General features: G+C 67.5%; 48 protein-coding genes (1 of these 48 only partly in view). 33 read left to right on the top strand and 15 right to left on the bottom strand.

Annotation, left to right across the window (positions count from 1 at the left end; translation table 11 throughout):
• The first annotated feature begins 44 nt into the window (after positions 1-44).
• The 6 genes from KNN16_RS13085 to galE all read left to right on the top strand — a co-directional run bounded on the left by KNN16_RS13085 (position 45) and on the right by galE (position 7766).
• On the top strand, positions 45-983 hold the full coding sequence (locus tag KNN16_RS13085; protein WP_303897454.1) for a RimK family alpha-L-glutamate ligase: 939 nt from the start codon (positions 45-47) through the stop codon (positions 981-983).
• Positions 965-1768 (top strand): 5'/3'-nucleotidase SurE, encoded by an 804-nt coding sequence (gene surE, locus KNN16_RS13080; protein ID WP_299282744.1) that lies wholly within the window; start codon positions 965-967, stop codon positions 1766-1768. Before KNN16_RS13085 ends, surE begins: the two co-directional genes overlap by 19 nt.
• A complete protein-coding gene (locus KNN16_RS13075; protein ID WP_303897449.1) occupies positions 1747-4065 on the top strand; it encodes a transglutaminaseTgpA domain-containing protein in 2319 nt (772 codons plus the stop codon). Before surE ends, KNN16_RS13075 begins: the two co-directional genes overlap by 22 nt.
• A gap of 402 nt (positions 4066-4467) precedes the next feature.
• Entirely contained in the window at positions 4468-5292 is an 825-nt protein-coding gene (locus tag KNN16_RS13070; protein ID WP_303897447.1) for an adenylate/guanylate cyclase domain-containing protein, read from the top strand.
• Positions 5289-6758 carry a glycosyltransferase gene (locus tag KNN16_RS13065; protein ID WP_303897444.1) on the top strand — a complete coding sequence of 490 codons (1470 nt, stop codon included), beginning with the start codon at positions 5289-5291 and terminating at the stop codon, positions 6756-6758. Before KNN16_RS13070 ends, KNN16_RS13065 begins: the two co-directional genes overlap by 4 nt.
• A 33-nt stretch (positions 6759-6791) precedes the next feature.
• Positions 6792-7766, top strand: a complete 975-nt coding sequence (gene galE / locus KNN16_RS13060; RefSeq protein WP_303897443.1) for a UDP-glucose 4-epimerase GalE — start codon at positions 6792-6794, stop codon at positions 7764-7766.
• Between the two features lie 4 nt (positions 7767-7770).
• On the opposite strand, the gene KNN16_RS13055 is transcribed toward galE, so the two are convergent.
• The 4 genes from KNN16_RS13055 to KNN16_RS13040 are packed head-to-tail and all read right to left on the bottom strand — an operon-like array spanning position 7771 to position 10856.
• On the bottom strand, positions 7771-8019 hold the full coding sequence (locus KNN16_RS13055) for a hypothetical protein (RefSeq protein ID WP_299282757.1): 249 nt from the start codon (positions 8017-8019) through the stop codon (positions 7771-7773).
• Positions 8010-8723 carry a hypothetical protein gene (locus KNN16_RS13050; RefSeq protein WP_303897441.1) on the bottom strand — a complete coding sequence of 238 codons (714 nt, stop codon included), beginning with the start codon at positions 8721-8723 and terminating at the stop codon, positions 8010-8012. Before KNN16_RS13050 ends, KNN16_RS13055 begins: the two co-directional genes overlap by 10 nt.
• Positions 8720-9478, bottom strand: a complete 759-nt coding sequence (gene rph, locus KNN16_RS13045) for a ribonuclease PH (protein ID WP_299282762.1) — start codon at positions 9476-9478, stop codon at positions 8720-8722. Before rph ends, KNN16_RS13050 begins: the two co-directional genes overlap by 4 nt.
• 40 nt (positions 9479-9518) lie before the next feature.
• Positions 9519-10856: a hemolysin family protein gene (locus KNN16_RS13040; protein ID WP_299282764.1), complete on the bottom strand. Its 1338-nt coding sequence runs from the start codon at positions 10854-10856 to the stop codon at positions 9519-9521.
• Positions 10857-11058: 202 nt separating this feature from the next.
• Between KNN16_RS13040 and KNN16_RS13035 the strand changes: the two genes are divergently transcribed.
• The 15 genes from KNN16_RS13035 (at position 11059) to KNN16_RS12965 (ending at position 34995) form a co-directional block, all read left to right on the top strand.
• Complete coding sequence (locus KNN16_RS13035) at positions 11059-12369, top strand: hydroxymethylglutaryl-CoA reductase, degradative (RefSeq protein WP_303897437.1); 1311 nt, start codon at positions 11059-11061, stop codon at positions 12367-12369.
• A 5-nt stretch (positions 12370-12374) separates the two neighbouring features.
• On the top strand, positions 12375-13085 hold the full coding sequence (locus tag KNN16_RS13030; RefSeq protein ID WP_303897435.1) for a DinB family protein: 711 nt from the start codon (positions 12375-12377) through the stop codon (positions 13083-13085).
• 770 nt (positions 13086-13855) lie between these two features.
• Positions 13856-14935: a hydroxymethylglutaryl-CoA synthase gene (locus tag KNN16_RS13025; RefSeq protein WP_303897433.1), complete on the top strand. Its 1080-nt coding sequence runs from the start codon at positions 13856-13858 to the stop codon at positions 14933-14935.
• Positions 14936-14944: 9 nt separating this feature from the next.
• On the top strand, positions 14945-16102 hold the full coding sequence (locus KNN16_RS13020) for a thiolase domain-containing protein (RefSeq protein ID WP_299282775.1): 1158 nt from the start codon (positions 14945-14947) through the stop codon (positions 16100-16102).
• 13 nt (positions 16103-16115) lie between these two features.
• Positions 16116-16553: a Zn-ribbon domain-containing OB-fold protein gene (locus KNN16_RS13015; protein WP_299282778.1), complete on the top strand. Its 438-nt coding sequence runs from the start codon at positions 16116-16118 to the stop codon at positions 16551-16553.
• Between the two features lie 195 nt (positions 16554-16748).
• Positions 16749-20327 (top strand): helicase-related protein, encoded by a 3579-nt coding sequence (locus KNN16_RS13010; protein WP_369685862.1) that lies wholly within the window; start codon positions 16749-16751, stop codon positions 20325-20327.
• Positions 20324-21916 (top strand): ATP-dependent endonuclease, encoded by a 1593-nt coding sequence (locus KNN16_RS13005; protein WP_303897428.1) that lies wholly within the window; start codon positions 20324-20326, stop codon positions 21914-21916. Before KNN16_RS13010 ends, KNN16_RS13005 begins: the two co-directional genes overlap by 4 nt.
• 12 nt (positions 21917-21928) lie before the next feature.
• Positions 21929-23212, top strand: coding sequence for a hypothetical protein (locus KNN16_RS13000; protein WP_303897427.1), 1284 nt, complete (start codon positions 21929-21931; stop codon positions 23210-23212).
• A complete protein-coding gene (locus KNN16_RS12995; protein WP_303897425.1) occupies positions 23209-26829 on the top strand; it encodes a DUF1156 domain-containing protein in 3621 nt (1206 codons plus the stop codon). The genes KNN16_RS13000 and KNN16_RS12995 overlap by 4 nt, the downstream gene beginning before the upstream one ends.
• A gap of 17 nt (positions 26830-26846) precedes the next feature.
• Entirely contained in the window at positions 26847-27179 is a 333-nt protein-coding gene (locus tag KNN16_RS12990) for a nucleotidyltransferase domain-containing protein (protein ID WP_303897424.1), read from the top strand.
• Complete coding sequence (locus KNN16_RS12985; protein ID WP_303897423.1) at positions 27166-27585, top strand: HEPN domain-containing protein; 420 nt, start codon at positions 27166-27168, stop codon at positions 27583-27585. Before KNN16_RS12990 ends, KNN16_RS12985 begins: the two co-directional genes overlap by 14 nt.
• Before the next feature lie 3 nt (positions 27586-27588).
• On the top strand, positions 27589-30948 hold the full coding sequence (locus KNN16_RS12980) for a Swt1 family HEPN domain-containing protein (RefSeq protein ID WP_303897422.1): 3360 nt from the start codon (positions 27589-27591) through the stop codon (positions 30946-30948).
• Positions 30949-31260: 312 nt separating this feature from the next.
• The gene (locus KNN16_RS12975; RefSeq protein WP_303897421.1) at positions 31261-32949 is read left to right on the top strand and encodes a hypothetical protein; all 1689 of its coding nucleotides are present in this window, start codon (positions 31261-31263) and stop codon (positions 32947-32949) included.
• A gap of 277 nt (positions 32950-33226) precedes the next feature.
• Positions 33227-34447: a tyrosine--tRNA ligase gene (gene tyrS / locus KNN16_RS12970; RefSeq protein WP_366972759.1), complete on the top strand. Its 1221-nt coding sequence runs from the start codon at positions 33227-33229 to the stop codon at positions 34445-34447.
• 68 nt (positions 34448-34515) lie between these two features.
• Positions 34516-34995, top strand: coding sequence for an acyl-CoA thioesterase (locus KNN16_RS12965; protein ID WP_303897420.1), 480 nt, complete (start codon positions 34516-34518; stop codon positions 34993-34995).
• Between the two features lie 11 nt (positions 34996-35006).
• Here KNN16_RS12965 and KNN16_RS12960 read toward each other — a convergent pair whose 3' ends face one another.
• Positions 35007-35786, bottom strand: a complete 780-nt coding sequence (locus tag KNN16_RS12960; protein WP_299287109.1) for an ABC transporter ATP-binding protein — start codon at positions 35784-35786, stop codon at positions 35007-35009.
• 115 nt (positions 35787-35901) lie between these two features.
• On the opposite strand from KNN16_RS12960, the gene KNN16_RS12955 reads away from it, so the two are divergent.
• The 6 genes from KNN16_RS12955 to KNN16_RS12930 all read left to right on the top strand — a co-directional run bounded on the left by KNN16_RS12955 (position 35902) and on the right by KNN16_RS12930 (position 43150).
• Positions 35902-38262, top strand: coding sequence for a penicillin acylase family protein (locus tag KNN16_RS12955; RefSeq protein WP_303897419.1), 2361 nt, complete (start codon positions 35902-35904; stop codon positions 38260-38262).
• Positions 38263-38542: 280 nt separating this feature from the next.
• On the top strand, positions 38543-39724 hold the full coding sequence (locus KNN16_RS12950; protein ID WP_303897417.1) for a transposase: 1182 nt from the start codon (positions 38543-38545) through the stop codon (positions 39722-39724).
• Positions 39725-40035: 311 nt separating this feature from the next.
• The gene (gene rtcA, locus KNN16_RS12945; protein WP_299287103.1) at positions 40036-41109 is read left to right on the top strand and encodes an RNA 3'-terminal phosphate cyclase; all 1074 of its coding nucleotides are present in this window, start codon (positions 40036-40038) and stop codon (positions 41107-41109) included.
• A 3-nt stretch (positions 41110-41112) separates the two neighbouring features.
• Positions 41113-42129: a ribonuclease Z gene (locus KNN16_RS12940; RefSeq protein WP_303897416.1), complete on the top strand. Its 1017-nt coding sequence runs from the start codon at positions 41113-41115 to the stop codon at positions 42127-42129.
• A complete protein-coding gene (locus KNN16_RS12935; protein WP_303897415.1) occupies positions 42080-42373 on the top strand; it encodes a hypothetical protein in 294 nt (97 codons plus the stop codon). Before KNN16_RS12940 ends, KNN16_RS12935 begins: the two co-directional genes overlap by 50 nt.
• Positions 42374-42553: 180 nt before the next feature.
• The gene (locus tag KNN16_RS12930) at positions 42554-43150 is read left to right on the top strand and encodes a transposase (protein WP_303897414.1); all 597 of its coding nucleotides are present in this window, start codon (positions 42554-42556) and stop codon (positions 43148-43150) included.
• Between the two features lie 31 nt (positions 43151-43181).
• Here KNN16_RS12930 and KNN16_RS12925 read toward each other — a convergent pair whose 3' ends face one another.
• The 10 genes from KNN16_RS12925 to KNN16_RS12880 form a co-directional block, all read right to left on the bottom strand.
• Positions 43182-43502 (bottom strand): EthD family reductase, encoded by a 321-nt coding sequence (locus tag KNN16_RS12925; RefSeq protein ID WP_303897412.1) that lies wholly within the window; start codon positions 43500-43502, stop codon positions 43182-43184.
• A gap of 26 nt (positions 43503-43528) precedes the next feature.
• Positions 43529-44833, bottom strand: coding sequence for a hypothetical protein (locus tag KNN16_RS12920; RefSeq protein WP_303897409.1), 1305 nt, complete (start codon positions 44831-44833; stop codon positions 43529-43531).
• Between the two features lie 25 nt (positions 44834-44858).
• Positions 44859-45863, bottom strand: coding sequence for a trypsin-like serine protease (locus KNN16_RS12915; RefSeq protein ID WP_299288646.1), 1005 nt, complete (start codon positions 45861-45863; stop codon positions 44859-44861).
• A gap of 18 nt (positions 45864-45881) precedes the next feature.
• Positions 45882-46142: a cyclic-di-AMP receptor gene (locus KNN16_RS12910; protein ID WP_088570450.1), complete on the bottom strand. Its 261-nt coding sequence runs from the start codon at positions 46140-46142 to the stop codon at positions 45882-45884.
• 13 nt (positions 46143-46155) lie between these two features.
• Positions 46156-46476, bottom strand: coding sequence for a cyclic-di-AMP receptor (locus KNN16_RS12905; RefSeq protein WP_088570449.1), 321 nt, complete (start codon positions 46474-46476; stop codon positions 46156-46158).
• 121 nt (positions 46477-46597) lie between these two features.
• Positions 46598-47206, bottom strand: a complete 609-nt coding sequence (gene cofC, locus KNN16_RS12900) for a 2-phospho-L-lactate guanylyltransferase (RefSeq protein WP_303897407.1) — start codon at positions 47204-47206, stop codon at positions 46598-46600.
• 33 nt (positions 47207-47239) lie between these two features.
• Positions 47240-48655, bottom strand: a complete 1416-nt coding sequence (locus tag KNN16_RS12895) for a helix-turn-helix domain-containing protein (RefSeq protein ID WP_299288654.1) — start codon at positions 48653-48655, stop codon at positions 47240-47242.
• A 40-nt stretch (positions 48656-48695) separates the two neighbouring features.
• Positions 48696-49580, bottom strand: coding sequence for an NAD(P)-dependent oxidoreductase (locus KNN16_RS12890; protein WP_303897406.1), 885 nt, complete (start codon positions 49578-49580; stop codon positions 48696-48698).
• A gap of 39 nt (positions 49581-49619) precedes the next feature.
• Entirely contained in the window at positions 49620-51632 is a 2013-nt protein-coding gene (locus KNN16_RS12885; RefSeq protein WP_299287363.1) for a hypothetical protein, read from the bottom strand.
• A 6-nt stretch (positions 51633-51638) separates the two neighbouring features.
• Positions 51639-53228, bottom strand: coding sequence for a hypothetical protein (locus KNN16_RS12880; RefSeq protein ID WP_303897404.1), 1590 nt, complete (start codon positions 53226-53228; stop codon positions 51639-51641).
• A 402-nt stretch (positions 53229-53630) separates the two neighbouring features.
• On the opposite strand from KNN16_RS12880, the gene KNN16_RS12875 reads away from it, so the two are divergent.
• From KNN16_RS12875 to moeB, 6 genes are all read left to right on the top strand, one after another.
• Positions 53631-54587, top strand: a complete 957-nt coding sequence (locus KNN16_RS12875; protein WP_303897402.1) for a PLP-dependent cysteine synthase family protein — start codon at positions 53631-53633, stop codon at positions 54585-54587.
• Positions 54584-55015, top strand: coding sequence for a M67 family metallopeptidase (locus KNN16_RS12870; protein WP_299287354.1), 432 nt, complete (start codon positions 54584-54586; stop codon positions 55013-55015). The genes KNN16_RS12875 and KNN16_RS12870 overlap by 4 nt, the downstream gene beginning before the upstream one ends.
• A 75-nt stretch (positions 55016-55090) precedes the next feature.
• A complete protein-coding gene (locus tag KNN16_RS12865) occupies positions 55091-55381 on the top strand; it encodes a MoaD/ThiS family protein (protein WP_299287351.1) in 291 nt (96 codons plus the stop codon).
• Positions 55382-55412: 31 nt separating this feature from the next.
• Positions 55413-55877 (top strand): DUF4395 domain-containing protein, encoded by a 465-nt coding sequence (locus KNN16_RS12860; protein WP_273096195.1) that lies wholly within the window; start codon positions 55413-55415, stop codon positions 55875-55877.
• The gene (locus tag KNN16_RS12855; RefSeq protein WP_299287345.1) at positions 55874-56290 is read left to right on the top strand and encodes a co-chaperone YbbN; all 417 of its coding nucleotides are present in this window, start codon (positions 55874-55876) and stop codon (positions 56288-56290) included. The genes KNN16_RS12860 and KNN16_RS12855 overlap by 4 nt, the downstream gene beginning before the upstream one ends.
• Before the next feature lie 30 nt (positions 56291-56320).
• Positions 56321-57133, top strand: the 5' portion of a protein-coding gene (gene moeB, locus KNN16_RS12850; RefSeq protein WP_303897398.1) for a molybdopterin-synthase adenylyltransferase MoeB. Its footprint extends 345 nt past the window's final position; only the first 813 of its 1158 coding nucleotides appear in the window; the start codon lies at positions 56321-56323; its stop codon lies beyond the right edge, outside the window.

Raw genomic sequence — 57133 nt, 5'->3', positions numbered from 1 at the left:
GAGAGACACAACGGGAGGATCCCCATCCTTCGTGAGCGTGCGAGATGTTGAAGGATCCGGCGATTCGAAGCGACATCGAGATCGAGCGGGTGGATCTGGCCATCGCCTGGAACTGGGAATACGATGCGCCGTTCATCCGGATGATCCGGGAGGCCTGCGCGCGCCGCGGCCTCTCGGTGGCCGAGGTCACGCCGGCGGATCTCCCCCAGATCCTGGAGCGGGCCGCAGATGGGCGGTGGACATGCGGGGTTTTCCTGGACCGCGCTTCGGATTGGGATGAGGACTTCGAGGCCCTGGTGGATTGGGCCCGGGCGGCAGGGGTGTTCCGTCTGAACCCAACGGAGCGGGCGCGGGCGGCATGGGACAAGGCGGCGATGCACCGGCGGTTCGTCGAAGCGGGGCTCCCCACCCCTCCTACCGCCATCCTCCCCCCGTGGGAAGCCGACCCCCGGACGCTCTGGCCCGAAGGGCTGGGGGAACCCCCGTGGATCGCCAAGCCCGCCTTCGGGGGCGGCGGGGAGGGCGTGCGGACGATCACCGATCCGGAGGACCTGAACGCCCTGCGCACGGCCTTCCCCGATGAACCGATTCTGGTCCAGGCCTACGTGCGCCCCCGCCGGCTGGACGGGCGCCCGGCCTGGTTCCGCGTGCTTTATGCGGTGGATCAGGTGTTCCCCTGCTGGTGGGATCCGACCACCCACCGGTATGCGCCGGTGAAGGAGGAAGAGCGGATCGCCTGCGGCCTGGACGCGCTCTGGGAGCTGGGGCGTCGGATCGCGGCGGTCTGCGGGCTTCACCTGTTCTCCAGCGAGATCGCCCTGGACGAGGCGGGGCGCTTCCTGTGCATCGACTACGTCAACGATCCCATCGACACGCGCCCGCAATCCCTGGCCCCGGAGGGGGTGCCGGACGAGGTGTTGCAGGGGATCGCCGAGCGGATCGCCGAGGCCGTCGGGAGGATGCGATGCCGCTCATCCTGGTGACCAACGACGACGGGATCCGATCCCCCGGGCTGCGGGCCGCTGCCGCTGCCCTGCAAGCCCTGGGCCAGGTTGTGGTGGTCGCCCCGGTGGATCAATGGTCCGGTGCCGGACGCTGCATGCCGGCCACCTCGGAGGGCCGGATCTACCCGGAGATCATCCATGCGAACGGCACAGTGATCCGGGCTTACGCGGTGGAGGGAACCCCTGCGCAAGTGGTCGATCATGCCATCCTGGAGATCCTCCCCCGTCCGCCGGACCTGGTGGTGTCGGGCATCAACTACGGGGAGAACGTGGGCTCCGGAGTGACCATCTCGGGGACGGTGGGAGCGGCCCTGGAGGCGGCCAGCTTCGGGATCCCGGCCCTGGCGGTGTCGTTGCAGACCCCGGTGGAGCATCACCTGGGATACTCCGAGGAGATCGACTTCGGGGCCGCGGCGCATTTCACCCTCCTCTTCGCCCGCGCCGCCCTCCGCCAGGCCCTGCCCTTCGACGTCGACGTGCTGAAGATCGACGTCCCGGCCCGGGCCACGCCGGAGACCCCCTGGCGGTGGACCCGCCTCTCGCGACAGCGGTATTTCGTCCCCGTCCGCCCGATGCGCCGGCGCCCCACCGACCCGGGCCCGCTGGGATATCGGGTGGAGATCGATCGGGAGCGTCTGGAGCCGGATTCGGACATCTACGCCCTGGTGGTGGATGAGGTGGTCTCCGTCACCCCGCTGAGCCTGGATCTCACGTCCCGCGTTTCCCTGGAGGAGCTGCATCGATGGTGGGAGAAAGCGAGGTAAGGATCCCCGGAAGGCCGGTGGGGGTCCCGGCCGTTCCCCGGGGGGCTGTGGGGACCCTCTGGATGCTGTTCCTGCTGCTCCTGATCCACGGGTCCGCCGCGTGGACGGTGACGCTGGCGGGGTGGGCCGACGGGTTGGAGATCCTCCCTTCGGTGGCAGCCGGAGGGCTCCTCATCGGCTGGCTGCTGGCCATCTCCCGGTTCCCCGGCCCGGTGGCTTTTCTTCTCAACATCGGCTACGGCACGGTCTGGGTGGGCTACCTGAGCGCCCGCCTCATCCAGGTCCCCACCTGGTCGTTGAAGCTCCAATGGCTGGGCTACCGCATGACGGTGTGGGCCATGGAAGCCGTGCGGGGCGGGCGGGGCAGCGATCCCTTGCCCTTCGTGGTGATCATGGGGGCCCTGATCTGGCTGGCGGCCAGCAGCAGCGCATGGTATTCCTTCCGGACCATCCGGTCGTGGCGGGCGCTGGTGCCGGCCGGGCTGATCGCGTTCATCAACGCGTATTACTATCTGGGCCCGCGCCCTCTCACGCTGTTCCTGATCACCTATTTGCTGGGGGCGCTGCTCTGGCTGGCCACCGTGCATTATGAGGAGCAGAGCCAGCGCTGGCGGCGGGAGCGGGTGTGGTTCGTCCCGGATCTCGGCGTGGATGTGCTGCGGGCGGGGCTGCTGATCGCCGGGCTGGCCCTGGCCCTCGCCTGGATCCTCCCGCCGGCCGGCCCCAGCGAGACGGCCTCCCGGGTCTGGAGCGAGGTGAGCCGGCCCCTGCGCCGGAGCCAGGAGACGTTCAACCGGCTGTTCAGCTCCCTGCGCTCCCAGCGCCCGGCGTATGTGAGCCCCCTGGGACGCACGCTGCCCTTCGGCGGGCCCCGGCGGCTGAGCGACACGGTGGTGATGGAGGTGCGGGCCCAGGGGCCGGCCCGCTACTGGCGGGGGATGGTCTATGACGTCTACACCTCCAACGGCTGGCTCTCCTCAGGGGAGGACGAGCAGAGCCGCGCCCCGATGACCGCCCTGACGGCCCGCCCGCTGTGGGAGGGCCGGGCGGTGGTGACGCAAACCTTCACCGTCTATCTGCCCGGGAACACCCTGATCTTCGCCGCTCAGCACCCGGTGGCCGTCAGCCTCCCCACCCTCGTGCAGGGCCGGTTCACGGCCCAGGCCCACGATCTGATGGGGATCCGCAGCCCCCGTCCCTTCGGCGCCCAGCAGACCTACGAGGCCATCTCCCTGGTCCCCATCCCGGATGTGGAGAGCCTGCGTCAGGCGGGGACGGTTTACCCGGAATGGGTGCAGCGGTATCTGCAGCTGCCGCCCAACCTGGATCCCCGGATCCGGCGCTTGGCGGAGCGGATCACAGCGAACGCGGACAATCCATACGACAAGGCAGCGGCCCTGGAGGCCTGGCTGCGACGCAACATCCGATACAACGAGAACATCCCGGCCCCGCCGCCCGGCCGGGACGGCGTGTCCTATGTGCTGTTCGACATCCGCCAGGGCTACTGCGATTATTACGCTTCGGCGATGGCCGTGATGGCGCGGGCCCTGGGGATCCCCGCCCGCGTGGTGAGCGGCTACGCCCAGGGCGAGTGGATGCCCGATGGGCGGTATCGGGTGCGACAGCGGGACGCCCACACATGGGTGGAGATCTACTTCCCCGGTTACGGTTGGGTGGAATTCGAGCCCACCGCCGCCCAGCCGCCCATCCTGCGCCCCCAGCGCCCCGTGACGCCCACCCCCACGCCTCCGGCGAGCCCCGCCGCAGGGCCCACTCCCGGCGCGCCACAACCCACCCCCACCCGACGCAATCTGCTGGCCGAGGATTTCGATATCCAGCCCGGGGAGGCTCTTCCGCTGCCCCACACGCCGCAGTTCCCGATCGGCCCGCTCACAGCGGGCCTGATGGGATCGCTGGGGATGCTGGGGCTGGTCCTCTGGTTGCGCGATCGGCACCGCCTGCGCCGGCTCTCTCCCGCCGCCCGGGATTACCTGTGGATGAACCGCGCGGCGCGGCTGCTGGGGATCCGGCTCCCGGCCTCCTGGACCCCGATGGAGCGCGCTCGGCACCTGGCCGCGCTGGCGCCGGAGATGGCGGAGACCATGAGGCAGATCGCTGAGCGCTACACGGCCGTGCGGTTCGGCCGACGCCCGCTCCCTCCGGGATCCGCCCCTCGGGGCTGGTGGCTGGCCTTTCTCTTCTACGGGCTCCGGGGGCGCCTCCGATCGGCCCTGGCTCGATGGATCTCCGCCCTCCGCAGCCGGACGCTTCCCACCTCGCCGCCCTTCGCCCGCTGAGGCCGGGATCCCGCGCCATCCGCGGGGAGAGCCCCCATCGCTCTCCGGGGTGTATTATGAGAAGGGGGCTCGAATCCGAACCCTCCGGGATCGAAAACGAAAACAGGGATTCAGGGGATCCCACCGGAGGACCCGTGCCGGAGGAGCGGCTCCCACCGTGATCGATGATGGCGAGGGGTAAGGGGCCGTCCACGAAGAGGTTCGGGGCTAAAGCCCCTCCTACGAAAAATCGCCCATATAGGAGCGGCTTCCGCTGCGACCCCTACAGGCATCGAAAACTAAGGATGGGGAGCGGAAGCCCCTCCTCCAGGAAGAACCGGGGTGGAATCCGCCCTCCGCGGGGAGCTGGGGAGCAGAAGGACGGATGGGGATCCATCGCGGGGGGAGACCGGAGGAGCCGGGATGGAACGGATGAGGGAAACAGAAGCCTTCGATTCGTTGCTGGACCGCCTGATGGAATACCTGGGGGAAGCGGAGCGGGCCCTTGCCCGCTCCGCGGCAGGCCCGGATTCGCCGGTCGAGCTCGTGCGGACCAGTCGGGATCTGGTGGAGATCCTGCGGTCGAGAGTCCACCGGGAGATCGGGCGGCTTGCCCCCATGCTGGATCCCGACCTGATGGCCTATCTGATCCGGGCGGATGGCCCGGAGGACCCGACGCCCATCCGGCGCGAGGTCACCGTCCTCTTCGTGGACCTCCACGGCTTCTCGGAGCTGTGCGAGCGCACTCCCCTGGAGGCCCTGGTGCCCCTGCTGAACCGCTATCTGGAGCTCGCATGGGCCTGCATACGGGCCGAGGGAGGCGTGGTGGATCGATTTATGGGGGATGCGGTGCTGGGTTGGTTCAACGCTCCCTTCGAGCTGCCGGACCATCCGTATCGGGCCCTGCGGGCGGCGTGGCGGATGCAGCAGGAGGTGCTCCATCTGCACGCCGCGCTCCCCCCGGAGCACCGCCGACGTTACCGCATCGGCGTGCACCTCGGCGAGGCGGTCCTCGGGCCGATCGGAACCCGTGAGTTCCAGACCTATACCCTGGTGGGGAGCACGGTCAATTACGCGCGGCGCCTGCAGGAGGCAGCGCCGCCCGGACAGATTATGATCAGCCGAGCGGTGTTCGAGCGCGTGCGGGATCGGATCGAAGCCCGCGCCCTGCCGATCTTCCCGGTTCGGGGAGGGGCTCAGGTGGTGCCGGTCTATCGATTCCTGGGGTTCCGGGAGGAAACGCCATGAAGCTCATGACCGCGGCCAGCCTGGGGATCAGCGCCCTGCTGTTCCTGTATGCCCTTTACATCCTGATCTTGTGCGGGCTCAGCCTGTGGGGACGGCGTCGCCCGGTCCCCCGCGCGAACCCTTCGACCTGGCCCTTCGTCACCGTGCAGCTGCCGATCTACAACGAAGGGAGCGTGGTGGAGCGCCTGCTGCAAGCCGTGGTGGCCCTGGATTATCCGCGGGACCGCCTGGAGATCCAGGTCCTGGACGATTCCACCGACGAGACGGCGCAGCTGGTCAAGCAGCTGGTCGTCCACTACCAGGCCCTCGGCTATCCCGTTGAGCTGCTGCGGCGCCCGAACCGGAACGGCTACAAGGCGGGGGCATTAGCCTACGGGCTGCGACGGGCCCGGGGCGAGTTCATCGCCATCTTCGACGCCGACTTCGTCCCGCCGCCGGATTTCCTGAAGCGCATGATCCCGGTGCTGCTGGCCGACCCCACCATCGCCGCCGCTCAGGCCCGCTGGGACCATCTGAACGCCTCCCAGTCCTGGATCACCCGGGCCCAGGCCCTGATGCTGGACGCGCACTTCATGGTCGATCAGGCAGCCCGCTCCGCCGCCGGGCTGCCTGTGAACTTCAACGGCTCCGCCGGCGTGTGGCGGCGGGAGGCCATCGAGGCCGCCGGCGGATGGGAAACCGACACCCTGACGGAGGACCTGGATCTCAGCTATCGGGCCCAGCTGGCCGGCTGGCGCATCGTCTTCGTCCCCGATGTCGCGGTCCCGGGGGAGATCCCCCCTACCCTCCCGGCCTTCAAGAGCCAGCAGTTCCGGTGGGCCAAGGGGACCACCCAGACGTTCCGGAAGCTGATCGGCCGGATCTGGCGCAGCCGCTGGCCGTGGTGGAAGCGGGTGGTGGCCACCCTCCATCTGGGCGGATATTTCACCCATCTGCTGGGAGTGCTCCTGTTGCTGCTCTCCGGTCCCCTGTTGCGCCATTCCGCGGAGCGCCCGAAGTGGACGGTGATCCTGGGCCTGGGGCTGCTCACAGTGCCCCTGATGTATGGCCTCAGCCAGCAGGCCCTCTACCCCGACTGGCCCCGTCGGCTCTGGGCGATCCCGGTCCTGTTCGTGATCGGGACGGGCCTCACCTTGAGCAACACCCGCGCCATCATCGAGGCCCTGCTCGGCCTTCCCTCGGAGTTCCAGCGGACGCCCAAGGGGGAGCGGGCGGCGCGGGGCGAGTCGGAGATGGACCCGATAGGCTGGATCGAGGGGGCTTTCGCCCTTTACGCCCTGCTCTTAGCCTGGCGGGCATGGCGCCACGATCTCGGCGGGGTCGTGCCCTTCCTGCTCTGCTATGCCCTCAGCTACGGGATCGTCGCTGGCTTCAGCCTCTCCCCCGCCCCACCCGCGCGGGAGGCCGTCTCCTCGGCGCGCGCCCCGCTCAAAGAAGCGGATCGAAGCGGCCCGTTCCCCCGCTGAATCCGCTTGTCCATCTCTCCCCGGAGGAGATCCATGCGCATCCTGGTCGCCGGCGGAGCCGGCTACATCGGCAGCATCGTGACGGAGCTCCTCCTCGAGGCCGGCCATGAGGTGGTGGTCTACGACAACCTGTGCCACGGCTTCCGAGCCGCCGTCCCGGAGGGCGCGCGGTTCGTCCATGGGGACATCGGGGACGGGGAACGGGTGGTGGAGACCCTGCGCCGGTGGCCTTGCCAGGCCGCCATGCACTTCGCCGCCTTCATCGAGGCCGGCGAGTCCATGGAGGAGCCTTTCAAGTATTTCCGGAACAACGTGGCCCACACCATCACCTTCCTGGAGGCCCTGCTGGCCGGCGGGGTGGATCGGGTGGTGTTCTCCTCTACCGCCGCCGTCTACGCCCCCGCCCCGGAGCCCCTGACGGAGTCTTCCCCCATCGGGCCGGTGAACGTCTACGGGGAGACCAAGGCGACCGTCGAGCGGATCCTGGGGTGGCTGCACCGAACCCGGGGCCTGCGCTACGCGGCGCTGCGCTATTTCAACGCCGGAGGGGCCACGGCGACGCGGGGGGAGGATCATCGGCCGGAGAGCCATCTGATCCCCCGCATCCTGGAGGTGGCCCTGGGCCGCCGGCCTTACGTGGAGATCTACGGGACCGATTACCCCACCCGCGATGGGACCTGCATCCGGGATTACATCCACGTGGTGGATCTCGCCCGGGCCCACCTCCTGGTCCTGGAGGCCCTCTCCGAGCGGCCGGCGATGGTCTACAACGTGGGGACGGGGACCGGCTACACCGTCCGGGAAGTGCTGGAGGTCTGCCGGCGGGTGACCGGCCACCCCATCCCGGCCCGGGAGGGGCCGCGCCGGCCTGGGGACCCGGTGATGCTGGTGGCCTCCCCGGAGGCCATCCGCCGGGATCTGGGCTGGACGCCGGAGCACACTTTGATCGACATCGTGGCCAGCGCCTGGCGCTGGATGCAGGCGCACCCCCACGGATACCCGGAGTAAGAGACTACCGGCCCAGCCATCGGATCAACGCCACGCACAGCACCAGCGCCGTGCAGGCGATCGCCAGGGCGAGCACCGGGTAAACCAGGAAAGCCAGGGTCAGGCCGGGGAAATCGATCCGCTCCGGCGAGGAGAGCCGGGCCCCGCAGACCGGGCACTTGTTCGAGCGTGCGGACACCATCGCCCGGCACCGCGGGCAGGCCATCACCGGAGGCTGTTCCGGGGAGGCATCTCCCTCCATCCTCACAGCCATCCCTCCTTTCGCATCCTCAGGGCCAGCAGGAGCAGGAAGGGAAGCAGCCCCATCATCCCGCCGGCACAGACGGGCAGGGAGCGAATCGGCCGCCACGTGACCCGCAGGGTGACCGTCGTCTGATCGGGGCTGAGCGGCACCTCCCAGCGGATCCGACGCCCGTCCACCTGCGCATTGCCCCGCGGCGCGTAATCGATCACCGGACCGGGGAGCTCCAGCTCATAACGCAGCCGGAACCCGGCCGCCCGCAGCAAGGAGAGATCCTCCGGGGAGAGCGAAGGCTCCCCCGCAGCGATCCGCAGGCGCTCCAGGATGCCCGCGATGGAGAGGGTGGCCGTGAGGACCTGGAGATCCCCCTGGGGCTCCACCGTGATGCGCTCCAGGCCGGCCAGGGGATCGCCCTCGGGGAGCCGGTTCAGATCCTCCAGGGAAGAAAGCGTCCGGCGCAGGCGGATCCCCTCCTGGTCCCGGGCGGCGTCCCGAAACCGCTCGACGCCCCACCCGGAAGCCTCCGCCATGCGCCCCAGGGATTCCAGGGGCTGGACCGCCGCGGTCTGCAGCAGCACGCGGTCCACCGCCACCGCCACCGTCCGCTCCGCCGCGCCGTCGGCCCGCAGCCGCGTGTGAACGCTCAGGGTGAGGCAACCGCTGAGGAGCGAAGCGGCGAGAAGGCTGACGAACAGCCTCCCGAAGAGCGCCCTCATCGGGCTCCCTCCGGACCCGAAGGCCAGGGGGGAAGTTCGGGAGCCTCCGCCAGCGCCCGAGCCTGGGCCTCCAGCAGCGCCGCGATGCCCTTGCGGGCCAGCTCCATCAGCGCGGCGAACTCCTCCGCGGTGAAGGGCCGCCCCTCCGCCGTCCCCTGGATCTCCACGAAGCGTCCGTCCCCGGTCATCACCACGTTGAAATCCACCTCGGCGACGCTGTCCTCCGCGTAGCACAGGTCCAGGCGCGGCTCCCCTTCCACGATCCCCACGCTGACCGCGGCGACGGGCGTGCGGAGGACTTCGGGGGGGACGAGGCCGGCGGCGATCAGGCGGCGCAGGGCCAGAACGACGGCCACGTAGCCACCGGTGATGGCCGCTGTGCGGGTGCCGCCGTCCGCCTGGATCACGTCGCAATCCACGATCAGGGTGCGCTCCCCCAGGTGCTCCAGGTTGAGGGCCGCGCGCAGGCTTCGGCCGATCAGGCGCTGGATCTCCTTCGTCCGCCCGCTCTGCAACCCGGCCTCCCGGGGCGTCCGGGTGTGGGTGCTCCGGGGCAGCATGGCGTATTCCGCCGTCAGCCAGCCCCGGCCCTGCCCTTTCAGCCAGGGGGGGACGCTCTCCTCCACGGTGACGTTGCACAGCACCCAGGTGCGCCCGGCCTCGATCCACACCGAGCCCTCCGCGTATTCCGTGAAACCGAGGCGGAAGCGAACCGGTCGCAGGGCGTCGTTCGAACGGCCGTCCGGTCGGGGCATCCGCTCCCTCCTCCGTTCGGGTCGCTGAGGTCTGTCGTCCTCATCCGGCGGAGGCCGGGAGGGCCCGCCGGGGGATCAGGCGGAGGCGGGCGATGCGCAGACCGTCCATGGCCTCCACCCGCAGGCGCACGTCGCCGGCCTCCACCTCGTCCCCCACCCGGGCGATGCGGCCCAGCCGGCCCAGCACGAACCCGGCGATGGTTTCATAGTAAGGATCCCGCAGGTCCAGCTGGAACCGTTCGTTGACCTCCTGGATCGGAAGCAACCCGCTGATCAGATAGGAGCCATCGGGCATGGCCACCACGTCCGGCTCCCTGGACTCCATCCGCTCGTGGAGCTCCCCCACCAGCTGCTCCAGCACATCCCGCAACGTGACCAGGCCCGAGGTCCCTCCGAATTCATCCACCAGGATGGCCAGGTGCTCCTCCCGCTCCCGGAACTGGCGGAGCAGGTCGTCCACGCGGATGGAGTCGGGCACCACCATCACCTCGCGACACAGATCGCGGGCCCGGACGGGTCGTCCGTCGCGCCAGGCGGCCAGGGCTTCCCGCAGATGCACCACCCCGATGATGTGGTCCAGATCTCCTTCGTAAACCGGGAACTTGTCGTAGCCGGTGCGGATGGCGGCTTCCAGGATCTGGTCGAGGGACGCATCGGCGGGGACGGCCACGATCTCCGTCCGGGGCACCATGATCTGGCGGGCGGGGATCTGCCCGAGGTCGAACACCGCCTCCAGGATCTCCTGCGCCTCCGGCTCCAGGAGCCCGGCCTCCCCCGACTCGTCGACGATCCGCTTCAGCTCCTCAATGGTATACATCATCCCATAACCGTCCGCGGAGATCCGCAGGGCGCGCAGCACCAGGTCAGTGGCCCGGTGCAGCAGCCAGACCAGCGGGCGCAGGAGCCAGTAGATCACCCGCATGGGGCCCAGGGCGACCAGGAGCACACGCTCGGAGGCCCGCAGGGTGGCGATCTTGGGCACCTGCTCCCCCAGCACGATCTGAAGGCCCAGGATGAAGGTCAGGTTCAGGAGGAGCGGGAGGACCTGAAGGAGGCTGCGGACCAGGGGGGCGGGCGGAGGGAGGCGCAACAGGCGGTCCAGGGTGGCCGCGAGGGTGCGTTCCCCGAACCAGCCCAGGGCCAGCCCGACCATGGTGATCCCCACCTGCACCGTGGCCAGGATCTCGTCCCGATGCCGAGCGTCCTCCAGCCAGCGCAGGGCGGTCCGCGCAGCCAGATTTCCGGACTCCGCCAGCACAGCGATGCGGCTCCGCCGGGCCGAGACCACGGCGTATTCCACCGCCGCGAAAAACGCGTTCAGGCCGATCAGGCCGAAAACCACCAGCCAGCGTAGCAATAGAGAACTGTCGTCCATCATCCGTCCCGGAGATCCCGCTCCCTCAGAAGTGTGCGGTCATTTCGATTTTGCACGATTGCAGGCTGCGGTCAAATCCCCCAACACCCCCGATCCCAAGGGCGTTGGCAGCCGGTTAGAGAACCGGGCTCCGTTTTCCGGAGAGGGATGGGCGGTGGATCCTGAGAGGTTTTGACAGCTCCCCCCCGGTAAGATTCCCTCTGCTATGTCCGTGCGCACATCTCGCTATCCGGGGTTCTATCGCCTCCCGCTCTCGGAGCGGGCCCGCTGGGTGGCCGAACAGGCCGGCCTGACCCCAGAGGAGCAGGCCTGGCTGAACAGCGGGGGTTTAACGTTAGAAGAAGCCGATCACATGGTGGAGAACGTGATCGGCCGGTTCGCCCTTCCGTTCGCGGTGGCGGTGAACTTCCAGGTCAACGGCCGGGAGGTCCTGATCCCGATGGTGATCGAGGAGCCCTCGGTGGTGGCCGCCCTCTCCCACGCCGCCCGGCTGGCCCGGGCAGGGGGTGGGTTCCGGGCGGGCAGCGAGGAGCCCCTCATGCGCGGCCAGATTCAGGTCGTGGACTTGCCCGATCTCTCGGCGGCGGCCCGGGCGGTGGAGGACCTTCAGGAGGAGGTCCGGGTGGTGGCGGAGGCGGCGACCCCCTCCATCGTGGCCCGGGGCGGCGGCTTCCGCGGCCTGGAGGTGGCCTCCTTCCCCGAGTCCCCAGTGGGGCCGATGCTGGTCGTGTATCTCTTCTACGACGTCCGGGACGCGATGGGGGCCAACGCGGTCAACACGGTCTGCGAGGCCGTGGCTCCCCTCATCGCCCGGGCGACCGGAGGGCGGGTGGTGCTGCGCATCCTCTCGAACCTGGCGGACCGCCGGCGGGCGTGGGCCGAGGTGCGGATCCCGGCGGAGGCCCTGGGGACGCCGGAGCTGCCGGGCGATCAGGTGATCCGGGGGATCCTGGAGGCCCAGGCCCTGGCGGAGGTGGATCCCTACCGGGCGGCGACGCACAACAAAGGGATCATGAACGGCATCGACGCCGTGGCCCTGGCCACCGGCAACGACTGGCGGGCCATCGAGGCCGGCGCCCACGCCTATGCCGCCCGGGACGGCCGCTACCGTCCCCTCACCCAATGGTGGCAGGACGAAACCGGCGCCCTGTGCGGACGGATCGAGCTGCCCCTGGCCGTGGGGATCGTGGGGGGAGCCACCCAGGCTCATCCGCTGGCCCGGGTGGCGTTGAAGATCCTGGGCGTCACCTCTGCCCGGGAGCTGGCCGAGATCATGGCGGCCGTGGGCCTGGCCCAGAACCTGGCGGCCCTGCGGGCCCTGGCGACGGAGGGGATCCAGCGAGGGCATATGGCCCTGCACGCCCGGCAGATCGCCATGGCCGCCGGCGCCACCGGCGCCGAGATCGATGCCATCGCCGATCAGATGGTGGCGGAGGGGAACATCCGCCTGGCCCGCGCTCGCGAGCTGCTGCAGGCCTGGCGGGCTCAGGCAGGGGAAATCCACAAAGGGGGATAACTCCGGTGCCCTATCGCGTGGGTCTGGAGCGCGGCGCGGAAGGCGGGCATCTGGCCTGGGTCCTGGATTACCCGGGCTGCTTCGCCTTCGGCCCTACCGAACGGGAGGTCCTGGCCCGGATCCCCGAGGCCATTCGAGACTACTTCGCCTGGCTGGGCGCCCATGGCATCCCCGCCGCCGGCCCGGGTGTCCCGGAGGATTTCCGGGTGGTGGAGATCTTCGAGGTTTACACCATCAACGAGCGATTCGAGCGGGGCGGCACCCGCGAGATCAACGCCTGGTTCCTGGACGACTGGCGGCCGCTGACCGAGGAGGAGGTGGAATTCGCCCTGCAGGTGCTGGCCGCCTCCCGGAAGGACCTGCAGGCGGCGGTGGCCGGGCTGCCCGACCCGGTCCTGGATACCGTGCTGCCCGGCCAGCGATGGTCCATGCGGGGAGTCCTGCGCCATGTGGCCCGGGGGGAGAACTGGTATCTCAGCCGCTTAGGACGGGAGGTGAAGGATCCCCCCGCCGAGGTATGGGCGCACCTGGAGACGGTGCGCCGGGCCCTGGAGCAGGCCCTTCAGGACTGGATCGGCCGGTCCCTCGTGGTCGGCGTGGAGGGGGAGTTCTGGTCCCCCCGCAAGGTGTTGCGCCGGGCGGCGTGGCACGAGCGGGACCACATCGCCCATCTCCATCAGCTGCGCCGGGCGCTGGGCTGGGAACCCGGCCCCTGAACGCAATGGGGTGGGAGCCGCCTCCGCCGCGACCGATGATGACGAGAGATAAGGGGCCGTCCACGAATCGGGAGCACGAATACACGAATGGGGGAAACCATCCTGTAGGAGCGGCTTCAGCCGCGACCTTTCCGTCATCGAAAACCAGAGGCTGGGCGTTGCCGGAGCGGCTTCCGTCGCAACCCTTGCGTCATCGAAGACGGGAGGTTCGGGGCGAAAGCCTCTCCTACAGAAACCATCTTTTTGTAGGAGCGGCTTTAGCCGCGACCCTTGCGTCATCGAGAACCGGAGGTTGGGAGTTATCGGAGCGGCTTTCATTGCGACCCTTGCGTCATCGAGGACGGAGGTTCGGGGCGAAAGCCCCTCCTACAGGAGGATCAACGTCTGTAGGAGCGGCTTTAGCCGCGACCTTTCCGTCATCGAGGACGGAGGTTCAGAGTTATCAGAGCGGCTTTCGCCGCGACCTCTGCGTCATCGAAGACAAAGGGGTTCGGGGCGAAAGCCCCTCCTACCAAAAACCGATTTTCGTAGGAGCGGCTTCAGCCGCGACCTTTCCGTCATCGAAAACCAGAGGCTGGGAGTTGCCGGAGCGGCTTCCGCCGCGACCTTCGCGACCCTGACAGGATCGAAGCCCAAGCGCGGGGCGAAAGCCCCTCCTGAGTAAGCCGAAATCCATTTCGGCACCTTTCGCCGCGACGTTTGATGGCGCTTCCGTTGTGGACCCGTCCCGGCGAAGAAACGAGCGAACAGTCACCGATCGGAGGTTTCCGATGCTGGAGAACGGCCATCGGATCATGAAGCCGGCCCGGCCGGTGGGGATCGTGGGCTACGGCGCCTACGTCCCCCGTTACCGGCTGCCGGGCGTGGAGATCTCCCGGCTATGGACCGGCGGGGCGGAGCCGCCCCCCATCCGGGAGAAAGCAGTGCCCGGGCCCGATGAGGACGTGGTGACCATGTCCATCGAAGCCGCCCGCAACGCCCTGGCCCGGGCGGGCATCCCGCCCAACCGCCTGCGGGCGGTGTGGGTGGGCAGCGAGTCCCACCCGTATGCGGTCAAGCCCAGCGGCACCATCGTCGCCGAGGCCCTCGGGGCCACGCCCTTCGTGCAGGCCGGCGACTGGGAGTTCGCCTGCAAGGCGGGGACCGAGGCGATGCAGGCGGCGGTGGGCCTGGTGGGCTCCGGGATGGCGGATTACGCCATGGCCATCGGGATGGACACCGCCCAGGGACGGCCGGGGGACGCCCTGGAATACACCGCCGGGGCCGGGGGAGCGGCCTTCCTCATCGGCCCCGCCGAGGAGAGCCTGGCGGTCCTGGAGGGCTCCCTCTCCTACGTGACGGACACCCCGGACTTCTGGCGGCGGGCCCACGCCCGCTACCCGGAGCATGGAGGGCGCTTCACCGGCGAGCCCGCCTACTTCCATCACATCACCGAGGCCGCCCGGCGCCTGATGGAGGCCCTGGGAATGCGGCCGGAGGATTACGCCTACGCGGTCTTCCATCAGCCCAACGTCAAGTTCCCCCAGAAGGTCGCGGCGATGCTCGGGTTCCGCCCCGAGCAGATCCGGACCGGCCTGCTGGTGGATGAGATCGGCAACACCTATGCCGGGTCCTGTCTCATCGGGCTCACGGCCATCCTGGACGAGGCTCAACCCGGCGATCGGATCCTGGCGGTCTCCTTCGGTTCCGGAGCGGGATCCGACGCTTTCTCCTTTGTGGTCACCGAGGCCATCCAGGAGCGCCGGGGCCGGGCGCCTCGGACCCGGGATTACATCGCCCGGCGGGTCGTGATCGATTACGCCACGTATGCGCGCTATCGCCGCAAGATCGTGATGGACACGGAAGGATAAGGAGGTCCGATGCGAGAGGTCGCCATCATCGGCATCGGTCAGACCCCGGTGGGGGAACACTGGGGCAGGGGGCTGCGGGAGCTGGCCCTGGAGGCCCTGGAGGCCGCCCTGCGGGACGCTGGGGTGGAGCGGGTGGACGCCCTGCTGGTCGGAAACATGCTTTCGGGTCAGATCGAGGCCCAGGAGCACCTGGGCGCGCTGGTGGCCGATTTCGCCGGGATGCACGGCGTGGAGGCCATGAAAGTCGAAGCCGCCTGCGCCTCGGGCGCGGCGGCCCTGCGCCTGGGCTACGCCATGGTCGCCGGCGGGCTGGCGGACCGGGTGGCGGTGGTGGGGGTGGAGAAGATGACCGACGCCTCCGGGGAGCAGATCACCGCGGCCCTGGCCACCGCGGCGGACGCGGAATACGAGGCGGTGCACGGGCTCACCTTCACCGCCCTCAACGCCCTGCTGATGCGCCGTTACATGCACGAACACGGCTACCGCCGGGAGGACTTCGCCCCCTTCTCCATCAACGCCCATCGCAACGCGGTCCACAACCCGTATGCCATGTTGCGGTTCCCCATCACGGCGGAGGCCTTCGCCTCGGCCCGGATGATCGCCGATCCCATCACGTTGCTCGATGCCTCGCCGGTCTGCGATGGGGCGGCGGCGGTGATCCTGTGCCCGGCGGAGGAAGCCCGGGCCTTCCAGGAGCGCCCGGTGCGCATCCGGGCCTCGGCGGTCGCCACCGACACCGTGGCGCTGCATGACCGACGGGATCCGCTCTGGCTGGAGGCGGTGGCCCTCTCCGCCCATCGGGCCTTTCAGCAGGCCGGGGTGGGCCCGGAGGACATCGACTTCTTCGAGCTGCATGATGCCTTCACGATCATGGCGGCCCTCTCTCTGGAGGCCAGCGGCTTTGCCCCCCGCGGGCGCGGGGTGGCCCTGGCCCTGGAGGGGGCGATCTTCCGGGAGGGGCGGCTGCCCATCGCCACCATGGGCGGGCTCAAGGCCCGGGGGCATCCGGTGGGCGCCACCGGCCTCTATCAGATCGTGGAGGCGGTCTTGCAGCTGCGGGGCCAGGCGGGCCCGAACCAGATCCCCCATGCCCGTTTGGGGATGACCCAGAACATCGGCGGCACCGGCGCCACGGTGATCACCCACATCCTGGAAGCGATGGATTGAAAGGAGGTTTCCCATGCATCCGGCACGCGCTTGGCGAGGACGACGGCAACGCTACGTCCTGGAAGGAGAGATCTGCGAAGGCTGCGGGGCGCGCCTGTTCCCGCCCCGGGACATCTGTCCGGAGTGCCAGCGGCCGGCCCGCACCCCCTATCCCTTCTCCGGCCGCGGGGAGGTGTATTCCTACACGGTGGTCTATGAGCCTCCCGCCGGCTATGAGGACCAGGCCCCCTACGTCGTGGCCCTCGTGAAGCTGGAAGAGGGTCCCCTGGTCTCGGCCATGCTCACCGATGTGCTGCCGGAGGAGGTTTACATCGGCATGCCCGTGGAGATGGTCACCCGCGTCCTCCATCGGCAGGGGGAGCGGGGCGTGATCGCCTACGGCTACAAGTTCCGCCCGGTCCTGCGGGCCGCGGTCCCCCAGGTCGCCCAGCCGGTCCCCGCCACCGCCTGACTGCGGGAAGCACCCGGGGCTGCCGCCTCCTGACGGCGGAGGCGGCAGCCCCGCCACAGGCGGCAGGAGGGCGTAACGCCCCCTTCTGGGGTCTCTCTTCTTGTTTGTTGACAAGCTGATCCGTGCCCTCCATACTAATCTCAGGGTGAGGATTCTCTATCGCTCCTGCTGCGTTTGCCCGAAAGGGGTATAGCCGTGGCGAGGCTTGAAGATCTGCGACCGAACGCCTGGATACGAGGAGTCCTTCCCGATGCGCATGTTCGCGTGATGAGCATCCGCTGGTTCGGCTCGGACGCCCTGGAGCTCACTTACAGGGATCCCACGGGTCGGGTGGGTCAGGTTCTGCTCTACCGAGATGATGAACCACGTTTGGAGGTGATCGAAGCCGGTCGCCCCTGGAGCTTCCAGGGCGATGGATCCCTGTTTCGCCTTGTCTCGGAGGCTTATCGGATTCGGCTCGCGTATCTCTTCGATCCGCTGCTGGCTGTTCACACTTCCCTCCTGGAGCCCCTGCCTCACCAGATCACAGCTGTTTATGAGGCCATGCTTCCCCGGCAGCCTCTGCGATTCCTGCTGGCTGATGACGCCGGAGCAGGCAAGACCATCATGGCAGGGCTTTTGATCAAAGAGCTGCTGCTCCGAGGCGATGTGCAACGTTGCATGGTTGTCTGCCCGGGCAACCTGGTGGAGCAATGGCAGGACGAGCTCTATCATCGCTTCCAGTTGCCTTTCGAGATCATGACGAATGACAAACTTGAGGCGGCGCGTACAGGAAACTGGTTCCTGGAGAACAACCTTGTGATCGTGCGCCTGGATAAGGCTGCCCGGGATGAATCGGTGCAGGCGAAGCTGTCGGCGCCGGAGTGTCGATGGGACCTGATCGTGGTGGATGAAGCGCACAAGATGTCGGCTACCTTCTTTGGAGGCGAAGTGAGATACACCAAGCGTTACAAACTCGGCCAGCTCCTCTCCAGTATCACCCGACATTTCCTGCTGCTCACCGCCACACCCCACAACGGAAAGGAAGAGGATTTTCAGCTTTTCCTGGCCCTGCTGGATGGAGATCGATTCGAGGGTCGCTTCCGAAGCGGCGTGCATCAGGTGGATGTCTCGGATCTCATGCGCCGGATGGTAAAAGAGAAGCTCGTTCGATTCGATGGCACTCCGCTCTTCCCCGATCGGTTCGCCCATACCGTCCCATATCGGCTCTCGGACCTGGAGGCGCGGCTCTATAAGGAAGTGACGGAGTACGTCCGGGAAGAGTTCGACCGCGCCGATGCCCTGGACGACGAGAGGCGCAGGGGCACCGTCGGATGGGCGCTCACCATTCTGCAGCGCCGGCTCGCGTCAAGCCCGGAAGCCATCTACCAGTCCTTGCGGCGGCGACGCGAGCGACTGGAAAGCCGCCTGCGGGAGCTGGACCTCCTGCAGCGAGGTGGGAAGGTAGCGATGCCTGCGGCCCTCAGCCCCGCGATCGATCCGGAGGAGATCGAGGAGCTGGAGGAGGCTCCGGAGGCAGAGGTCACCGAGAAAGAAGAAGAGGTCCTGGATCAGGCGACAGCGGCCCGCACCATTGAGGAGCTTCACGCGGAGATCACCACCCTCAAACGGCTGGAGGCTCTGGCCTGGCGCGTTCGGGCCAGCGGCGAGGATCGGAAGTGGCGGGAGCTCGCCAACCTTCTGAGCGAACTGTTCACGCCTGCCGCCATTCGGGGACAGCTCGCAGAGCCTGAGGAGGCATACGGCGAGGCACCTCCTCCCCGGCCTGTGCCTTCCCCCTATCACAAACTTGTGATTTTCACCGAACACCGCGACACCCTGAACTATCTCGTGGGACGGATCTCCACGCTCCTCGGCTGGCCTCAGGCGGTGGTTTACATCCACGGCGGCATGAGCCGCGAGGAGCGCCGCAAGGCCCAGGAGGCTTTCCTGCATGACCCCGAGGTCCGGGTGCTCGTGGCTACCGACGCGGCAGGCGAAGGCATCAACCTGCAGCGGGCGCACCTGATGATCAACTACGACTTGCCCTGGAATCCCAACCGCATCGAGCAACGCTTCGGTCGGATCCACCGCATCGGCCAGACAGAGGTCTGCCACCTGTGGAACCTGGTAGCGATCGAGACGCGGGAGGGCGACGTCTACTACGCCCTGTTGAAGAAACTGGAGGAAGCGCGTAAAGCCTTAGGGGGCAAGGTCTTTGACGTCCTGGGCAAACTGCAGTTCGAGGGCTGCCCCCTCCGGGAGCTGCTCATCGAAGCCATCCGCTACGGCGAGCGACCGGAGGTGAAGGCCAGGCTCTCCCGGGCGATCGACCGGGCTCTGGATATCGAGCACCTGCAGAACCTGGTGGAAGAACGGGCTCTGGCCCATGAGATCATCGACTCTGAACGGCTCCGCCGCATCCGGGAAGATCTGGAGCGAGCGCAAGCCAGACGCTTGCAGCCTCACTACATCGAGTCCTTCTTCCTGGAGGCCTTCCGGCACCTGGGCGGCACAATCCGCCAGCGGGAGCCCCGGCGCTACGAGGTGACCCACGTGCCCGCCGCGTTGCGGCACCGCGACCGTCTCATCGGGACCAGGGAGCCCATCCTCCACCGCTACGAACGCATCACCTTTGAGAAGGAGCTCGTTGCTCCGCTGGGCCGACCTCTCGCGGCTTTCATCTGCCCGGGCCATCCGCTTCTGGACGCCGTTGTGGACTTGATCCTGGAGCGCTATCGGGACCTGCTTCGCCAGGGGACAGTGCTCGTGGACGACCGTGACCCGGGTGACCAGCCTCGGGTGATCTTCTATCTGGAGCACGCGATCCAGGACGCCAGCGTCACCCGGACCGGCGAGCGGCGCGTGATCTCCCGCCGGATGCTGTATGTGGAGCTGGATTCAAACGGCAACGCCCGCAACGCGGCCTACGCCCCCTACCTGGACTACCGCCCCCTTCGCGAGGACGAACCGCGGCCCGAGGAGATCCTCGTCCGTCCGGAGTGCAGCTGGATCACACAGGATCTGGAGGCCAGAGCCGTCGAGTATGCGGTAACCCGGGTGGTGCCGGAGCATCTGGAGGAAGTGCGCCGGCGTCGCCTGGAGTGGATTGAGAAGACCCGGGCTGCCGTGAAAGATCGCCTGACCAAGGAGATCGCCTACTGGGACCACCGGGCGGAGGAGCTGCGGCTGCAGGAGCAGGCGGGGAAGCCGAACGCCCGCCTCAACTCTCAGGAGGCCCGCCGTCGGGCGGATGAGCTGGCCGCTCGGCTGCACAGGCGGTTGCAACAACTGGACCTCGAGGCCCAGATCTCTCCCCTTCCACCTGTGGTGATGGGAGGCTTCGTCGTCGTGCCCGCCGGCCTTCTGGCGAGGATGCAGGGCAGGCCTATGTCGGGGAAGGCGCACACCGTCGACACGCAGTCCATCGCCGCCCGGGCACGGGCCATCGTGATGGAGATCGAGCGGCGCCTGGGCTACGAGCCCGTGGACCGGGAGTCCGAGCACCTGGGCTATGATATCGAGAGTCGCGACCCCCGAACCGGCCGGCTCCGGTTCATCGAGGTGAAGGGGCGGGAGAGCGGAGCGGATGTGATCACGGTTACCCGCAATGAGATCCTTACAGCCCTCAACAAACCCGACGACTACATCTTGGCCATCGTGGAATTCCTGAGCGACGGACGCCACCGCGTTCACTACCTCCGCCGTCCCTTCCGGCGGGAGCCGGACTTCGGGGTGACGAGCGTCAACTATGACTTCGCCGAGTTGATTACACGAGCGGAGGAACCGCGATGAAGATGCGTCAACTGCGCATTCATAACTATCGCAGCATCAAGGATCTCACGATACAAGTTCCCGACATGCTCGTTCTCGTGGGGCCAAACAACAGTGGAAAGTCCAATATTCTACGCGCAATCGAATTCGGGCTGTCTGCATCTGCCAAACCCAATCCTGAGGACTTCTTCTCATTCCGCTCAGAAGATGAGCTTTGGGTGGAGATGACTTTCGATCGTCTGACCGAGCAGGAAGAGAGCACATTTCGCGAATATCTTAGCGATGATAAGACGATCAGAATTCAAAAAATCGCTAAGCTTGGAGAGGATGGAAAGATTGAAATCGAATACAAAGGGCACGTCCAAAAGTCGGACCATTGGCAAACAATTCCCAAGAATACCATAGGTGGTGGGGGCCTACCCGAGTTCCTCCTTATCCCGGCGGTCCGGGAACTGAGCAAGGAGCTCGAGACCCGCACTACTGCCTTCTTCGGACGTATTCTTCGGCTTGCTATGAAGATAATAGTCGAGCAAGAAGAAGATTCTCAAGAAGAAGATTCTAGCGAGGCCACAGAGCAGATTCGAAAGATTCTCTCAAAAAAGTCAGGAGCACTCGCATGGCTCGAGGAAAAACTGAATTCTAGGTTGGGTTCCTGGAATACAAAGGTTAAGATAAACATTACCCCTCTAGACATTGAAAAACTCCTTGAGCTTAGCACACAGCTACATTTGGACGACGGAGTTGAAACACCTCCGGAGAGGAAAGGTCATGGTCTTCAACGAGCTGTCCTGTTCGAGCTGGTGCGCGTTTGGGCGGAATCTCTCGGACTGAGCGGGGCTTCCACTCGGCGACGCGTCCCAGATTCTGTGTTCTTTGCTATAGAGGAACCGGAAATTTTTCTCCACCCGCACGCCCAGCGCCAGCTCATGGCATCCCTTGTAGACATTGCGAAAGATAAGAACTACCAAGTGTTCATCAGCACGCACTCGACCCACTTCATTGACCTGGAGGACTATGGAAGAATTGCCATCCTCACCAAGCCTAGTCCAGAGGAAGGAACGCAAGTGAAGCAGTGCACACAAAATCTCTTCACTGGGCAGGATGCCGAGAACCGTAAGCGCCGTTTCCATATGGCAGCATGGGTGAATCCCGATCGAAGCGAGCTGTTCTTCGCCCAAAAAGTTGTTCTCGTCGAGGGAGAAACAGAGAAGGCCGTCCTCCCATTCTTGGCCAAAAAGTTGGGCTGCTTTGATCCAGCCGTGAGTGTGATTGACTGCGGATCAAAGGGTAATCTGCCTCTTTATATCCAGATCCTTAACGCATTTGGCATTCATTACTTTGTGCTACACGATGAGGACTCAAAATACGACAAGCTGAATCAAGAAATTCAGAGGCTCGTGGATAAGAATTTAGGAGAAGTAGAGGTGTTGAGTCCGAACTTCCACAAAGTTGCGGGAATCTCCAGGAAGCAGGCAGAGAAAAAGGGGAATGCGCTTGCTGCTCTGGACCACTTCGACCAAATGGATGTGAAAGACATTCCTGAGCGCATCGCGAATATAGTTCAGAAGGCATATAGAGTGCGCAGAGAAACCGAGAATGAACCGCAGTAGAAGGTAACGAGCATGGGCTGCGATATGTTGTTTAACGACGGAAGCCTATACGATTGGTTGCAGGACCGGCTCCAGCAGGCTCTGGAAGAAGCGAACTCCATCTCAGCGGACCAGGTCCTTGACATACCCGAGGCTGACCTGCTAAAGGAGATGATGGAACGGTATCAGGTAGAGCCGCCCGTCCTGCATCTCAACCTTCAGTACACGCGAGGCGCGCAGGATGTCCGCATCGATGTCAGCCAAGATCCGCAGCGAGTTATTTGGGATAGGACGAGGCCTTATCACGTGCAGGGCACCCGGATCGAAGTTCGCATCCCATTTGAAGGGGAAGCAGAGCTCTTCCGACTCTGTCCCAACACCTCGACGATCAACTTTCCTGTTGGGAGGATAGAAAGCCAAGAGCTCGTAATTTGGCATGAAGCCCCTTCCGACTCTCTGGATCCGCAGTATTTCGAACAACAGATCCGCAGAAATATTGAGCTGATCGAAAAATATCTACAGTGGACAAAGAACGATTGTATTCGCTTCAATTGGCAATTAAAGGAAAAATTGAATATAGCAATCCGAAGAAGGAAGGAGAAGGTGCTTAAGGACCGGCAACTGGAGGCGTATCTGCGAATTCCGATTCAACAGCGCCCGGACCCGAACCGAGTTCTCTCCGTGCCCATACAGCCACGGCGCCTGGCAGCGTCATCCGAGAGCATGCGCCCAGGCAGCACAAAGCCTTTTGTTCCAGAGCCCGCAATAAGTCAGGAGGATTATGCAGAGATTCTCGCAGTGATCCGCAGCTGGCGTGACCTGGTCGAGCGTCTGCCCAAGACGTTTCAACGGATGCCTGAGGGGGTGCTCCGGGATATCTTGCTCGTGGTGTTGAACAACCAGTTTGGGTCAGTAGGCGCTGAAGTCTTCAGCCGGAAGGGCAAAACGGACATATTCCTCTGGCATGAGAGAGGGGCTGTCTTCATCACCGAGTGCAAGGTCTGGAGGGGTCCGAAGGCCTTCAGGAAGGCTGTAGATCAGCTCTTAGGCTATCTTGTGTGGAGAGATACGAAGAGCGCGCTGGGGGTGATGGTGCACAACCGGGATGTAACCTTTGTTCTAAATCAAGCGGATCAAGTGTTCAAGGAGCATCCGAACTACAAGCGGCAGGAACCCAATATAGCGGGGTTTCCGGTCTATGTGCTTCACCACGAAGGGGACCAGGCTCGCGAAATCCAGATAGCTCTCGTGCTGGTAGCTGTGCCGACAGATCAGGATGTATCCCGCCATCAAACTCAGGAAGATGATGAGTTATGACAACGAGGAAGCTTATCGAAGTGGCGCTGCCCTTGCAGGAGATCAACGATGCCTCGGCGTATGACAAGATGCCGGGCATCGGGCCGCACCCGAAGGGCATTCACCACTGGTGGGCGCGGTTGCCGCTGCCGGTGGCACGGGCGGTGCTCTTCGCTTCGGTAGTGGATGATCCCTCGAGCCACCCGCAGAAGTTCCCCACCGAGGAGGCCCAGGCACGGGAGCGGGAGCGCCTCTTCGGCATCATCCGGAAGATGATGCAACCCCAGCTCCACAAGCACCCGGAGATCTACGCCGAGGCGCGGGCGGAGATGCTCAAACACTGTGATGGCAAGCTCCCGCCCCTGCTCGACCCCTTCGCCGGCGGGGGCTCAATCCCACTGGAAGCGGCCCGGCTGGGGCTGGAGGCCTACGCCGGCGACCTGAACCCCGTGGCGGTGCTCCTCAACAAATGCTACCTGGAGCTGGTGCCACGGTGGGCCGACCACCCGCCGGTGAACCCGGAATGGAGGAACCCCTTGCTCAGAGCGCCGGCTTCCAGCCGGCAAGGGCCAGCCATCGAACATCGGGGCTGGACCTCCCGAGGCTACCTCCCCCATTTCGATAACCCGCACGTCCTGCAGAGCATCACTTTCCGGCTAGCCGACGCCGTTCCTCGACACGTGATCGCCAAGTGGAAGGAGGAGCTCCGGCTCGTCGGCGATGAACCGGCCTCTGATCCCCGCATCATCGAACTCCGAAGACGCATCGAGAAGTATGAGGATGCCGGCCATGGCGCATGCTATCTCCGCAATCCACGCGTGGCGGAGATCGTCGAAGGGGCGCTGCTGCATTTCGACGGAATCCGCTATCGTCTGCTGGCCTGGTGCATCATGCCCAATCACGTCCACGTGCTGATCGAGCCCATACCAGGATTCCCGCTCGCAGAGATCGTTCACTCCTGGAAGTCCTTCACCGCGAACCAGGCGAACCGGATCCTTGGTCGGACCGGCGAGTTCTGGCAGCGAGAGTATTACGACCGGTTCATCCGGGATGAGAGACACCTGCGAGCCGCCATCGAGTACATCGAGAACAACCCGGTGAAGGCTGGTCTGGCGCGCTCGCCGGAGGAATGGCGGTTCAGTAGCGCATATGCCCGAAGGGCTCTTCAGAGCGCTAGAGAACGCCGGCAGGATGCCGGCGCTCCCAGTGCCAGTGCCAGCAGTGCTGGCGCTACCAGTGCTAGTGTTTCCAGCTGGCAAGGTTCCGCAGGCCTCGCGGCCGACGTCCGCTACTACGGGCGGGTGATCCTGGAGCGGGCGCGGGAGCGGATCGGTCACCTCTACCCGCCGGTGAAGGTGACGGCCGAGATGGCCGCCGAGCACCCGCACCTTAAGCCCTACATGGGCAAAGAGCTTCCGGTCATCGCCTGGATTTGGGCACGGACGGTGCCAAGCCCAAACCCGGCCGCTCGTGGGGCGCCCGTGCCGCTCATGAGCACCTTCTGGCTGTCGAGCAAGAAGGGAAGCGAGGCGTGGCTCGAGCCGATGGTGAAATGGCCCAGGTGGCATTTCCGCGTGCGCATCGGCGCGCCGCCCAACCGCGAGGCAGTGAAGGCAGGGACGAAGACCGGCCGGGCGATGTTCCGCTGCCTCCTCACCGGTGATCCGATCCCGGACGACTACATCAAGGAGCAGGGGAAGGCCGGCCGGATGGGCACGCGCCTCGTGGCCATCGTGGCTGACACGGGCCGGGGCCGGGTGTACCTGCCCGCCACCGACGAGCATGAGGCCATCGCCCGCCAGGCACAGCCGGCATGGAGGCCGGAAGAACCCCTGCAGGAGAAAGCGGCCGATCAGCTGCCTCTTTATGGAATGCGTCATTATTCCCAGCTCTTCACTCCCCGCCAACTCACGGCAATGGTAACACTGTCGGACCTCATCCGAGAGGTGCGGGAGGAGGTGCGGCGGGATGCTGGGAGCGCCGGCTTCCAGCCGGCCGAAGCCGACGCCTACGCCAACACGGTGACCACCTTCCTGGCCCTGGCCCTGGACCGTTGCGCGGATTTCAACAACGCGCTGTGCAGGTGGAGCCCGGGCAATCAGAAGGCCATGAACCTGTTCGCGCGCCAAGCGATCCCGATGGTGTGGGACTTCGTCGAAGCAAATATCTTGGGCGACTCGGTCGGCGGCTGGGGCACTTGCGCCGACTACGTCGCCGAATGCATTGAGACGACGGCGACGTCACGAGAGGGCCACGCCCACCCCGTCGATGCCGCTAAGAGCATCGCCTTCCAGGCAGCCGATAAAGCCGGCAAGGATACCGGTGCCCTCAGCGCCGGCGCTCCTGGGTTCCTCGTCTCCACCGACCCGCCCTACTACGACAACATCGGCTACGCCGCCCTCTCGGACTTCTTCTACGTGTGGCTACGGCGCACCATCGGCGACCTCTACCCCAACCTCTTCGGCACGATCCTGGTGCCCAAGGAGCCGGAGCTGGTGGCGGCGCCCGAGCGCTTCGGCGGCGACAGGCGCAAGGCCAAGGAGCACTTCGAGCAGGGCTTCCGCCGGGCTTTCGCCATCTTACGAGAGAAGATGGATCCGCGCTTTCCCCTCACCGTCTATTACGCCTTCAAGCAGGACGACGAGGAGAGCGGCGCGGACGAAGAGGCTGGGAGCGCCGCCTTCCAGGCGGCAAATAAGGCCGGCAAAGATGCCGGCGCCCTCAGGATTGACCGCACCACCGGCTGGGAGACGATGCTCACCGCCCTCGTCGAGACCGGCTTTCAGATCACCGCCACCTGGCCGGTGCGCTCGGCCCAGAAGTGGCGTCAGAACGCCATGGGTGCCAACGCCCTCGCCTCTTATATCGTGCTGGCCTGCCGACCCCGGCCCGCCGACGCCCCGCAGACCGACCGCCGCTCCTTCGTAGCCGAGCTCAAGCGCGAGCTACCGACAGCACTCCGGCACCTCCAGCAGGGGAACATCGCCCCGGTGGACTTCGCCCAGGCGGCCATCGGCCCCGGCATGGCGATCTACTCCAAATACAGCCGCATCCTGGAGGCGAGCGGCCGGCCCATGAGCGTGCGCACGGCGCTGGCCCTCATCAACCAGACCCTCACCGAGGTGCTCTCGGAGCAGGAGGACGAGTTCGACGCCGATACCCGCTGGGCCATCGCCTGGTATGAGCAGCACGGCTTTGAGGAGGGGGAGTTCGGGGAAGCGGAGCTGCTCAGCAAGGCCAAGGTGACCTCAGTGAGCGGCCTGGAAGAGGCAGGGATCATATACGCCAGGGGGGGAAAGGTGCGCCTCCGCCGCCCTGAGGAGCTGCCCAAGGACTGGGACCCGGCTAAGGACCGCCACGTGCCTGTCTGGGAGGCGACGCACCATTTGGTGCGGATCTACTATCATGAAAAGCGAGGGGACATGGCCACCGCCGAACTCCTGCGCAAGCTGGGCTCCCGGGGAGACCTGGCTCGCGACCTTGCCTACCGGCTCTTCGCCATTGCCGAGAAAAAGGGACGCTCGCAGGACGCGCAAGCCTACAACGCCCTGGTCCTGGGTTGGCCTGAGCTGGCGCGGCTGGCGCGGGAGCGGCCATCAGCCACGCCCTCACTGTTCGCGGCCGGGGAGGAAACCTAACAATAAGGTAAGCACGAATGATTCATGCAGCACCTCTGAGCGAAGACATCATCCACACTATCGTCCAGCGCATCGTTGAACGGTTTCATCCCGTGCGCATCATCCTGTTCGGCTCACGGGCCCGGGGGGAAGCCGGCCCGTGGAGCGACGTGGACCTTCTGGTGGTTCTGCCGGAGGTGGCCCACAAGCGGCGGGCCATGGTGGAGATCCTCCGAGCCCTCAGCGATCTGCCCGTGGCTACGGATGTCATTGTGAGCACTCCAGAGGAGCTGGAGCAGCGGGGTCATGTGAAGGGAGATGTGCTCCGCGCGGCGCTCCGGGAGGGCAAGGTGCTCTATGAACGCAACTGAACGGGCCGGCGAGGCGCTGCGCTGGCTTCGGTTCGCCGGGGAAGACCTGCGTGAGGCAGAGCAGCTGGCGGCCCAGACCCAGAGCATCCCTCGCCATATTTGCTGGTTCGCGCAACAGGCCGCGGAGAAGGCCCTGAAGGCCGCTCTGATCCTGGAGGATATGGAGGTGCCGTTCTGGCATAACCTGGACGCTCTCCGCAACCTCCTGCCGCCGGGTTGGTCCGTAAAGCAGGAACACCCAGACCTGGCCGAACTAACGGCGTGGGCGGTGGAGGCCCGCTACCCGGGGGACTGGCCAGAGGCCACCTGGGAGGATGCCCACCGCGCAGTGGCTCTGGCAAGGGCGGTCTACGACTGCATCGTCAGGGACTTCGAGCAACGCGGAGTGAAGATCGAGGGGGGGTGAGCCATGGCGATGACCAACCACGAGCGAGTCGGGAAGGCTTTGGACCTGCTGCGGGCAGGCCTGGGGCCGTTCGTGGAACGAGAGCTCCAGAGCCGGTATCAAGACCAAGCGAGAGCAGAGGCCCTACGGCTGGCAGGGGACGACCGGAACCTGGCGGGCAAGCCCATTCAGGGCTGGGACGTAGCGGCCTTGCTGCGGATCATGTGGGAAGGATGGAACGAAGTGTTCCGCCGGACCCTGGGCCAGACGGAGCGGAGTCTGGTTTCGGAGCTCCGGGACTGGCGGAACAAGTGGGCGCACCAGGAGGCCTTCTCCAGCGACGACGCCTACCGAATGCTGGACTCCGCCGCCCGGTTGCTTTCAGCCATCTCCGCGCCGCAGGTCGAGGAGCTGGAGCGCATGAAGATGGAGCTGCTGCGGGTGCGGTTCGACGAGCAGGTGCGGGCCGAGCGGCGCAAGGTGGGTGGGGCGCTGGTGGAGGCTGCTGCGGCAGGCGTCCTGAAGCCGTGGCGGGAGGTAGTGAGCCCGCACCCGGACGTGGCGAGCGGCCGCTACCAGCAGGCAGAGTTCGCCGCAGATCTGTGGCAGGTTTACCTGGGGGAGGCGTCCTCCGAGTACCAGGATCCCGTGGAGTTCTTCCGACGCACGTATCTCACAGAGAACCTGAAACGCCTGCTCGTGAACGCAGTCCGGCGTCTTTCTGGATCTGGAGGCGATCCGGTGGTGCAGCTCCAGACGAACTTTGGGGGCGGCAAGACACACGCCATGATCGCCCTGTATCATCTGTTCTCGGGAAAGGCCCTGGCGGAGCTCCCCGGAGTGGATGAGGTGATGACCGAAGCAGGGGTGCGCTCACTGCCCCAGGTCCGGCGGGTGGTCCTAGTGGGTAACCGCATCTCGCCCGGGAACCCCAGTCGGAAGCCCGATGGAACCGTGGTGCGCACGCTCTGGGGCGAGCTGGCCTGGCAGCTGGGGTTCGCGACAGGGGGAATTGAAGAAGCCCGCAAGGCCTACGCCCGGATCGCCGCAGACGACGAGCAGGCCACCAGTCCGGGCGATGCTCTCCGGGAGCTGTTCAACGCCTATGGCCCATGCCTCATCCTGATCGACGAGTGGGTCGCTTACGCCCGCCAGCTCCATGATGCGCCCGACCTCCCCGGCGGGACGTTCGACACCCAGTTCACCTTCGCCCAGGCCCTGACGGAGTCGGCGCGGGTCGCACGCGCCTGCCTGGTCGCGATCTCCCTCCCGGCCGCCGACGATCCTGTATCCCCACACCTTCAGGCAGAGAACATCGAGGTCGGGGGGATCCGGGGTCGCGAAGCTCTGGCCCGGCTGCGCAACGTGATCGGGCGGATGGAAGCGCCGTGGCGGCCGGCCACCCAGGAGGAGAGCTTCGAGATCGTGCGCCGCCGTCTGTTCGAGCCGATGACGGACCCCGAGCAGTTCAAGGCGCGAGACGTGGTGGCCCGGGCCTTCGCCGACCTCTACCGCACGCAGAAGGGAGAATTCCCTCCAGAGTGCAGCGAGCCGGACTACGAGCGCAGGCTGAAGGACGCCTACCCTATCCACCCCGAGGTGTTCGCGCGCCTCTACGAGGACTGGGCTGCCCTCCCCACGTTCCAGCGAACGCGGGGCGTGCTGCGCCTCATGGCCGCGGTGATCCATAGCCTGTGGGAGCGGGGCGATAGGAGCCCGCTTATCCTGCCATCCACCATCCCGATGGACGACCCCCGGGTACAGTTCGAACTCACTCGCTACCTTTCTGAAAACTGGGTGCCGGTGATCGAGAAAGACGTGGACGGGCCGAACTCGCTCCCGGCGCGCCTGGACGCTGAGGTGCCCAACCTCGGCAAATACCACGCCTGCCGTCGGGTGGCCCGCACTATTTATCTGGGCTCGGCTCCCATCCAGCGGGCCGCCCACCAGGGGATCGACGACCGACGGGTGCGGCTGGGCTGCGTAGCGCCGGGAGAGTCGCCCCAGATCTTCGGAGATGCCCTGCGAAGGCTCGCAAGGGAGGCAACCTACCTCTATCAGGATGGCCCGCGCTACTGGTACTCCACCCAGCCCAATGTAACGAGCCTTGCAGAGGGCCGGGCCGAACAGCTCAAGCGGGAGCCGGAGAAGGTGGCGCGGGAAGTGGAGCGCCGGGTGCGGGAGGAAGTCCGCAGGCCCGGAGCTTTCAGTCGCGTGCACGTCTTCCCCCAGTCCCCCCAGGACATCCCGGACGACCTGGACGCGCGGCTGGTGGTGTTGGGATTGGATTACCCGCACGCGCGAGGGGAGGACAGCCCGGCGCTACAAGAGGCGAAGCGAATCTTGGAATCACGCGGGAGCGCGCCGCGTTTGTATCGCAACACCCTGGTCTTCCTGGCCCCCGATCGGGCGCGGGTGCAGGACCTGGACGAGGCAGTCCGGCGGTACCTCGCGTGGGCTTCCATACTCAGAGACCAAGAGACCTTGGACCTGATGCCCCACGCGGTGCGGCAGGCGGAGCAGCAGATGGACGCCAGCGATACCACCGTAAGGGCCCGGCTTCCGGAGACCTTCTGCTGGTTGTTGGTGCCAGTCCAGCAGGATCCTCACGGGTCCCTGGAATGGCAGGAAATCCGCCTGCAGGGCAACAATGGACTGGTGGAGCGAGCAAGCCGGAGGCTGTTGCGCGACGAGCTGCTCATTGTCCAGCTGGCAGGGACCCGCCTGCGAATGGAGCTCGATCGAGTGCCTCTGTGGCGAGGCGACCATGTAGAAGTCCGGCAGCTCATAGAGGACTTCGCCCGGTATGTGTATCTCCCACGCCTTAGGGACCATCTGGTGCTTGTAAAGGCGGTGGAGGATGGAGTAGCACTGCCCACATGGGAACAGGACACTTTTGCCTACGCAGACAGCTATGACGAAGCCACGAGCAGGTATCGGGGCCTGCGAGCAGGGCAGCAGATCCAGCTCTCCCCAGACAACCCGAGGGGCCTGGTCGTGAAGCCCGAGGCGGCACGGCGGCAGATGGACGTTGAGGCCCGGGATCGTTCGATCAGGGAGACAGGATCGCCAGATGTCATCGTAATCCCTGGGCCGGTGAAAACCCCCACCCCAATTGAGACGCCCCCCCAACCTTCCGAGGCGGTTCTCCCGCGCCGCTTTCATGGCAATGTGGAGCTAAACCCGTTGCGGGTCGGAGCGGATGCCGGCCGGATCGCCCAGGAGGTCATCGCTCACCTTGCGGGGCTCCGTGGTGCCCAGGTTCGAGTCACCTTGGAAATCGAGGCTACCATTCCGGAGGGCATCCCGGAGGATGTGAAGCACCGCGTCACGGAGAACTGCCGGACCCTGAAATTTATGACTTACGAGTTCGAGATGGAATAGAGCGACCCGGCGGGTCGCCTCCGCCCTCCAGCGACACGGTCCCAGAGGGCCTGATCGAATCATTCGCTTCCTGGGAGACAATGCGCACCGGGAACTTGTCGGACCTGGGCTGGGATCCCTCCGCGGACATCCTGCGACCCCGGAGATAATCCGGATCCGCCGGAGAACCCCAGGGTTGGAGGCCTCCTCAATTCTCGGAGCTCCAGGGAGAATAAGACCCGCCGGGCTCCTCTTTGATCTTTCCTTGCATCCGGCCGCCCAGGACGGAAGGCCTGCAGGAGCCCGGGAAGTTCACCGGAGGAAACCGCAAGGATGACATGGTCCCGACGGATGCGCCGGGGGCTGGCCGGCGCCTCGATGGCGTTGTTCTCCCTCGCCCTGATCGGCGGGATGGCCCTGGCCGGCTGGCGGATGGGCTGGGAGCGCGGGAAAGCCGAACAGGCCCGGCGGATCCAGGCCACGGCCGACGCCGCGGTCCACCAGGCGATGGACCTCCTGGACGCCGGCCAGGAGGAACGGGCCCTGGCCTTCCTCGAAGCCGCCGCGCGGCTGCGCCCGGGCGACCCCACCGTGGAAGCGGCCCGGGCCGAGGCCCAGCGCCGCATCGCCGCCCGACCCACCCCCACCTCCCTCCCGCCGGAGATCCTCCTGGAGGACGCCTTTCAAACCGCCCGCAAGGCCTATGAGGCCGGCGACCTGCCCCGGGCCGTCGAGCTCCTCCTGCAGATCCGGAACCGGGATCCGGCGTTCCGGGCGGCGGAGGTAAGCGCCCTGTTGCGGGAGGCGGCCCTCCGGCACGGCATGCAGCTGCTCCAGGATCCCGAGGATCGCCTGGCCGAAGGCCTTTTCTACCTGGACCAGGCAGCCCGCCTGGGGCCGCTTCCGCCTGAAGCGGCCACCGCTTACCGCCTCGCCGCTTTGTATCTCGCCGCCCGGGACCACTGGGGAGTGAACTGGGCGGAGGCGATCCGGCGGCTCCGGGAGATTTATGCCCTGGCCCCGGGATACCGGGACACCGCGCGCCGGCTCTTCCAGGCCCACGTGGCCTACGGCGACCTCCTGACCGCCCAGGGGGAGAGCTGCCCGGCGGAGGCCCAGTATCAGGCCGCCCTGCGCCTGTTCGACGACCCCGCGGTGCAGGCCAAAGCTCAGGAAGCCGGGGCGCGCTGCCTGCTGGCCACCCCCACCCCCATCCCGGGGACCCTCCCCGGCGGAGGCACCCCGCTCCCGCCGCCCATCCCGGTGGGCCGCCTCGCCTACGCGCTCTACGATTCGGAGGCGGGAACCTACGTGCTCTACGTCATCGAGGCCAGCGGACGGGGGTTCCGGGTGGCGGTGGGAGCCGATCAGCCGGCCTGGCAACCGGGCGGCCGACGGCTGGCCTACCGGGTCGCCGGGGTCGGGCTGTTCATCCGGGACCTGGAGAGCGGGGAGACCGTGCAGATCGCCGGGCCCGGGGCCGCATGGCCCACCTGGGCCCCGGATGGCCAGCATCTGGCTTTCATGGACGGAGCCGGCGGGATCCGGGTCCTGAGCCTCCAGGAGCCCGGCCAGGCCCAGCGGATCGCGACCGGACGGTTCCCCGCATGGAGCGCCCAGGGGACGCTGGCGTGGACCGGCTGCGCGGCCGGCGGGTGCGGGCTGCTGCTGCTGCCGCCCGGGGCCAGCGCCCCCGTCCGCCTGAGCCAGCACCCCAACGACCTCCAGGCCGCCTGGTCCCCGGATGGCTCCGCTCTGGTTTACACCACGGACGTTCAGGGAAGCTGGGACCTGGTGATCGCCACCCCCCAGGGCTTCTTCCGGGCGCTCACTTCGGGAGGTGGGCAGGAGACCGGGCCCGCCTGGTCTCCGGACGGGGGCTGGATCGCCTATCTCTCGGACGCCGACGGCCGATGGGGCGTGTATCTGATCCCGGCCGCCGGCGGCACCCCCCGCAAGATCCTGGACCTGGGGGAGCATCTCCCCGATCCGCTGAGCCAGCGGGTGGCCTGGGGGCCATAGGGGGCGAACGAGGACCATGCCGGGTGTGTCCCAAAATCGTAGAACAACTGCTCGCAGTTGTCCTACAAGGCGGCCAGGCCCGACAAAATCGGGACACATCCATGCCGCCCCGGAGCTTGGCGATCCATCCTCTCCATGGCATACTGTTGAAGTTGACCCCATCCGTTCGCGGCGATGGGAAAGCCCCGATCCCGGGAGGCCGGGCACACGGCAGGGAGCCCACACGCTTCGAAGGCAACCCGTCAGGGAGGCTTGAGAGGAGGCGGGGATGACGCGCATGTCCATCGATGAACAGGTGGCCCTGTTGATGCAGGGGACCGAATACGGCGATGAGACGCTGCGCCGGACAATGGAGGCGGAGCTGCGGGAGCGCCTCCAGGAAGGGCGCCCCCTGCGGGTCTACCTGGGGGTGGACCCCCGGACCAGCGACCTGCACCTGGGACACACGGTGCCCCTGCGCAAGCTCCGCCAGTTCCAGGATCTCGGCCACGAGACCATCCTGGTCATCGGCACCTTCACGGCCCTGGTCGGAGATCCCTCCGGCCACCTGATGGGGCGCGCCCTGATGTCCCCCGAGGAGGTGGAGGCCAACGCCCGCACCTACGCCGAGCAGGCCTTCCGCGTGCTGGATCCGGAGAAGACCATCATCCGCTACAACGCGGAATGGCTCTCCGGCCTGACCTTCCGGGATCTCATCCACCTGGCCTCTCACTTCACGGTGCAGCAGTTCCTGGCCCGCGAGTCCTTCTCCGCGCGGCTGGACATCGGGGATCCCATCTTCCTGCACGAGCTGTTCTACCCGCTGATGCAGGGCTACGACGCGGTGGCCCTGCAGGCCGACGTGCAGATCGGCGGGACCGACCAGCTGTTCAACATCGTGGTGGCCGGGCGGAAGCTCCAGGAAGCCTTCGGCCAGCGGCCCCAGGTGGCCATCCTGCTCCCGCTGCTGCCGGGCACCGACGGGGTGCGCAAGATGTCCAAATCCCTGGGCAACCACATCCCGCTGAACACCACCCCGGAGGACATGTTCGGCAAGGTGATGAGCATCCCGGACGAGGTGATGCCTACCTACTTCAAGCTGCTCACCCGATATCCGCCGCAGCGGATCGCCGCCATCGAGCAAGGGCTGCGGGAGGGAACCCTCCATCCCCGGGACGTGAAGATGGAGCTCGCCCGGGAGATCGTCTCGATCTTCTTCGGGGAGGAGGCGGCGGAGCGGGCGGAGGCCCACTTCCGCACAGTGTTCCAGGAGCGGGCCTATCCGGAGGAGATGCCCACCTTCCTGCTCTCCCGGCCGCAGCCGCTGGTCGACCTCCTGGTCCTCACGGGGATGGCCCCCAGCCGGAGCGAGGCCCGCCGCCTGATCCGCCAGGGCGGCGTGCGCCTGGATGGGGAGACCCTCTCCGAGGTGGAGACGATCATTCAGGTGGATCGGCCGCGGGTGCTTCAGGTCGGCCGCCGGCGCTTCATGCGCCTGGTGCCGGCGGAGCCGGAGTGAACCGGACCACGCCGGGACGCCGCGTTGCTCGGATCTCCATCCACCATCGTTCGGCCGGAGCCTTCGCCATGGAAGGGAAGCGCATACAAGACAGCGAGGTGGTGCTGGCCCAGATCATGCAGCCGGAATCCGCCAACATCCTGGGCAACGTCCACGGCGGATGGATCATGAAGCTCATGGACGAGGCAGGGGCCATCGTCGCCTCCCGCCACGCCCGCCGGCCCACGGTGACGGTGGTGGTGGACTCCATCCAGTTCTGCGCCCCAGTCCACGTGGGGGACCTGGTGCACGTGCGGGCGCGCATGACCCAGGCCTGGCGGACCTCCATGGAAGTGGAGATCCAGGTGGAGGCGGAGGACCTGCTGACCGGCGAACGCCGGCTGACCGCCACCGCCTACTTCGTCTACGTGGCCCTGGACCGCGACGGCCGGCCCGCCCCGGTGCCCCCGCTCATCCTGGAGACCGAGGAGGAACGACGGAAGGCGGAGGAAGCCGACCAGCGCCGGGCGGAACGGCTGGCCCGCCGCGAGGCCCGGGAAGCCCGGTGAGGACGCCCGGATCACCCCGGGCCGGCCGGGCTCCGCAGGGCCCGGCGCAGCCGCTCCACCTGCTCCGAGTAATCCGCTGTCCCACGGAAGGCCGGATCCCCCGCCCCGGGGTTCTCCACGACGACCGGCGCCGTATGGGGCGGCTGGCCCAGGACCATGATCCGCTGGCCCATGAAGACGGCCTCCTCGATGTTGTGAGTGACCAGGATCAGGGTCAGGGCCTCTTCTTCCTTCAAACGCCAGGTCAGCTCCTGCAGGTCCTCCCGGGTGGGCGCATCCAGCGACGCGAAAGGCTCGTCCATCAACAGCAGGTCCGGCTTCAGCACCAGGGCGCGGGCGATGGCCGTCCGCTGGCGTTGCCCCCCCGAGATCTGCCCCGGGTAATAATCCCGCACGGCGGCCAGCCCCAGGCGCTCCAGCCAGGCGTTCACCGGCCCCTCGATCTCCGCCACCGGCGCGTCCGCCGGCGCGTGACGCCCGTCCGGCCCGTAGAAGCGACGGATGCGCAGGCCCAGGGCGACGTTCTCCCACACCGTGGCCCAGGGCAGGAGCCCGTAATCCTGAAGGATCAGGCCGGTGCGCGGGCGCGGCCGTCGCAAGGGCTGTCCGTCGATCCGGATTTCCCCCCGCTGGGGCCGGCGCAACCCGGCCAGCAGGTAAAGCAAGGTCGTCTTCCCGCACCCGGAGGGGCCGATGATCGCCCAGGCCTCCCCCCGCTCCACCGACCACGAGAAATCCTGGAAGAGCCACCGCCCCCCGTATCCGAACCACACCCCACGCAGCTCAACCATCGCCCATCCGCTCCATGCGTGTTCCCGACCTTGAGGAGATTCTTCCTCTTTCCGGAAGATCCCTCATCATGATAACCGCACCGTCCTTCCCGGACCCTAATCCCGGAGGTCGCCGATGGCTCGAGCCCGTTCGTTCCGGCTGGAAGGCCTGAAGGATCGGGTGGAGATCCGGTTCGATGAATGGGGGATCCCCCATATCGAGGCCCGCACGCTGGCGGATCTCTTCTTCGCCCAGGGGTTCGTCCACGGGCGGGATCGAGGATGGCAGATGCGCTTCAACCGCCTGGTGGCCCTGGGCCGTCTGAGCGAGGTCTTCGGCCCGATGGGGCTGGAGATGGATCGCTTCGCCCGGGGGGTGGGCTGGGCCGAGCACGCCCGGGCCGGCCTGGAGCGGATCCCGCCGCCGCTCCGATCGCTGCTGGAGGCCTACGCGGCCGGGGTGACCGCCGCGTTCCGGTGCGGCCCGTCCGGCATCGAGGACCGCCTGGTCCCCCTCCCGGATTTCCCCTGGACCCCGCTGCACAGCGCGGCCTGGGGGCTGGTGGTGGCCTGGTCCCTCTCATGGAACTGGGACAGCGAGCTGTGCCGGGTGGCGATGGCCCAGGCCCTGGGGGAGCGCGCAGCGGATCTGGAGCCTGAGGCGGTCTTCGGAGAGACGGCCCTCTTCCCCGAGACGATGGGGATCGAACCGATGGCCGAGAGACTGCTTTCGATGTATGGCGCCCTGGCCCGCTGGCTCGGCCACCGGGAAGGGATCGGCAGCAACAACTGGGTGGTGGCCGGCTCCCGCACCGCCACCGGACAGCCGTTGCTGGCCAACGATCCCCATCTTCCTCTCTCCCTGCCCAACTTGTGGTATGAGCAGCATCTGGTCTGCGAGCCGGAGGGGTTCGCCGTCGCCGGCGTGACCGTCCCGGGCCTGCCCGGCGTCGTGCTGGGGCACAACGCGGCCATCGCCTGGGGGGCCACGGCGGTCCTCGCCGACACCCAGGACTGGTTCATCGAGCGCTTCGATCCGGAGAACCCGCTGCGGTATGAGACCCCCGAGGGATGGGCGGAGGCGGAGGTGCGGGAGATCGAGATCCGGGTGCGCGGCGCGCGCGCTCCGGAGCGCTTCCGCATGCGAGTCACCCGTCACGGGCCGGTGCTCACCGATCTCCTCCCGGAGTATGAGCCGGAGGGGATCCCCTGGCCCCGGGTCGGCCTGGCCCTGGCCTGGGCGGGGGCCCAGGCGGAGACGTGGTGGGAGGCGATCCTCCGGCTGAACCGGGCCTCCGGTTGGGAGGAGTTCCGGGAGGCCCTGCGCCGCTGGCCGGCCCCGGTTCTCAACTTCGTCTACGCGGATCGGGAAGGGCACATCGGCTATCAGATGGCCGGCCGCATCCCCATCCGGCGTCAGGGCCACGGCCTGGTTCCGGTCCCGGGCTGGAGCGGGGAGTTCGACTGGGTAGGGGAGATCCCTTTTGAAGCGCTTCCCTTCGCCTTCGATCCTCCTGAGGGGCAGGTGGTCACCGCCAACCATCGCATCGTGGGCCCGCGCTATCCCTACTTCATCAGCGCCGAATGGATGCCGGATCACCGGGCGCGGCGGATCCGGGAGCGGCTGGAATCCACGCCGGCCCTCACGGCGGCGGATTGCCTGACCATCCAGACGGATGTGGTCTCCCTGGGGGCCCTGGAGTGGAAGCCCTGGCTGGCGCAGGTGGAGCCGGGGGATGCGGACGAGGCGTGGCTGCTGGCCCAGGTCAAGGCATGGGACGGGCGGATGGATGCCGGAGCGGTGGCGCCGACGGTGGTGGCAGCCGTCGAATGGCGGCTGCTTCGCCGCCTCCTGGAGCCCCGGCTCCGCTCGGCATGGCGCCGGTATCTGGGGGAGTCCCTCAACGTCTTCCTGCCGGGCCACTCGTTCTATCGCACCGCCCCCCATGCCCTGCGGGCCCTCCTCCGCCGCGGGGATCCCTTCTGGCTGGGGGAGCGCCCGGCCGTCGAATGGGTGGCGGAGGCCTTCCGCGAGGCGGTCCGCTGGCTCCGGAAGCGGCTGGGGCAGGACCCCACCCGCTGGACGTGGGGGCGGATCCACCGGGTGACGCTCCGCCACGTCCTGGGCCAGGCGCCGGCGCTGGCGCCCTTGTTCAATCGGGGGCCCTTCCCCCTCGGCGGGGATGGGGATACTCCCCTGCAGGCCGGCTTCCAGGGCAATCAGCTCGGCGGCCCCCTGGGGGCGCTGCCCTCCTGGCGCTTCGTCGCCGATCTGAGCGACTGGGACCGCTGTCTGGCGGTGCTCCCGGGCGGGCAAGGGGGATCCCCGACCTCGCGGCATTACTTCGATCAGTTCCCCCTCTGGCATGCAGGCCGGGCCCGGCCGATGCCCTGGAGCCCGGAGGCCGTGCGGGCCCACACCCGGCGGATCTGGACCCTGGAGCCGGTCGCCCCGACGCCGTCGGATCGTCTGTCGGGCTCTCCCTCTGGGCTATAATGAGAGAAGACTTCTCGGCGAGGCCCGCGGGCTCGCTCGCGCAGGCCTGAACCCCATGGGCGGAGGCTCGGAAAGAGGAGTCGGAACGGGGGATGATCCACGCGGGCGCTTCGAGCTCCCCGGAAGCGGTGGAGCGAGCGCGGACGGAACGGCCGGAGATGGTTCGAGCGCGCCGGCGAACCGCTTCGGAACGCTTCCATAGGATTAGGAGTTACGCAGTTGGATGTGCCCTTATCCTTGCGCGGCGGACAGGGCTATCCTCATGATGGAGGCGGCAACGATGCCGACGGTCTGCCTGCGGTTCCGATTCGAGGAGCATCCCAGGATCCGCGCCCTGATGGAGGCCTGCGCCGACATCCAGCGGCAGACCGTCGACTACGCCCTGGAAAACGGCAAAACCGCCACCTTCACCCTCATCCAGGCCCTCTACCCCTCCCTGCGCGCGCAGCATCCGGATCTCCACTCCAACCTCATCTACGGAGCGATCCGATCCGGCGCCCGGATCGTCCACGGCTTCCGGAACCAGCAGCGGAAGGGGAAGACCCGGGCGGACCGGCCGGAGATCCGGCGCCCCTCGATCTATCTGGTCCGGCAGACGGTGAAGATCGAATGGGACGGCGAGACCCTGACCGTCACGATCCCGGTCTCCCCCCGGGATCCGGAGCCCATCGTCCTCACCTTTCGCCCTCACCACAAGTATCGCCGGCTGCTGGATGAGTGGAAAGCAGGGCGGGCGCGGATGGGGGAGCCGACGCTCACGGCCCACTCCCTCTCCATCCCCCTCAAGTTCCCCGACCCCATCCCCTATAAGCCGGAGGGGGTGATCGGGATCGACAGCAATGAAGGGAACCTCACGGCCTTTGTGACCTCCACCGGCGAGATCCGGGAGATCGACACGGGGTATGTGGGGAAGGTCAACCGGGACCATCTGCGGCGCGAGATCAGAGGGACGAGAGGGAAGCACAACCCGAAGGCCAAAAAGAAGATCGCCTCCAAGCATCGAAGGATTCGCCGGGAGAAGACGGAGAACTTCTGGCATCATCTGGCCCTGGCGCTGATGGCGTGGGCCATCGGGATGAAGGCGGCTCTGGTGCTGGAGGACCTTCGGGGGATGAAGGAGCGGATCGGGGAGGGGAAGTCCAGGAGGATGCGGCAGCGTCTGCTCAACTTCTGGAGCATTATGACTTTCCACCGAATACTGGTTCACAAGGCGAGGTTTTATGGGGTTCCGGTGATTGGGGTGGATCCGCGGAACACGTCCCGGGCGTGTCCGGTATGCGGCAGGGTGGGTGAAAGGCTAAGGGGACACGCCCTGGCGTGCCCTTGCGGGGTGAGGATGAGCCGTCACGAGGCGGCGGCGGTGAACATCGCCCGCAGGGGGGTGGAATTCCTCGAGGGCTTGGGCCTTCGAGGCAGGGGTCGGTGGGCGACCCCGGTGGCCGGTCCTCTGGCCTCGGGCTAAAACCTAAGGCCACGACCGGAATACGCAGAAAACGGCGTAAGTCCTAAGGATCTGAAAGGAGAAGCAGGCGGTCTCCGATCTGCGGAAGGGGTGGGGGACAGGGCGCGTCGAACCATGATCGAGGCCTCCGCTCTGATCACGGCGAACCCGGAGGAGTTGGAACGCGTGGCCGGTCTGCGGGCGATTCGGATCGCGTAAGGGAGGCTCGACCGCTGGCGTCCATTCGATCCCTCAACCGTCATCCTGTGGGGCGGACGAGGGAAGCCATGACAGGGCCGGCATCCCGGGGGAGGTCTTCGGCGGCGTTGTCGATGATCGTCCTGGATGGCAGCTACGGCGAGGGCGGCGGGCAGATCCTGCGCTCGGCGCTGGCCCTCTCGGCGATCACCGGGCGGCCGGTGCGGGTGGAGAACATCCGGGCCCGACGCCCCAATCCCGGCCTTCAGGCGCAGCACCTCAGCGCGGTGAAGGCCGCCGCTGCGCTCTGCCGCGCCCAGGTCCAGGGCGCCGCCTTAGGCTCCACTGCCCTCACCTTCATCCCCCAATCGCCGCCCGCCCCGGGGGCTTACACCGTTGACGTGGGAGCGGCGCGGGCCGGCGGGAGCGCCGGCTCGGTCACCCTGATCCTGCAGGCCATCCTGCTCCCCCTGGCCTACGCCTCTGGATCCTCCCGGGTCACCCTGCGGGGAGGAACCCATGTGCCGTGGAGCCCGCCCTTCCATTACGTGCGCGACGTGCTGCTGCCGACCCTGAGCCGCATGGGCCTGCACGCCGAAGTCCATCTGGAGCGCTGGGGCTGGTATCCCGCAGGGGGTGGCGAGATCCATCTTTACGTTCACGGCCCGCTGGAGGGAGAGGGGCTCTATCGCCTGAAGCCGCTGACCCTGACTGAGCGGGGGCCGCTGCGCCGGCTGTGGGGATGGGCGGCGGTCTCCAATCTGCCCCTGGAGATCGCCAAGCGGATGGCCGGGCGGGCCAACCGCCTGCTGCGGGAGGCCGGCCTTCCGGATGAGGTGGAGGCGATCCTGGCGGAGAGCCCGGGGCCGGGGGCCGGGATCTTCCTGATCGCGGAATATGCGAACATCCGGGCGGGGGCCTCCGCCTACGGCAAGAAGGGCCTCCCGGCCGAGCGGGTGGCCGAGGAAGCGGTGTCCGGCTTCCTCGCCTTCCATCGCTCCGGCGCGGCGGTGGATCCGCATCTGGCCGATCAGCTGATCCTGCCGCTCGCCCTCTCGCCCGGGGCCTCCCGGTTCACCACTTCCTGCATCACCGCCCATCTGCTGACCAGTATCTGGGTGGCCTGCCACTTCGTCGGGGACCGTTTTGAAGTCATCGGGGAAGAGGGCGGCCCCGGCGAGGTGCGTGTCCGCCCGGTGGAGGGATGAGGGATGATCGAGATCGTCTTCCTGGGCACCTCCGCCTCCGCCCCTTCGATCCGGCGCGGGCTGCCCGCCCACGTGGTGATGTTCGAGGACCGCCGCTTCCTGGTGGATTGCGGGGAGGGAACCCAGCGGCAGCTGCTGAAGAGCGGCCTGGGCTTCCGCCGTCTGGAGACCATCCTGCTCACCCACGCCCACCTGGACCACATCCTGGGGCTGGCAGGGTTTCTGTCGACGGTGATGCGCTGGGAGATCCTCCCCCGCGTGGCCATCTACGGTCGTCGCGGGACCATCGAGCGGGTGAAGGATCTGATCTACCGGGTGGTCCTGCGCGGGGTGCGGCCCTCCATTGAGATCTCCTTCCACGTCATCGAGCCCGGACTGCTCTTCGAGGACGAGAAGCTCAGCGTCTACGCCTTCCCGGTCACCCATCGCGGCGGGGACAGCCTGGGGTATCTCTTTCGGGAGAAGCCGCGACGGCCCTTCCTGGTTGAAAAGGCCGAGGCCCTGGGGATCCCCCCGGGCCCGGAGCGCCGGCGCCTGGTGCAGGGGGAGCCGGTGACCCTGCCCGACGGGCGAGTGGTGAGGCCGGACGACGTGCTGGGGCCACCGGTGGAGGGGGCGTCCCTGGCCCTGGTGGGGGACGCGGGTCGGGTGGACGATCTGGTGGAGGCCGTCCGGGGAGTGGGGGCGCTGGTGATCGAGGCCACCTATCTGGAGGCGGACCGGGACCTGGCCCGTCGCCACGACCATCTCACCGCCGCCGAGGCGGCCGGGCTGGCCCGCGCGGCCGGGGTGGGGCATCTGATCCTGACCCATGTCTCCCGACGCTACCGGGAGCGGGAGATCCGGCAGGAGGCGATGGCCCTCTTCCCCCGGGTCTGGGTGGCCCGGGACTTCGATCGCTATCGCATCCTGAAAGATGGCCAGCTGGAGGTAGAACGAGCGGAGGTCCACGAAATCGAGGAGGAACGGGATGTCCTTGCGGAAAGCGAGCGTGCTGGAGCTGGCCACGGCGGCCTATGAGCTGGAGGCCCGGGTCCTGCGAGGCCTCCTGCGCCGGGATCCCGAGGGGCGATGGTGGATGGGCGAGACCCCGCTGGAGGAGTGGCTCTCCGCCTACGAGGGGCATGAGGCCGTCCTGATCCTGGCCTCCCTCTCCGAGGACGCCCCCCTGCCGACCCGGGTCTGCCGCACCTGCGGCCGGGAATACGTGGGCTGGGATTGCCCCCACTGCCGCGAGGTCCGCCGTCGCCTGCGAGGAATGTAAACCGAAATTTATTTCGGACTATAAATTGAATTTTGTTTCAATGCGCGCTTGCTATATCGTGCCAACAAGTCCAGTAATACAAAATAGATCTCGAAAATACTGAAATTTGATTATTTTTTAGAAGAACTTATGATCGATTTCTACCGACGCAATTTGCCACATTGGATACTGAGTGGAGCGATGTATTTCATCACCTTTCGGCTGACGAACTCCCTGCCGCGAGAGGTGATCCGAGAGCTTCAGGCGTGGCGTGAACGCGAACGAGCCCGCATTCTCTCTCAACTTCAAGGCCGGGAGCAGACCGAAAAGCTCTATAAGCTCAGCAAAAAATACTTCAGTCATTTTGATGCTTGGCTCGATCGTTGCCTCGCCGGAAGTCCTCGCTGGCTAACAGAGGAGAAGATTGCCCAAGTTGTGGCAGATGAACTTCATTCCATGGATGGTGAGCGTTATCGTCTTCTTGCTTACTGCTTGATGCCCAATCATGTCCATTTGGTGATAGATACCACTGGATACGAAATCGAAATCCATCATCGCGGTCCAACAGCACCCTATCCGCTTGCCGATACCCTTAAGCGACTCAAAGGGCGCACCGCCCGACGTTGTAACCTGGCCCTAGGACGTAGCGGTCCTTTCTGGCACCACGAAAGTTATGATCATATCGTTCGCAATCAGCAAGAATACGAACGAATTGTCGCTTATATTTTGAACAATCCTGTCAAAGCCGGGCTGGTAGAAAACTGGGAAGATTGGAAATTCTCGTTTGTTGCGTGGTAGATCGAAATAAATTTCGATTTACAAATACCTCTCATCCCGCCGCCGGTCGTTCCTCCTCGAAAGCGTCCGCGAACATCACCAGCACCTGGCCGGCCATGGCCCGCGCCAGATCGGCGGACGCCTCAGCAGCCTCCGGGGAGCGCAGGGCGGCCTCCAGGGCCGCCCGGTCCTCGAAATATAGCTCCACCATCAGATGGAAGGGAGAGGCCCCCGCCGGCGTCCCCCAGATGCGGGAGACCTCCACCCGCCGCAGATGCGGGATGCGCTCGATCCGCGCCAGATGCTGCACATACCAGCGCTCAAACGCCTCCGGATCCCCAGGCACACGGTAGAGGGTGATCACCTTGACCATTGGGAAGCCCCCGACCGCCGAGCGGCTCATCCCCGGTTTTCGGAGGTCTCCCCGGAGGCCGGAAGCGGGCCTCGATGCCGGGCCCACCGCTGCCATCCCCAGCGCAGCAGCGCCGCGGGGCCGCCCATGCCGAGGAACCCCCACAGGACCAGCACGAGGGCCCCGACGGCCTGGGCGGTGAGCTGGCCCGGATCCGCCGGCTGCCCCCAGCCGGGAACCCCCACCACGCCCAGCCCCGGATGCCCCATGAAGGCCGATTTCCCCACCTCGTTCCAGCCGACTCCGGCCCGGCCATCGGCCAGAATCCCCACCGCCAGCACCCCCAGGACCCCCGCTGCCCCATAGAGCAGCGCCAGGCTCTGGACGGCCATCCCCCCGCGGCGCAGGGCGTAGATCATCCCGGGCGTGGCCAGGCCCACCAGGATCCCCCAGCCCATCGCCTGCCAGGGACCGGTGAAAGGCGCTGCGGCCATCCCGGCGATCCACCCCACGGCGATGGCCCGGATCAGCATCAGGAGGTCCACCTCCCGGGCGACGAAGGCGGTGTAGACCCCAGCCCCGAGGGCCGCGCCCATCGCCCCCAGCATGGCGTTCCGGGCCAGCAGGGAGCTTTCCAGAGCCGGATGGGCCGCTGCCAGGGGATCCGCGCGCAGCCAGGCCAGCCAGCCTCCACCGAGCAACCAGCTCCCCCACCCGCCCAGCAACGGGAGGTGCACCGGGGGGAAAGCGTGCTCCGGCTGCGGAGTCCGCCGGCCCCAGGGGAGAAGCAGCCCGAGGAGCGCCCCGCCGGCGAGGGCGAACAGCACACCGGACCCCGCCGGATCCACCACTCCGTGACCCAGGCTCAGGGTGAGCCCCAGGCGGCTGAGCCATCCGTTCCCCCACACCCAGTGGATGCCCAGCGGCAACAGGAAGCCTCCCAGCCAGGCCCCCGCCGCCGCGGCGATGAGCGGAGAGAAACCCTCCATGCCCATCCCCAGCAGGAGGGCGGCGGAGAGCACGGCCAGGGCGGCGTGGCCCCATAGGGTCGCGGCCTGGGGCGATCCCTCCACGCCCCGGAAGAGAAACCCGCTGAGCCCCATCAGGCTCCAGAGGGGTTGGGGGTCCGCCCCCAGGGTGTAAACCCGACGCAGCGCCGCGAACCCCGGCTCCTCCACCCACAGGCCGAGGCCCCCGTAGGCGAAGCCGAAGCCCACCAGAGCCCACATCAGCCACGCCGCCACCCCGGCGGAGAGCCCTCGCACCAGCGCCCGGCGGGCCTCCTCCTCGCTCATCCCGGCCCACAGCACCCCCATGATCCCCAGAGGCCACCCCCACGCGAAGCCGTCCATCGCCGATGCGCCTCCTGAAACCTCCTCAGCCTTCCACCACCGCCTCCACCCGCAGGGCCTGGAGGACCCGCCCGATGGGGTGGATCAGGGTCGTGGTCTCGGAGCCCGCAAACAGCAACCCCACCAGGCGACCGTTCATGTCCAGGATGGCGGACCCGGAGTCCCCGGGGGCGCTCATCGCCCCCGCCATGACCTGGCCCTGGAACGTCGCGATGCGCCCGTCGTAATCCACATTGGCGGTGACGTCCACCTGGAGGATCCGCCCGCGGGTGTAGCGGGTCGTCCGCCCGAACTTCTGCACCTCCATGCCCAGCGTGGGATCCGCCACGCCTTTCGGGATCCCGATTTGCAGGATGGCCGGGGTGATGTCGTTCGGGTTCAGCGGACGGGCGATGGCCGCGTCCACCTCGTTGAAGGCCGCCGCGGTCCGCACGGCCTGTAAGCGATGGGAGGAGCCGATCCAGCGCAACAACTCGTTCAGCCATCGCACGAACCACTCCGCCCACGGGCAGGTGGCCGGTTCATCCCCGAACCGGATGGGGACGAATTCCACCAGCTCGGCGATCTCGTCCGCCACCGTCCCTCCATCCACCGGGCCGGGCTGCCGGATCCGATCTCCGGGCCGCCCACGGTTGGTGGCCGCCAGCACGTGGTTGTTGCTCAGGATGAAGACCTCGCTCCCTCGCCGCACGACGCAGCCGAAGGTCCCAGCGGTGACCAGGGGATGGCCGATGGAGACGCCGGGCGGGGCCGGGCGGTAGCGGCGGGTCGGATCCTGGAAGGCCCGGAACCGCCCTGTCTCCACCACATCGGTGGGGAACCCATCCAGCGTCGGGGGGATCAGGTCCGAGGGGGCCAGCTGGGCCGCGGGGACCTTCCGCTCCACCGAGACCACCACGCTGAGGACATCGAGGGTCTGTCCGCCCTTCACTTTATAGCCGATCCCCACCCCGACGACGTGGCGACGGGTCAGCAATCGGGGGAGATGGGAAGCTTTCACCTGCGCCAGCGACCGCCATTCGGTTCCCATGGGCGCGCTCCTGGACGGCTAAAATCGTTCGAAGCCGGAGACGTTCAGCACGATGGCGATCCCTCCCGGCTCCCCGCGGGCCTGCTGTCGGGCCTCCCGCAGGAGGCGCAAGGCCGTCTCCACCTGATGCTCCTCCGCGCCGATGAGCAGGGTGACGTTGCCCCGACGCAGGAAACCGCCCGTGGAGGCCAGGCGGGTCACCCGATACCCCTGGGCCACCAGCCGATCGGAGGCCAGGGTCGCGGCCCGCTCCGGCAGCACCGCCAGGATCAGCTTCACGCCCCTTCCCCCCTCAGAGGGACTCAAAGCGCTCGACGTCCAGGACGAAGAGCGTGGCGCCCCCGATCTCCACCTCAATCATGTGGGCCTGGAGCAGCCCCGTGGCCTCCACCGCCACCGGCAGGTAGGCCGTGCGGGTCCGGCAGCACCGCCGGAAGATCTCCACCACCTCCTCCACCCGGGGATCCTCCACCCCGATGAGCAGGGTGGTGTTCCCCTGGCGCAGAAAGCCCCCTGTCGAGGCGATGCGGGTCACCCGGTAGCCGCGCTCCACCAGGGCCTGGACGGTGGAAGGGGCGTCTTCGTCCTGGATGATGGCGAGGATCAGTTTCATCCGGCCCGCTCCCGCGCACGGTTGCAGCCATTGTAGCACAACCTGCAGGATCCCCCCGTCCGCCCGGAGACGGAGAGCCGGGCCCCGCTGGTCGGATCCCCTCCGCGTCGGACGACCGATTTCAGTCCGCCTTCCGGATCGCCTGTCGGGCGCGCCACGCCGTCCAGTCCGCGGGGGTGTCGAGATCGTAAGCCAGGACCTCATGGGGAAGGATGCGCACCGGGAGGCCGATGGCCTCCGCCTGCGCCCGGAAGGCCTCCAGGCTCCCCGGCCCGAACCGAAAGGGGATCGCCTCCGGCGGGCGAACCAGCAGGGCGTTGGTCCCCTGCCCCCAGCGATCCGGGACCAGAACCAAACCGCGATCGGAGAACCCGGCCCGGAGCAGGTCGCGGACGGCCTCCACCGTCAGCCCGGGCAGATCCACCGGGAGCACGCCGATGGCCTCCGCGCCGTGACGGACCGCGTAGCGGCGGGCGGCCGTGAGGGCCCGGTTGAGATCCTCCCAGACATCGAAATACGTATCCAGCCCCAGGCCGCGCGCCAGGGCCAGCACCCGCAGGTCCGCGCTGATCACCAGCGGATGCGCCTCCGGCACGCGGGCGACCACCCGCAGGGTCCGTCGCGCCAGACGCCAGGCCAGGCGCTGCCGCGCGGAGGGAGGGAGAGCGGAGGCCATCCGCGACTTGGAGCGCTCCAGGCGCTTGATCGGGATGAGCAGCCAGATGGACATCGAGGATCTCGATCCGGAATCGAAACTCAGCCCTCAGCGTTGCGTGGCCGGCAGGAAGAGCCGGAAGGGGAAAGGAGTGAAGCGCCAGAGCCCGGCCCGCAGCTCCCCGCTCCAGCCCCCCAGGATCCAGATCGCCCCGTCGGCGGCGACGGCAGCCAGGTTCCGCCATGTCCCCACGATGGGGGTTTCCAGAGGCACCCATCCGGTCTCGCCGGGCTGATAGCGCTCGTTGAATGCCAGGGGGATCCGCCATCCGCCTCCAAGGGCGAAGAGGTATCCGTCGCTGGCCGCCAGCGCCAGCCCGCCCCGCCCCACGTTCAACGGCGGGCACGGCTCCCAGCGGTCGGCCTCCACCCGATAGCGTTCGCAGACAGCCAGCTCCCGCTGCCCATCGTAACCGCCCACCACATAGATCGCATCGCCGAGGGCTGCCGCGGCGGCGAAGGCGCGGGGCGTGGGCATCGGCGCGCGGGGTTGCCAGAGGCCGCGGCCGGGATCCAGCATCCACACCTCTCCGCGCAGGCGACGGCCGTCCCATCCTCCGAACAGGTAAAGGCGATCCTCCGCCACGGCCAGCGCATATGCCGCCAGCGGGGAGGGGAGCGCCGGTCCCTCCGACCATCGATCCGATGCGGGATCGTAGATCTCCAGTCGATCGATGGGCTGACCCTGGGGATTCACCCCGCCCGGCACATAAACGCGCCCCCCGATCACCCCCGCCGCGACGGCCGCCACCGGATGAGGCTTGGGAGCTCCGCGGCGCCATACCTCCTGTCGGAGATCGAAGCGCTCCACCCGATCCGTGATCCCCTCAGGCGCCTCCCCGGCGATGGCGATCAGCTCCTCTCCCCATCGGACCAGGGCGAAGCGCGCCCGGGGGGCCGGCATCTGGCTCACCAGCTTCCAGCGGGGGAGGGTCCCGGCGCGCTCCACCCCCTGGCCCGGCTGATCCCCTGCGAAGCTCACCGCCGGGGCCTCCGTCCGGGCCGGGATGGGCGTCAGCGCCCAGAGGATCCCCATGATCATCCCGACCATCAGCACCGCCGCCTTCCAGAGCGGGAAAACCACGAAGGCCGATCCCGCCGGCTCCGCCGGGATCGGCTCCGGGAGCGTTGCGGGCTCCTCCGGCCCGGCGACGGCCTCCCCGGAGGAAAGCGCCTCGGGGAGGGCGCTTGCGGGAGCCTCCACCGCCTCCGGAAGCGAGGGGCGGATGTCGGCCAGGCCGAAGCGGACCGCATACATCGCCGCCTCGGTCCGGGACTGGAGGTTGGTCTTGGAGAAGATGTTCCGGAGGTGGACCTTCACCGTGTTCTGGCTGATGCCGAGCCGGTAAGCGATCTCCTTGTTGGCCAGGCCCTGCGCCACCAGGCGGAGGATCTCCTGCTCCCGCTCGGTCAGCCCGGCCTCCTCCGGCGAGATCCATCGGGCTTGTGGATCCGACTCCCACATCTCCGACCTGCCTTCCCGGCCAGGATTCGGAGGCGACGGATCATCCCGCATTCAGCGGCCGCTGATCCAGCAACCATGCCGCGATGGCGGAGTAATCCGCCTCCGCCCATCCGTGCTCCCGGGCCGCCAGGAACGTCTGCTGGGCGACGGCGGCCAGAGGCGTCGAGGCACCCACCTGGCGGCCGAACTCGACGATCAGGCCCAGGTCTTTCTCCATCAGCCGGAGGGCGAAAGAGGGCGCGAAATCCCCCTGGACGATCTTCCCACCCTTGTTGCGAAGCGATGGAGAGATCACCGCCAGATCCGACAGGATCTCCCACAACCGGGCCGGCGGGATCCCTGCCCGGGCCCCCAGGGCGAAGGCCTCCCCCAGCGCCTGGATCGAGACGCCGAGGATGAGGTTCACGGCCAGCTTCACTGCGCACCCCATCCCGTTCTCCCCCACGTAATGGATATCCCGCCCCAGGATCCCGAGCAGATCCCGGACCGCCTCGAAGGCTTCCCGAGGCCCTCCCACGAAGATCGTGAGCGTTCCCTCCGTCGCCGGGCCCACGCTGCCGGATACCGGCGCGTCCAGCATCGTCACCCCTTGACGCGCCGCTTGCTCAGCGAGGCGCCGGGAAACCGCAGGCGCGATGGTGCTCATATCCACCACGATCAGTCCCTCCCGGGCACCCGCCAGCACCCCCTCCGGTCCCGTCAGCACGGCCTCGCTGGCCTGGGAATCCGCCAACATCATGAAAACCACCTCGCTGGCCTGCGCGACCGCACGAGGGGAATCCGCCCACTGCGCTCCCTCGGCCACCAGCGCCTCCGCCTTCGACCGGGTGCGGTTGTGAACCGTGAGCCGGTGCCCGGCTTGAAGCAGACGACGCGCCATGGGAGTTCCCATGCGCCCCAGACCGATGAACCCCAACGACCGCATCGGTTCACCTCCGTCCAGCGATCAACGGCATCCGAGCGCTTACTCCACCGGCGGGAGATCCGCCACCCACAGGGACCCATCGCCGCGCAGGAAGAAGAGCCGGTGCCGCCGCTCGTCGACGGCAGCGGCGATCACATCCTGCAGTTTCTCCCCCCGAATCTGTCGGACGAAATCGCCCCGCAGGCCGAGCTGGATCAGGCGATCCGGCTCCAGGATGTAAAGCCATGGGCGCGGGGCCGTGGCATCCATCAGCAGACCGATCGGCTGGCGCACCGGGCTCGGCAGCGCCGGGGAAGGCCGCTCCCGCAGCGGGAACCCTTCGTCCTCTTGCCCCCTCACGAACATCCGCATCCGCCCGTCCCGATACAGGACGTAGACGTTCTGGTAAACCAGGAAATCCACCGCTTCGCTCAGGTCTGAGCGGGGCGATGACAGATACGGCTCGGGCTCCCGGGAGTAATCCTCCCCTGCCGGACGCAGCCGCCAGATCTGACCGTTCCCGCGATCCAGCACGTAGAGGTTGCCCTGATAGGCGCGCAACAACCCATCCGCCGGCGGGGTCAGGCGGCTGGCCACCCAGCGCGGGCTCTGGTTCCGGCTCTCCGCCAGGCCCTGGGCGTGGAGGACGATCAGCCCGCCGGCCGTGCGCTCCCCCGCCGCCTCCACCCAGGCCAGGTCGAGCAGGTCCTTCACGGGATAGCCCTGGAGGATCATCCCGCTCCACAGCAGCTCCCGCGGGGATTCGTTCAGCAGCCCCCGATGGATCTCATCGTAGCCCAGCCAGAGCACGCACCCGCCGCGATGGGGAGCCTCCGCCCGGCAACGCCCCTCCCGATCCAGCAGGTAAAGCTCCACGTCCCGCAGGATCATCCGGCGCAGACGGCCGGAGGGAAGGGTGACGAGGTGGGTTGGATGGAGGGGTTGCACCGCCTGATCCAGCTGATCCAGCCGCGCCTGAGCGGTAGCCTGCAGCGCCGCCGCCTCCGGCAGCGAAGCATATCCCTGAGCGGCCTGCGCGAGATCCCGGGCGGCCTCCCAGTGCCGGCGCGCCTCTCCGGGCGCCTGAGCCTGCGCCCCCCGCTCCGCCTCGGCCCGCGCCTGGGCCAGCAACCGGCTGGCGATCAGGATGCTCCGCTGGTGAATGTAAACCCCCAGTGTGAGGAGAAGGAGCAGCCAGGGGAGGGCCATCGCCAGCGTCCGCACCCATCCCGGGGAAGCCGGGAGCGAGACCCGCGGCCATCCCCGCCACCGAACCCGGGGAACAGAAAAGGGCAACCGGATGCCCGGCGGTCGCGGGAGCCTCCAGCGCCCGCCTCGAGCGGTCTGAACCGTCGGAGGAAGCGCAGGGGAAGCGGGCGTCGAAGCCACCGGGGCCGGCTCTGGAGGACGAGGCCGGGAAACGGCGGCGGCCCGGCCGGGCTCCCCTGCCATGATCAGGAAGGCCACCGGATGCTCCACCGTGCGGGCCACCTGAGCCTCGATGGCCTCCAGGATCAGAGGCAGGTTCTGAATGCGCGTGAGGGGGATCAACGCCCCGGGGTCCAGCAGAGGGCCCGTGACCCCATCCGTCACGATCAAACGATCCTCCGGGCGAAGGGAGGCCATCCCATAATGGAGCGAGACCGCCCGGGCGGCTCCCAGGGTGGCCGGCGGCTCCCCTTCCGGGGCGAACACACGAACGCCCTCCCGGGTCACATGGGCCGCCCAGGCCGGGCCGGCCTGCACCAGGAAGGCCGTCTCCTCCCGCAACGCCAGGAGGGTCAGGCCGACCTCCCAGCGCTCCCCGGGCGGCGCGTTCCGGTTTTGCTCCAGAAGCCAGCGATGGAAAGCCAGCACGGCCTCCCGGAGCGCGCCGGTCAGGCTGCCGGCCTGCCGATCGAAGGCGTCCCGCAAACACCGGGCGATCTCTTCGAAGGGGAGCGTCCCCGGATCCCCGTGCACGGTCAGGACAGCGTAGAGCGGTTCCCGCCGCCCGCGGCCGCGCGGCGGCAGCGCGAGCACCAGGCCGGAGAGCGGGGCGCCTCTATACCAGCCCCCATACGCCGCGCGCATCGCCTTCTACCCTTTCGCCCGTCCGTCTGGGACCGGAAGGCCCGGACGCTCCGGAACGGGCTCGGCAACGTCGGAGCAACCCAGGGCCCGGCAGAGCGCCTGGAGGGCAGCGAGCGCCGCCGCGATATCGCCGCGGGCCGCCTGCGCCCGCGCCGCCTGCAGGTCCTGCCACGCCCGCCTCCCTTCCGGGGAATCCGGCGCCCGCATGAAATCCGCCACGATCCCCTCGCGGACCGCCTGACGCCAGTCCGGCAGCCACGCCTTCAGGAAATACGCCGAGGGATCGTAGGTTCGCTGGTAGGCTCGCAAGGCCTCGAAGAAGGTCCACACGAATCGCAGGTCTGCCGCCTGCTCCGGATCCGGCGACAGTCGCTCCAGGGCCTCCCGCCAGCGGGATTCGATCCCCCGGATATCTTGATGATAGACATCCCGGAGGGCCCGGTCAAGGACGGTTCGATCGGACTCCCCGGGCCGGCGTTCCAGGGATCGGAGGAAGTCCAGGAAGCGGGGCCATCCGCCCTTCCGGACCAGCTCCTCCACGAAGGCGCCCGCTTCCAGGTAACCGATCTCGTGAGGATGGGCATAAAAGTCCTCGACCAGCTCCTCCAGCGGGATCCAGCCGCCCATCCGGAGAAGGGCTGCGGCCCGTTGGGTCAGCGGCTCCGGACGGTAATGCCCCCCGGCGATGAAGACCGCCAGCCCCTCCGTGATCAGCGCCGGGAGATGCCCCACACAGTCCTCGCGGCCGATCCACGCGCATGTCATCCGGTGGACCATTTCGTGACGCAGGATGGTGGGGAGATCCACCGGCAGGCGATCCGCCACCGGGTAGGTCAGGATCAAGCTATCTCCCACAGCGAACCCGCCGTGTCCCAGGAGGCGGGGGATCCAGACCACGTAGATGGGAAGCGGGGTGGAAAGGCCCATGCGAGCCCGCACCGTCGCCTCCGCCTCATCTGCCCACGCCATCAACCGCGCGAGGTCCGCCTCCGCCGCCGTGCCCGTGAGGTAGACGTGGGTGCAACACCGGCTGCGGGCCTGAGCCCAGCGGGCCCGGCGCTCCGTCTCCGGGAGCGCCTCTTGTGGGCCCAGGGTCACCAGCTGCGCCCACCGGGCCTCCGTCGCGCCGCCCGCGCCCTCGCCCCGGGCGATCCCAATCAGAGGGAAAGTCCCTGACCCGGGGGCCTGCCAGACCCAGGTCCACGCCACACGATGGGAGGCGCCGGGCGCCAGCTCGGGCAACGCGGCCTCCGCCAGGATCTCCTCGCCCTCCGGTCCCCCGCGCCGGATCTCCACCCGGCCTCCCGCAAGGGAGGCGCGGCCGACGTTCCGGACCTCCACCTCGAAGCTGAGCCGATCCCCGGCGTAGAGCGGTCCGTCCGGATGCAGCCGGAAGTCCACGATGGCCAGCCCGTAACGCGAGCCCGGCGTCGGAGGCGAGGCGGTGGGAACAGCGGACGGTGTGAGAGTAGGGAGCGCCGGCGAGGGCGTCCCCGCCATCGGACGAAGGAGGACGGCTTCGGGAGGCCGGGCCCCGAGCAGCCAGAGGACCAGCAGCAAAACCCCGGCGAAGACCCATCGACGGATGCGCGCCATATGTCGCTTCCTCGCGACAGCTCTTCGAATCGCCCGAACGGCCTCGCCGGTTTAGGATGGCTTCTCCCGCCTATCCCGTCAACGGTGACAGGCCTCGACAACACCCCAAATTTGACAACAACCAGGGCGCTCCGTAAGATGTAAAAGAAACGCTGATCCGGTGGACCCAAAATGCGAACCGGCATGAAGCCCGTGCATTGCATCTGTCCTGGGCGGGGGCGTTAACGCCACCCGCCCGGGATGAGGGCTCCGCGAGAGCCCTTTTCCCGCCTGATCGCGGACCAACCGATCGGTGGGTGGCCAACGCCCCCGCGCCCTGAGGGTGTCGAGGTCGCTGGCCCGTTCCCGGCCCGCCGAATCGTGTTGGTCCTTTTTATTTGCCACAGGATCAAGGGGGGGTCGATGGTGCCCACGATCGCCCGAGCCCGGGTGGTGGAAGCGAAAGATCTGTTCGAGCTCATTGGCCACACGCCGCTGATCCGGTTCCGGCGCATTACGGCGCCGCTCGCGCCGGTGGAGATCTACGCCAAGGCGGAATGGTATAACCCGGGGGGATCCGTGAAGGATCGCCCGGCGCGGGAGATCATCCTGACGGCGGAGCGGGAGGGCCGGCTGCGGCCGGGCAAGGTCATCCTGGACGCCACCTCCGGCAACATGGGGATCGCCTACGCGATGCTGGGGGCCGCCCGGGGTTACCCGGTCACCCTTTGCATCCCGGCCAACGCCAGCCCCGAGCGGCTGCGCATCCTGCGGGCCTACGGCGCCGAGCTCATCCTCACGGATCCCCTGGAGGGGACCGATGGGGCGATCCTGGAGGCCCGCCGTCGCTACGAGGCCGACCCCGAGCGGTATTTCTACGCCGATCAATACAACAACCCGGCCAACTGGAAGGCCCACTACCGCACCACGGGGCCGGAGATCTGGGCTCAGACGGAGGGGCGGATCACCCACTTCGTCGCCGGCCTGGGGACCAGCGGGACGATGATGGGGGTGGGCCGCTACCTGAAAGAACAGAACCCGGAGATCCGCCTGATCGGCGTGCAACCCGACGGGCCCTTCCACGGCCTGGAGGGGCTCAAACACATGGAAACCGCGATCCGTCCGGGCATTTACGACCCGGAGCTCCTGGATGAGCTCCTGACGGTCTCCACCGAGGAGGCCTACGCGATGGCGCGGCGGCTGGCCCGGGAGGAGGGCCTGTTCGTGGGCATCTCCGCCGGGGCGGCGATGGCGGCCGCCCTCAAGGTCGCCGCCCGCCTGCGGGAGGGGGTGGTGGTGACCCTGTTCCCGGACGCCGGATACAAGTATCTCAGCGAGCCCTTCTGGTTCGAGGCCGATCCTCCGGGAGGTCATCGATGACGTTGCGGCTGTCCGTCTCACAGCGGGACCGGATTCGGGCCCATGTCGAAGCGGGCTATCCGGCGGAAGCTTGCGGGATCCTCCTGGGCCGGGAGGTCGACGGGATCAAGGTCGTGGAGGACCTGCGGCTGGTCGACAACCGCTGGGAGAACCCGGCGGAGCAGACCCATCGCTTCCTGATCCCGCCGGAGGAGGTGCGGGCGGCGGAGCGGGCCGCCGCGGCGGCGGGGCTGGAGATCATCGGGTTCTTCCATTCCCACCCGGATCACCCGGCCCGGCCCTCCGCCTTCGATCGAGAGCACGCCTGGCCCTGGTATGCCTACCTGATCGTCTCGGTGGAGGACGGCCGGGCCGTCGACTGGCGAGTCTGGGAGCTCCAGGAGGATCGCTCCGCCTTCGTCGAGCGACCCCTGGAGGTCACGGGCTGAGCGGAAACCTGCCGCAGCGGCCGGAGCCGCAAGCGGTGGACCTGATCCTCCATCCTTCGTCGGGAGGTGAAACCGATGGCGGTGCAGATCCTGATCCCAACCCCGCTGCGCGTCTACACCCGCGGGGAGAAAGTGGTGACCGTGGAGGCCCGCACGGTGGGGGAAGCCCTGCGGGCGCTGACGGACCAGTTTCCGGAGCTCAAGCGGCACCTGTTCAACGAAGAGGGGCGCCTGCGCTCCTTCGTGAATCTTTACCTGGGCGATGAGGACGTCCGCTATCTGCAGGGGGAGGAGACCCCGATCCCGGATGGGCAGACCCTCAGCATCGTGCCCTCCATCGCCGGCGGAAGGTCGCCCGGGTCCTGAACCGGCACCGGATCGCCGATGGAGGTGGGAGATGGTGGAACGACGGGTGGATCACACGGCGTTGAAGTTCAATCAGGCCAGCATCATCACCCTGAACCTGCTGGCCTTCGTGTTCAACCTGCCGGCGCTGGTGGCCTTCGTGGCCCTCGTGATGCTGGTGGGAACCGCCTTCCCCGCGGCCGCCCTGTTCCAGCAGATCTACTTTCGGATTCTGAAGCCGCGGGGGTGGCTGCGGCCCCGGGTGCTGACGGACAACCCGGAGCCCCACCGGTTCGCCCAGGGGCTGGGCGGGACCTTCCTGGCCCTGGGGGCGGCGGCTCTTTTCCTGGGCTACACCCCAATCGGCTGGGCCCTGGCCTGGCTGGTGATCGTCCTGGCCGCCCTGAACCTCTTCTTCGGGTTCTGCGCCGGCTGTTTCGTGTATTACCAGCTGAGCCGCTTGGGCGTCCCCGGCTTCACCGCCCGGCCCATCGAACGTCGGGAGGTGGAGGGATGATCGAGCGGGCCCTGATGGCCCTTGGGGTGCTGCTGGGCCTCTGGCTGGCCTGGTGCCTGATCGCCTGCGCCCAGCGCCGGCTGGCCCGGCCACGAGCGGAGGACCTGGAGGGTCCGCTGACCCTCCTGTATTTCTACACGCCCTCCTGCGGCCCGTGCCGTCTGATCCAGACGCCGATCCTCGAGACCCTTGCGGCGGAGTGGCGGGAGGCCGTGCGGGTGCGAGCGGTGGACGTCACCGCGGAGCCGGAGGCTGCAACCCGCTACCGGGTCTGGACAGTGCCGACCACCATGTGGGTGGACGCCTCCGGGACGGTGCGGGCGGTCAACAACGGGGTGGCGACGGCGGAGACGCTGCGCCGGCAGTGGCTCCAGCTTCAGAGGAAGCTCGAGGGATCCACCCCGCTTTCCTGACGGTTATCCTTCCCCTTTCGGGAGGTTCGGATGCAGAACGTGAACGAGGTCATCCTGACGAACGAGGAGATCCGCCGCTACAGCCGGCATCTCCTGATGCCGGAGGTGGGCCTGACCGGCCAGAAGAAACTGAAGGCCGCCAGCGTCCTCATCATCGGGGCGGGCGGGCTGGGCTCCCCCGCCGCCCTCTACCTGGCCGCCGCCGGGGTGGGGCGAATCGGTCTGGTGGATTTCGACGTGGTCGACGAGAGCAACCTGCAGCGCCAGATCCTGCACGGCACCTCCTGGGTGGGCAAGCCCAAGCTGGCCTCGGCGAAGGCGCGTCTGCTGGACCTCAACCCGGACATCACGGTGGAGACCCACGAGACGGTGCTGACCAGCGCCAACGCCCTGGAGATCCTCAAAGACTACGACATCATCATCGACGGCACGGACAACTTCCCCACCCGCTACCTGGTCAACGACGCCTGCGTGTTCCTGGGGAAGCCCCTGGTCTACGGCAGCATCTTCCGGTTCGAGGGGCAGGCCACCGTCTTCGACGCCCGGGTGGGGCCCTGCTATCGCTGCCTTTACCCGGAGCCCCCGCCGCCCGGCCTGGTGCCCTCCTGCGCCGAGGGCGGGGTCTTCGGCGTGCTGCCCGGGGTGATCGGAGCCATCCAGGCCACCGAAGCCATCAAGCTGATCATCGGCCAGGGCGAGCCGCTGATCGGCCGGTTGCTGCTTTACGATGCCCTGAGCATGCGCTTCCGGGAGCTCAAGCTGCGCAAGAACCCGGCCTGCCCCGTCTGCGGGGAGAACCCCACCATCCGGGAGCTGATCGACTACGAGGCCTTCTGCGGCGTG

Origin of the sequence: Thermoflexus hugenholtzii (genome assembly GCF_018771565.1) — a bacterium.
Taxonomy (GTDB): domain Bacteria; phylum Chloroflexota; class Anaerolineae; order Thermoflexales; family Thermoflexaceae; genus Thermoflexus; species Thermoflexus hugenholtzii_A.
This window is presented reverse-complemented; position numbering and strand designations above follow the sequence as displayed.

Coding starts and splice junctions, on each gene's coding strand:
- KNN16_RS12955 (WP_303897419.1), top strand. CDS start 35,902: ATGGCTCGAGCCCGTTCGTTCCGGCTGGAAGGCCTGAAGGATCGGGTG.
- KNN16_RS13035 (WP_303897437.1), top strand. CDS start 11,059: ATGTCCGTGCGCACATCTCGCTATCCGGGGTTCTATCGCCTCCCGCTC.
- KNN16_RS13040 (WP_299282764.1), bottom strand. CDS start 10,856: ATGATGGACGACAGTTCTCTATTGCTACGCTGGCTGGTGGTTTTCGGC.
- KNN16_RS12895 (WP_299288654.1), bottom strand. CDS start 48,655: ATGTGGGAGTCGGATCCACAAGCCCGATGGATCTCGCCGGAGGAGGCC.
- KNN16_RS13015 (WP_299282778.1), top strand. CDS start 16,116: ATGCATCCGGCACGCGCTTGGCGAGGACGACGGCAACGCTACGTCCTG.
- KNN16_RS13020 (WP_299282775.1), top strand. CDS start 14,945: ATGCGAGAGGTCGCCATCATCGGCATCGGTCAGACCCCGGTGGGGGAA.
- KNN16_RS13075 (WP_303897449.1), top strand. CDS start 1,747: ATGGTGGGAGAAAGCGAGGTAAGGATCCCCGGAAGGCCGGTGGGGGTC.
- rph (WP_299282762.1), bottom strand. CDS start 9,478: ATGCCCCGACCGGACGGCCGTTCGAACGACGCCCTGCGACCGGTTCGC.
- KNN16_RS12920 (WP_303897409.1), bottom strand. CDS start 44,833: ATGGACGGCTTCGCGTGGGGGTGGCCTCTGGGGATCATGGGGGTGCTG.
- KNN16_RS12885 (WP_299287363.1), bottom strand. CDS start 51,632: ATGCGCGCGGCGTATGGGGGCTGGTATAGAGGCGCCCCGCTCTCCGGC.
- rtcA (WP_299287103.1), top strand. CDS start 40,036: ATGATCGTCCTGGATGGCAGCTACGGCGAGGGCGGCGGGCAGATCCTG.
- KNN16_RS12950 (WP_303897417.1), top strand. CDS start 38,543: ATGCCGACGGTCTGCCTGCGGTTCCGATTCGAGGAGCATCCCAGGATC.
- KNN16_RS12965 (WP_303897420.1), top strand. CDS start 34,516: ATGGAAGGGAAGCGCATACAAGACAGCGAGGTGGTGCTGGCCCAGATC.
- KNN16_RS12855 (WP_299287345.1), top strand. CDS start 55,874: ATGATCGAGCGGGCCCTGATGGCCCTTGGGGTGCTGCTGGGCCTCTGG.
- KNN16_RS12995 (WP_303897425.1), top strand. CDS start 23,209: ATGACAACGAGGAAGCTTATCGAAGTGGCGCTGCCCTTGCAGGAGATC.
- KNN16_RS12940 (WP_303897416.1), top strand. CDS start 41,113: ATGATCGAGATCGTCTTCCTGGGCACCTCCGCCTCCGCCCCTTCGATC.
- KNN16_RS12975 (WP_303897421.1), top strand. CDS start 31,261: ATGACATGGTCCCGACGGATGCGCCGGGGGCTGGCCGGCGCCTCGATG.
- galE (WP_303897443.1), top strand. CDS start 6,792: ATGCGCATCCTGGTCGCCGGCGGAGCCGGCTACATCGGCAGCATCGTG.
- KNN16_RS12905 (WP_088570449.1), bottom strand. CDS start 46,476: ATGAAACTGATCCTCGCCATCATCCAGGACGAAGACGCCCCTTCCACC.
- KNN16_RS12980 (WP_303897422.1), top strand. CDS start 27,589: ATGGCGATGACCAACCACGAGCGAGTCGGGAAGGCTTTGGACCTGCTG.
- KNN16_RS13055 (WP_299282757.1), bottom strand. CDS start 8,019: ATGGCTGTGAGGATGGAGGGAGATGCCTCCCCGGAACAGCCTCCGGTG.
- KNN16_RS12915 (WP_299288646.1), bottom strand. CDS start 45,863: ATGGGAACCGAATGGCGGTCGCTGGCGCAGGTGAAAGCTTCCCATCTC.
- KNN16_RS12925 (WP_303897412.1), bottom strand. CDS start 43,502: ATGGTCAAGGTGATCACCCTCTACCGTGTGCCTGGGGATCCGGAGGCG.
- KNN16_RS12960 (WP_299287109.1), bottom strand. CDS start 35,786: ATGGTTGAGCTGCGTGGGGTGTGGTTCGGATACGGGGGGCGGTGGCTC.
- KNN16_RS13050 (WP_303897441.1), bottom strand. CDS start 8,723: ATGAGGGCGCTCTTCGGGAGGCTGTTCGTCAGCCTTCTCGCCGCTTCG.
- KNN16_RS13085 (WP_303897454.1), top strand. CDS start 45: ATGTTGAAGGATCCGGCGATTCGAAGCGACATCGAGATCGAGCGGGTG.
- KNN16_RS12890 (WP_303897406.1), bottom strand. CDS start 49,580: ATGCGGTCGTTGGGGTTCATCGGTCTGGGGCGCATGGGAACTCCCATG.
- KNN16_RS13025 (WP_303897433.1), top strand. CDS start 13,856: ATGCTGGAGAACGGCCATCGGATCATGAAGCCGGCCCGGCCGGTGGGG.
- KNN16_RS12860 (WP_273096195.1), top strand. CDS start 55,413: ATGGTGGAACGACGGGTGGATCACACGGCGTTGAAGTTCAATCAGGCC.
- KNN16_RS13000 (WP_303897427.1), top strand. CDS start 21,929: ATGGGCTGCGATATGTTGTTTAACGACGGAAGCCTATACGATTGGTTG.
- KNN16_RS13065 (WP_303897444.1), top strand. CDS start 5,289: ATGAAGCTCATGACCGCGGCCAGCCTGGGGATCAGCGCCCTGCTGTTC.
- tyrS (WP_366972759.1), top strand. CDS start 33,227: ATGTCCATCGATGAACAGGTGGCCCTGTTGATGCAGGGGACCGAATAC.
- cofC (WP_303897407.1), bottom strand. CDS start 47,206: ATGTCCATCTGGCTGCTCATCCCGATCAAGCGCCTGGAGCGCTCCAAG.
- KNN16_RS12935 (WP_303897415.1), top strand. CDS start 42,080: ATGTCCTTGCGGAAAGCGAGCGTGCTGGAGCTGGCCACGGCGGCCTAT.
- KNN16_RS13005 (WP_303897428.1), top strand. CDS start 20,324: ATGAAGATGCGTCAACTGCGCATTCATAACTATCGCAGCATCAAGGAT.
- surE (WP_299282744.1), top strand. CDS start 965: ATGCCGCTCATCCTGGTGACCAACGACGACGGGATCCGATCCCCCGGG.
- KNN16_RS13070 (WP_303897447.1), top strand. CDS start 4,468: ATGGAACGGATGAGGGAAACAGAAGCCTTCGATTCGTTGCTGGACCGC.
- KNN16_RS12865 (WP_299287351.1), top strand. CDS start 55,091: ATGGCGGTGCAGATCCTGATCCCAACCCCGCTGCGCGTCTACACCCGC.
- KNN16_RS12870 (WP_299287354.1), top strand. CDS start 54,584: ATGACGTTGCGGCTGTCCGTCTCACAGCGGGACCGGATTCGGGCCCAT.
- KNN16_RS12880 (WP_303897404.1), bottom strand. CDS start 53,228: ATGGCGCGCATCCGTCGATGGGTCTTCGCCGGGGTTTTGCTGCTGGTC.
- KNN16_RS12985 (WP_303897423.1), top strand. CDS start 27,166: ATGAACGCAACTGAACGGGCCGGCGAGGCGCTGCGCTGGCTTCGGTTC.
- KNN16_RS12875 (WP_303897402.1), top strand. CDS start 53,631: ATGGTGCCCACGATCGCCCGAGCCCGGGTGGTGGAAGCGAAAGATCTG.
- KNN16_RS12930 (WP_303897414.1), top strand. CDS start 42,554: ATGTATTTCATCACCTTTCGGCTGACGAACTCCCTGCCGCGAGAGGTG.
- KNN16_RS12990 (WP_303897424.1), top strand. CDS start 26,847: ATGATTCATGCAGCACCTCTGAGCGAAGACATCATCCACACTATCGTC.